Raw genomic sequence first — 57671 nt, forward strand, 5'->3', positions numbered from 1 at the left:
TCCACCGGGCCGCCGTTGCGCGCCGCCATCTGCTCGGGCGAGAGCCCCCGGCCCAGGCCGTCGCGGATGAGGGCGAGCGCCTCGGCCGCGGCGGGCTCGTCGGCGTCTATCCCGCGCCTTGACGAGACGAGGACCGAGTCCGCGCACAGCTGCGCGGCGCGGGCGTCGTAGAAGACGTGCGGGCGGCGCTTGCAGCCGACCGCACGGTACCGCCCGCACCCGTTGCAGCAGCGCGGCCACGCGGCCAGGCGCGGGCATGCCGCAGACAGGTCGGCGGAGGCGTCCACGCGCTCGCCGCGCCTCTCCCTCGGCGCGGTCACGAACCTGTGCGACGCCACCTCCGAGCACACCGTCGAGGGCGACCTGCCCAGCTCCCTCGCGATCTGCCTGCACGAGGCCCCTCGCTCCAGCATCCTCTGGACCGTGTCCCGCTCGTGCCTGGTGAGCCTGCCGTAGGCCCTCGGGGCCGCCTTCCCGGCCCCCTTCTTCCTCTTTCCGGACATGCCGTCCTCCGATCTCCCGGGGCCGGCCGGTCCGGCCCTCAGGGTATCGGATTCCCATATTCATCCGTACATGTACGGATGAATATGGGAGGTGTTCGGATGAAGTTGCCAATCAAGGGTACCTTTGTGGTGGTTTTCCAGTTTGCCAACGATATACGCGCCGGCAAAAAAGTCTGCTATACTCTTTCCCGCTGTCCCCATCGTCTAGCGGCCAAGGACGCCACCCTTTCAAGGTGGATATCGCGGGTTCGAATCCCGCTGGGGGCACCACAGAATCTGTGAAGCCCGTTACCAATTCGGTAGCGGGCTTTTTGCTACCCATACGCCGGGATTCGAACCCCGAAGGCATAAAATCACACTGTCATCCAAGGGCCCGTGGACAAAAAATAGCAAATATGAGTACTGTTACCAATTTAGTAACAGCGATTTCATGCCATCAGAAGGCGATTTGGACACAAGGCGTCCTACGGCGGAGGAATTGCAGGCATTTATCAGCTAAGTACTTGGACATATGTTGCGTAACACTGCATATTTTGCAAAAAGATAATGCTACAGGGCTTGTGACAGTACTCATATTTGACGTTTTTTGCCCACGACCCCTTATTGTGTGGGCGAATCAGTTGCAAAGCGGGATCCAAAGCGTCCTTCGCAAACAAATAGCCGGGGCCCGCGCGATGCGGACCCCGGCTCAATACCGTGACGATATGTCAGTTACGCTCTACACGTAGAACAGGATGTCGTCGTAGGTCGGGACCGGCCAGTAGTCGGCGGCCACGATCTCCTCCATGGCGTCCACGGCGGCACGCAGCGTATCCATAGCGGGAACGACCTCGTGCGCGTACACGTTGGCCTGCTCCTGGCCATCGAGAGCCTCGGCCTTCTGATGTACGGCGTCGAGCGCCTTGATGGAGTCGTTGATGGCGGTGATGCCGTTGCAGAGCTTGTTGAGCGTGTTCTGCTCGCACTGCATGGCAGCATCGGCGCCGGCGGCACGGATAGCCTCAAGGCCCTTAGCGACCTTGGTGGCATAGGCGGTAATGACCGGGCGATAGGTACGACGCGCCTCGCGAACCATCGTGGTAGCCTCGATGTTCATGAGCTTGTTGTACTTCTCGAGCTTGCAGTCATAGCGGCACTGGGCCTCGGCCTTGGTCAGGACACCCGTCTCCTCAAAGAGCGCGATGGCCTTATCGGAAACAAAGGCAGGCAGTGCGTCGGCCGTGGTCTTGTTGTTGGCAAGGCCGCGCTTCTCGGCCTCGACGGGCCACGCGTCGGAGTAGCCGTCGCCGGAGAACAGGATGCGCTGGTGATCGGTCAGGACCTTCTTGCAGTACTCGAGCGCAGCGTCCTGGAATTTGTCCTCGGGCGTGCCCTCAAGTGCATCGGCAAAGGACTTGAGCGACTTGGCCACGGCAGCATCGAGCACCAGGTTGGAGTCGGAGACGTTCTGCTCGGAGCCGCAGGCACGGAACTCAAACTTGTTGCCGGTGAAAGCGAACGGGGAGGTGCGGTTGCGGTCGGTGTTGTCCTGCATCAGCTTGGGCAGGGTGTCGGCGCCCAGGTCGAGCACGCCGCGCGTGGCGTGGACGGAAGCCTTGCCGTCGATGATCTTCTCGACGACCTCGGTAAGCTGGTCGCCCAGGAAGATGGACATAATCGCCGGAGGAGCCTCGTTGGCGCCCAGACGGTGGTCATTGCCGGCCGAAGCGACGGAAGCGCGCAGGAGCTCCTGATAGTTGTCGACGGCCTCGATCACCGCGGTGAGGAAGACGATGAACTGCAGGTTGTCGAGCGGGGTGTCGCCCGGATCGAGCAGGTTCTCGGACTCGGTGCCGAGCGACCAGTTGTTGTGCTTGCCCGAACCGTTGATGCCCTCGAACGGCTTCTCATGCAGCAGGCAGACCAGATCGTGGCGGGAGGCGATGAGCTTCATCTTCTCCATCATGACCAGGTTCTGGTCGATGGCCTCGTTGACCTCGCCATAGACGGGGGCGAGCTCATGCTGGCAGGGGGCAACCTCGTTGTGCTTAGTCTTGGCGGGGATGCCGAGCGCCCACAGCTCGTTGTCCAGGTCCTTCATATAGGACGAGACGGTGGGGCGGATTGCGCCAAAGTAGTGCTCCTCGAGCTCCTGGCCCTTGCAGGGAGCGGCGCCAAAGAGCGTGCGGCCGGTGATGACCAGGTCCTTGCGCTTGCGGTAGGCATCCTTCTTGATCAGGAAGTACTCCTGCTCGTCACCCACGGAAGGAACGACCTTCTTGGGGGTCTTGCCAAAGAGTGCCAGTACACGCTTGGACTCACGCGAGAGCGCGGTCATGGAGCGCAGCAGCGGGGTCTTCTTGTCCAGGGCCTCGCCCGTGTAGGAGCAGAAAGCCGTGGGGATGCACAGGACGTCGTCCTTGATAAAAGCAGGGCTGGTGGGATCCCAGGCGGTGTAGCCACGGGCCTCGAAGGTGGCACGCAGACCGCCGTTGGGGAAGCTGGAGGCATCGGGCTCGCCCTGGATGAGGTTCTTGCCCGTAAACTTGGTAATGGCGGTGCCGTCGTGGTTGGGCTCGAGGAAGCTGTCGTGCTTCTCGGAAGTAATGCCCGAAAGCGGCTGGAACCAGTGCGCGTAGTGCGTGGCGCCCTTGGAGATGGCCCAGACCTTCATGGCGTGGGCAACGGCGTTGGCCACATCCAGGTCGAGCGGCTCACCGTCCTCGAGGGTTGCAGCAAGGCGCTTCCAAATGTCCTTGGGGAGGTAGTCCTTCATGACTTCCTCAGAGAACACCATGGTCCCGAAGCGGTCAGTAAGATCGGCCATACGGAACTCCCTTCGTATCGGCACCGCGTGAGATGCGGTGTTGATTACTAACGAACGAGTCATAGCTTAGACTCGCCGTGTTTCCGCGACATTACCGTTATGTTGCTGTCGCGAAACCAATCAATGAGGTTACCGCATCACAGCGGCACTGCCGCCCTTAATGGCCAATCAACTGTATAAATTGCAGACCTCTCCCCATGATTTAAGGGCAGTCAATTTGGGACAGGGCTTTCTTAACTGGTATTTCGCATCAGATACCATTCAATATAGCCCTTTCCTACATTGACCGCTCTGCTATAGGCAATGCCGATAGCAAGGCATCTTTGATTGGTATCCCTAAATCGCGAGTAAAACTCCACCGTGGCACAGCGGTGCTGTAGAATCCTTACAACACATCGCACCCAGGCATCTAAAGGAGCACGATATGCGCGTCGACGAGGTTTTTAAGCAGGCAGCATCCCAGGGCACCACGTCCGTTTCGTTTGAGATGTTCCCGCCCAAGGGTGAGCTTACCCTCGATACGGCTCGCGAGGTGGCAGGCAACCTGTGCAAGCTTTCACCGAGCTTTGTCTCGGTCACTTGTTCCGCTGGCGGCTCGGGTAACGGTGCCACCACCGCCCCCATCGCACATATGATTACGAGCGAATTCGATACGCCCTCGGTAGCGCACCTCACCTGCGTTGGCCGCACACATGCCGATATCGCCGCCAAGATTGACGAGTATCGCTCGGCCGGCGTTGAAAACATCCTGGCCCTGCGCGGCGACCTGCCCGCTGGCGCGACCGAGGACGACAAGCCCGCCTCCGACTACGCCTACGCCCGTGACCTCATCCCCGAGCTCGTCGACGCCGGCTTTTGCGTGGGCGCCGCAGCCTACCCCGAGGGCCACATTGCCTGCGAGGATCTCAACCTCTCGGTCGAGCACCTCAAGCAAAAGCAAGACGCCGGCGCGAGCTTCTTTGTGACGCAGCTCTTCTTTGATAACGAGTGCTTCTATCGCTTCCGCGAGCTTGCCGACAAGGCCGGCATCACCGTGCCTATTACCGCGGGCATCATGCCGTTTATGGGCAAGTCGCAGATCAGCCGCATGGTCTTTATGTGCGGCGCGTCGCTGCCCTCCCCCGTCATCAAGATCCTCGCCAAATACGAGAACGACCCCGAGAGCCTGCAGGCAGCCGGTGTAGATTATGCCGCCCGCCAGCTTTGCGACCTCAAGGAGCACGGCGCCGACGGTCTGCACCTGTACACTATGAACCGTCCTGCAATCGCCGCGACCATTATGGAGCGTCTGGGGTAATGGAAAAACCGCACATCGATACAACCGTTGTTAAAGTGCCGGCCGACCTTGCGTCGCCGGCGCTTTACCGTATCGACGCTGCCCACCATCCTCGTGTCGACCGTGCCGAGATGCTGCGGTATCTGGGCTACGGCGGCCAGCAGATTGAGCCCGAGCTAGCGCAGCGTATTGAGCTTGTCGTTGAGCGTCTGGAGCTGGACATTGAGCCCCGTGGCGTGCGCCGCATATTTGCCATCGATGCCACGGGCGTCGATGAACAGGGCGAGCCCTGCATTCGCTTAGTCGGCACCAACGTTGAACTGCGCGGTCGCGATATCTATCGCCACCTCAAAGACGCCCGCTTTGCCGCACTCATGGCATGCACCCTCGGCATGGACGCCGAACGCCGTCTGCGCACCACGGGAGCTCAGCAGCCCCTAGAGGGAGCCGTGCTCGACGCCGCATGCTCCGCCTACGTGGAGGCCGCCGTCGAGCAAATGGACCAGCAAGTCAAGGCTGCGGCCGCTGCACACGGACTCGCCGGTAACTGGCGCTTCAGTCCCGGCTATGGCGACTGTCCGCTCTCGGCCCAGCGCTCGATCGTGGCTGCACTCAACGCCACGCGCCTCATTGGACTTACCGTCACCCCCACCAGCCTGCTCATGCCCACCAAGAGCGTGACCGCGGTGATCGGCCTGTTTGACGGCGAAGTCCACGACGCCCAGAGCCGCCCCACCTGCAATATCTGCCGCATGCGCGAGCACTGCCGCTTCCGCGCCGCCCACACCACCTGCTATTCCAGCCATTAGGAGCCCCCGATGTTTACTCCGCTTATCACTCATGATCTGGACGGTGCCGCGCTGGCGGCACCCGTTGATGCTGCCCGCCGCAGCGGCGATGCATACAAGACGCGCACGATCGACGACCTTCGCATTAAGGATGACCGCCTGCGCGCCGCCATCGAGGGCACGGGACACCTGCTGTTCGACGGCGGCATGGGCACCATGCTGCAGGCGGCCGGCATGAAGGCCGGCGCCCTGCCCGAACTGCTCAACTTTGAGGAGCCCCAGGTCATCACCGATATTCAGCGTCAGTACGTCGAGGCTGGCTGTGACGTGATCACCGCCAACACCTTTGGCGCCAACGCCCACAAGCTCGACGGCGCCGCCACCGTGGCAGACGTCTTTGCCGCGGCAGTCACCTGCGCCCGCGCGGCCGGCGCCCACTACGTCGCCGGCGATATCGGCCCCATCGGCGCGCTGCTTCGCCCCTTGGGTACCCTCAGCTTCGACGAGGCCTATGACCTCTTTGCCGAGGAAGTGCGCGCCGGCGTCGCCGCGGGTGTGGACCTCTTTATTATAGAGACCATGACCGACCTTGCCGAGATCAAGGCGGCCGTCCTCGCCTGCCGCGAGAACTCCGACCTGCCCGTCTTTGCCACCATGACCTTTGAGGAAGACGGTCGCACCTTCCTGGGCACGAGTCCCGAGGTTGCCGCCATCACGCTCGATGCCATCGGCGCCGATGTCCTGGGCATCAACTGCAGCCAGGGCCCGGCCGAGCTCCGAGAACTCGCCGCGCGTATGCTCACCGTTACGGACAAGCCCGTTATGGTGCAGGCCAATGCGGGACTGCCCCGCGTGGACGATGACGGCAATACCGTCTTTGATATCCAGGCACCCGAATACGCCGAGGCCGTCGCCGGCATGATTGAGGACGGCGTGAGCGTCGTGGGCGGCTGCTGCGGCACCACGCCGACGCACATGGCGGCACTTCGCACCCTCATCGTCAACCACACGCCCAGCCCGCGCCACCGCAAGCCCAGCATGTCGGTCACAAGCGCCCAGACGGTCGTGGACCTTCCCTGCGACGGCCACAAGATCGCCGTCATCGGCGAGCGCATCAATCCCACCGGCAAAAAGCGCCTGCAGCAGGCCCTGCGCGACGGCGATCTGGACTACGTCGTAAGTCAGGGCATCAGCCAGCAAGAACAGGGCGCCGATATCCTGGACGTTAACGTGGGCCTGCCCGAGATCGACGAGGTCAAGATTATCCAGCAGGCCACCGAGCAGCTCCAGGGCTCCACGCTCCTGCCGCTGCAGATCGACTCCACCGATCCCGCCGCTGTCGAGGCCGCCGTACGCCGCTACGCCGGCAAGCCCATCATCAACTCGGTCAACGGCAAGCAGCAGATCATGGATGAGATCTTTCCGCTGGTCGCCCACTATGGAACCAACGTCGTCGGCCTCACGCTCGACGAAGGCGGCATCCCCGATACCGCCGAGGCTCGCTTCGCCATCGCCGAGCGCATCGTGGCCGAGGCCGCCCGCTACGGCATCGGCCCGGACCGCATCCTCATCGACTGCCTGGTCATGACCGCCTCGACCAATCAACGCCAAGCCGAACAGATCCTGCGCGCCATGTCCCTGTGCAAGGAGCATCTGGGCGTCAAATGCGCGCTTGGCGTGTCGAATATCAGCTTTGGCTTGCCCGCCCGCCCGCTGCTGGGCTCGGTCTTTTTGGCCGCCGCCTTCGGCGCGGGCCTGGACGCCCCCATCATGAACCCGGGTTCCAAGCGCTTTATGGACACCGTCTACAGCTATCGCGTGCTGAGCGTTGAGGACGAGGGCTCGACCGGATACATCGAGCGCTACGCCGGCTGGACCGATCCCTATAAGATCGCCGCAAACCCGGCAGCCGCCCAGGCCGCCTCGAGCGACGCCGCGCCCGCTGCCGGCGCCTCCGGCACCGACGGCAACGACGACCCCATCCGTCGCATGGTCGTCTCGGGCCGCAAGGGCGAGATCGCGGCCGAGACCGAGCGCCTGCTGGCCGACCACGACGCCATGGACCTCATCAATAACCACTTTATCCCCGCCCTCGACGAGGTCGGCGTCCTCTTTGACCAGGGAAAGTTCTTCTTGCCGCAGCTTATGGCATCGGCAGAGGCGGCACGCATGGGTTTTGACACCATCAAGCGCCTGATGCCCGCCGACGAGATTGCCGACAAGGGCAAGATCTGCGTGGCCACCGTCAAGGGCGATATCCACGACATCGGTAAGAACATCGTCAAGATGCTGCTCGATAACTACGGCTACACCGTCTTTGACCTTGGCCGCGACGTCGATCCGCAAGAGGTGCTCAAGACCGTACGGGAGCGTGACATCAAGCTCGTCGGCCTCTCGGCGCTTATGACTACCACCGTCGTGGCCATGGAAGAGACCATCAAGCTGCTTCATGCCGAGGTGCCGGGCGTCAAGATCATCGTAGGCGGCGCCGTACTCACCCCCGAATACGCCAAGCAGATCGGCGCGGACTACTACGCCAAGGACGCCGCCGAGAGCGCTCGTATCGCCGAAGAGGTCTTTGGGCAGTAACACAACGGAAACAACCAAGCACCAAAACGTGCCGCACGCGCCACTTGGCACGTGCGGCACGTTAGAATAGAAAAGACTATGCTCGTTTTGGCAGATAGGAGCGCAAGGATGGCGATCACGCCCGCAGAAATCGCGGAAACCCGCGGCATGGTTGAGGAGCAGAACCTCGACATCAGGACCATCACCATGGGTGTTTCGCTCATGGGTTGCGGTGACGAGAACCTCGACCGCATGTGCACGAAGATCTACGACCACGTGACGCACACGGCTGAGCATCTGGTCGAGACCGCCGAGAACCTCGAGCGCGAGTACGGTATCCCCATCGTCAACAAGCGCGTCTCCGTCACCCCGGTGGCGCAGATCGCCGCGTGCTGCAAGGATGAGGACCTCACCCCCATCGCGCATGCCCTCGACCGCGCGGCAGAGACGCTCGGCATCGATTACCTGGGTGGCTTCTCCGCACTCGTCCAGAAGGGCATCGGCGACGCCGATCGCCGCGTCATCCAGTCCATCCCCCAGGCGCTCGCTACCACGAGCCGAGTCTGCTCCAGTGTCAACGTCGCTAGCCTGCGCGCCGGCATCAACATGAACGCCGTGCTTATGGCCGCCCAGACCATCATCGATGCCGCTAAACTCACGGCCGACCAGGATTCCGTCGGCGCTTCCAAGTTTGTCTGCTTTGCCAACATGGTCGAGGACTCCCCGTTTATGGCGGGCGCCGTCCACGGCGGTGGCGAGGCCGACGCCGTCATCAACGTAGGCGTCTCGGGCCCCGGCGTTATGGCCGCAGCCCTGGAGACGCTGCCCGATTCCGCATCGATGATGGAAGTCGCCGAGAAGATTAAGCAGACCGCCTTTAAGATCACCCGTGCCGGTGAGCTCATGAGCCGCGAGGCCGCCCATCGCCTGGGTGTCGAGAAGGGCATTGTCGACCTGTCGCTGGCTCCCACGCCTGCCATCGGCGACTCCGTCGCACGCATCCTCGAGATCATCGGCGTGGGCACCTGTGGTGGCCCGGGCACGACCTGCGCGCTCGCCATGCTCAACGATGCCGTCAAGAAGGGCGGCGTCATGGCCAGCTCCAGCGTGGGCGGTCTCTCCGGCGCCTTTATCCCCGTATCCGAGGACGCCGGCATGATCGCCGCCGTCGAGGCCGGTGCACTTTCGCTCGAGAAGCTCGAGGCCATGACCTGCGTGTGCTCCGTTGGCCTGGACATGATCGCCATCCCCGGCGACACCCCGGTCGAGACCATCGCCGGCATCATCGCCGACGAGATGGCTATCGGCGTCATCAACAACAAGACCACGGCCGTCCGCGTGATTCCCGCCATCGGCAAGGGCGTGGGCGACTGCGTCGAGTACGGCGGCCTGTTCGGCCGTGCGCCCATCATGCCGGTGAACCCCAACGCCGGCACCGTGCTTGCCCACCGTGGTGGACGCTTCCCGGCACCGCTGAACTCGCTCAAGAACTAGCCCAGGGATACGAGGCGAGGAACCCCGGGAAGGGCAAATATATAAGGTCGCCTGCTCGGACAGTCCTGACTCGCACGGAGAGCACATTAAGTGCTCTCCGGCTCGTGCGGAACTCGCGATCGACCTTATATATTTGCCCTTCCCGGGGTTCCCGCACATCTCAACCTTGGCTGAGTTCTGTCCCATGTTGCAGTTGCTTCGCTCCTGCACCACATGGTTGATACGGCGGTTTGGCGTTGGATCGGTTCTTTCTGATATATGCTGGTTGCGGCTCTTCTTTTGGGAGGAGTCGCTTTTTTGTTGTGAGGGGGATGGCCCGTGGCTGATGATTTGATTCGCTCTGAGCTTCTTTCTGCTGATTGGAATGGCGAATGGATGCGCCTGCAGGCTGGTCGGCGGCGGGCTGATGATTCTTTTGAGTGGGATAAGCGGGCTCGGCATTTTCGGCCGCTTGAGACTGCTCCGTATGCCCGGGATTTTATAAAGCTGTTGGCGTTAAAGCCTGGCGAGTCGGTGCTTGATATGGGGTGTGGGGCTGGGTCGATTGCCATTCCGCTTGCTCAGGCTGGGCATCCTGTGATTGCTGCTGACTTTTCCCCTGCTATGTTGGGCACGCTTGATGCTGGCATTGAGTACTATGGACTCGAGGATCGCATTACACCGCTTGAACTTGCTTGGGATGATGACTGGGATTTGGTTGGACCGGTCGCGAAAGCGGTAGATGTTGCCTTTGCCAGTCGTTCTGTCACCACGACCAACCTAAAAGGCGCGCTTGCCAAGCTTGATCGAACGGCTCGTCGGCGTTGTGCTGTCACGATGGTCGCCAACTCCAGCCCGCGCTATGACCTGCACCTGATGAACGCCATCGGTGCCTCGGTTACCTGCAGTAATGGCTTTGTGTATGCCTTTAATATCCTCATTCAGATGGGGGCGCTGCCGCAGGTTACATACTTCGAATCGCCCCGTCGCGATACTTTCGATAGCCTTGAGGCGGGCGTGGCGGACTTCTCCCGCATGCTCGAGCACGGTAACGAGGATAAGATCGACCGTCTGCGCGACTACGTCGCTCAGCATATGATTGAGAATCCCCGTGCTGGCGAGCCGGGGTCCAAAGGAGTGCCGCAGGGACGCTATATGCTCGACCATATCCGCAAGGTCCGTTGGGCGTTTATTGCATGGGAGCCGGTCTCTTCGAGCCGTCCATAGACCGCTTTCGGCCGTCGTACACGTCCGCCTGTAACCCGCGCCGTTCTCCCGCTCGGCATCCGCATTCTTTTTGAACTGGGCAAACACGCCCCACACCGCGCCGTTCCTGCGCTATCGTGGGACAGCTCACGTAGATTAAGGCCCCATCGCGGGGCGCCCCATAACATAGAAAGCGAGAACCCATGGCACTGACAGGAGCCCAGGTCAAGCAGCTTCGCAGCATGGCCCATCACCTCAACCCCGCCATCATCATCGGCAAGTCCGACATCAACGAGGGCACCGTCGAGCAGACGGTCGCCTACCTGGAGAAGCACGAGCTCGTTAAGTGCTCCGTACTCGATGGTTCCAGCCTTTCTGCCCGCGAGGCCGCCGAAGATCTCGCCGATCGCTGCCACGCCGAGGTCGTCCAGGTCATCGGCCGCAAGTTCTCGCTGTATCGCGAGTCCTCGCGCAAGGACATCGAGAAGATCAAGCTCGTCTAAGAGCCAATGATCCGGCGAGCCAACACATAGCAAGCTTACGGGTGCCCAAGTACTTCGGGCGCCCGTTTTTTATCGCTCGACCAGCACGCGATTGAGCCGCCCCTCCACCAAGCGCTCGTACAGACGCCGCGTCTCGGGCTCGGGCACGCCATTGACCTGCTCCCTTAGATGGTGCATATGCCCGCTGTACAGCTCGACGATATCGCGCCGCCGCCCCGCCGCACTGTAGACGCGCATGGCGCAGCGCACCATATCCTCACGCGCTGTTTCCTGCCGAAGCCCCGACTCCGCCAGCCAAATCGCCGACTGCAGATCGTTTTCTTCTAGAGCGGCATTTGCTCCCTTAATCATGCAATCGATGTACTTTGACTGCATAATGCGTCGCATACGCAAAAAGTAGGTGGGGTTACAGCCATTGGGAACATACAGCGGTCCGGCATAAAGCTGCTCAATCTTAAGGCACAGTTCAACTAAATGGGGCCCGCGCGCACCCGTGCGATTTCCCAAAACCTCGCGGCTTATCTGGTCAAACAGCCGTACATCGGTCTTGACGTAGTCGCCGTTGAGTCCGATGCATTCATTTTGGATGAGCACACACGACTTGCCATCCGGCGTCGGTCCCAAAGCCGACCGCAAGCGCGATATAGTCGAGTACAGGTTGTTGCGGGCGCTATTGAACTCGGCATGGGGCCACAGCTCCATGGCCAGCGTCTCACGATCGACGAGCGCATCCATGCCCAGCGCAAGCCGCTCGGCAAGTGTCGCCGCCTTCTTGCGCCGCCACATTTTGTCCGTGATGGGAAACCCATCGCGCTCGGCGCGAAACGCACCAAACATGCGAATCTCGATATGGTCGATGGTATCAACGGCTTCAACCTCGCCGGCCTGGAACAGGCGCTCGCCCTCCCCTTCCAGATCGTCGCGCAGCGAATACCGCGATAACTCGCGCACGGGAAGCTTCTTGCGAATCCTGGTCGCCGGCTCGCCCAGACAATGCATGGCAAGGCGCGCAAAGAGCCGATACGATGGCTCCAGAATCCCCGCACGATTCATGGACATCCAGGCCGCAAGATCGCTGTCTCGGCCCGCACAGGCCAAATGCAGCGCCACCATCCAGGCCTCCGCTCCACCAACCTGCGTCTGGCTTATATCGAGCAACTCCGCTTCCTCGCGCACCGAAACCATCGAGGTGTTACGCAGATACGCCGCGCGCTCCAGCAGCAATGCGTTATCGCGCATGTACGCAATCGACTCCTCGGCAAGTTTGAGCACTTGGACCGCACGAAACTTTGCATTAACCGGCCGTCCCTCTGCCAGCGACTGCCAGCCTTCTAGCAACAGGCCAAACAGCTGAATCTGGTTGTCGCGCATGCGCACGGCAAAACGATCGAGCTCGTTGAATGCCGCGTCGTCGGTTACCGGCAGGCCGGAAAGGAGCCGCCGTGCCGCCAACACCATGCGCACCCAGATAGCCATCGCCTTAAGCCCACGTACGTCGAGCGCCTCCCGCACCACCGTCATCTCGTCGTCGCGCTCGTCGGTTCCCGCAAACGACCCGTCAAAAAGCTCCACCAGCATGCTATCGGCCCGTATAACAATCCCCGCGATGTCGAGCTCACAGTCGTAGGCCTTGCTCGTTTTGAGCTGCTGTAGAACGCCGCCGTCATCTCCCCGCTCGGTCAGGCAGCGCTTGACCTCGATATGTGCGGACAACATATCGAGTGCGGTATGGGATGTCTCGATTTCTGGCACGGCCAGGTTCGTAGGAAGCCCAAGCCCGTTGTCCCCATAGCAAACAGCCGTCAGTGTCTGGGCCACCCTCCATGAAACAGGGTCTATTTCGCAGGCCGCCCGTTCGCCCCCGCGCTCGATGACCGATGCCATATAGCGAGCGAGCTTTGTATTGGACACGCTGACCGCTGCCAGATATACGCCAAGCGCCTCGGCAGGCGTTGGCTCTGGAGCCGGATCCTCGGCATCGATCGTGCCCAGCGCTGCTCGGCAGATATCGGCCCCGTGCCCCGTCAGAGCCAGATCGACCCCATACTGCCCAGCAAGTTCAAGGACCGCATCACGGTCCAAAAAGGCGTCCGCCAGGCCCATCGCCGCATCGCATCTACCCGCCTTAAGCAAAATCCGGGCCGCCCTCGGAACAAGTTCGGGGCGAACCTCGGCCACCAACTTACGCAAGCGCAAGCGTCCGTTATCCTCCGTGCCCAGACACGTAAAACTCCGCTCGGCGGGGTCCAAGCCAAAGATCGGGTAGTCGCGTACAAAGTAGGACTGGTCGACCATCGACAGCCTCACCCCGCAAGCCTCGAGTTCTGCGATATTGCCCTCGCCCATCAAAATCATGAGACATGCCACGCAAAACAGCGCATTATTGTCGAGCGAAGCCAGATCGACAAGTGCCGCGCCATATACGTTGACAATCTCGTTTTCGAGCAGACCGGCTACGTCGCCTTGGCCATACAGACCCGTCTGCAATGCCGAAACGAGCTCGGGCACGCCCTGCGTGAGCTGATAAAAGTCGAGCGATGTGCTGATCGAAAACGCCGATGCCCACGCCGAATACTCATAGGCATGCACCTTGAGCATCTGCGCATTGATCTTAACCGAATCGCCCAGCCCATGAATCAGTTGACGATTTGAAGGACGGCAGGAGATAAAGACCCCTACCCCCATAGCGCGCAGGCCGCGAATCCTGTCGATAAGGTCTTCGGTATCGTGCTGATCGAGGTTTGGCACATTATCAATCGCGATAAGGGAGTGCGGTTTGTCTTTGAGTTCTTCGGTAACCACCTCGAGCTGCATAAACACCTCGCGCCCAATGGCGCGATCGGCCTCGATAATCCGCACGGGGCCTCGCGTCGGGTCGCATTTAACCTCATGGGTGTACTGCAGCAGCACCGAGGTCTTCCCAAACCCGTCGGGCGCATAAAGAACCACGATGCCGGCCTTTCGGCCCTTGGCGAGAAGCTCATTCATCAAGCGTTCGCGTCGCACCATATAGCCACCGCCCAGCGGCATCAGCTCGAGGTCGTCTATACTGCTCAAATCGTTTACCATGCCCGCTCCTCAACTCGACCGTATGGACACTGTAACCGCAAGACCATACAAGCCGCGCCATGAATAGAGCGACCTTGTGTTCTAGGTTGTCTTTTGGTACGCAAGCGGCAAGCTTTTGTACAGCGAGGGCCGATTGTTATTAATCCCCCGACTAATCGGTCTTTAAGCAGGTAAATGGCTTGTCAGCTTGTCCCATCTAAGCGGCAGTGTAACGCAGATGAACAAGGTTCAGCCATGTCATTCAACTCGCCTAGCACCCGCTACCGTCTACGACCTTTTAGTGGCATTTTTGCATAGAATCTGGTATGGAATGAATCAAGCTGTTGGGCATCCGGCATTCGTCAAGCTTGCGACAAGATTTTGGTCAAGCGGGCGGAAAGGGATAGCAAAAAGGCCCCCGCAAAGCGGAGGCCTTAGGCAAGGCTATGTCGAGATGCAGGATTCGCGCTACTCGCAGAGCGAAAGGGCGGCCTCGTCGGCAACGACAACGCAGTTGGTGTGCAGCTGCAGGATCGAAGCCGGGCACGCGGGCGTAACCGGACCATAGCACATGTCATGCACGGCCTGAGCCTTGGCCTCGCCGTTGGCGACGACCAAGATCATGCGGGCATACATGATGGTCTGGGTACCCATGGTGTAGGCCTGACGGGGAACGTCGTCGATGCTGTCGAACAGGCGGCTGTTGGCCTGAATGGTGCTCTCGGTGAGGTCGACGCAGTGCGTGCCCTTGGAGAAGTGGTCATCGGGCTCGTTGAAGCCGATGTGGCCGTTGTTGCCAATGCCGAGCAGCTGCAGATCCGGGTAACCGGCGGCGGCGACGATCTTGTCGTACTCAGAGCAGGCAGCGGCGGCGTCGGGGTTGGAACCGTCGGGCACATGCGTGTTGTTCAGGTCGATGTTGATGTGATCGAAGAAGTTCTCACGCATAAAGTAGTGATAGCTCTGGGGATCGTCGTGCGAAAGGCCGCGATACTCGTCCAGGTTGTAGGTGCTGACCTCGGCAAAGTCGACGTCGCCCTTCTCGTACCAAGCAGCGAGCTGCTTGTAGGCACCGATCGGGGTGGAGCCAGTGGCAAGGCCCAGCACACAGTCGGGCTTGAGGATAACCTGCGCCGAGATAATATTGGCGGCCTTGCGGCTCATATCCTCGTAGTCTTTAGCTTTAATGATCTTCATTACGCGTCCTTTCTCGTACAAGAGAGGCAAGGCTCCCCTTACAAGCACTTGCCCGCGGCCCGCGTCGGCCGCAACCAACGTGTGCGGCCACCAGGGCGAGGTCGCGTAATGTATGTGTCTCGTGTCTAGCCGCGTCGAGGCCCCTGCCCGTCCACGGTGACCCGAAGCCTTTTAGCTTCGGACAAACCCCATCTTGCCACGGAGGGCGTCCTCTTTCAAGTGCGCCCTCCGTAAACGTGTTTGAATTGTAGGCTAATGGCCACGTGCACTTGCTAGCGCTCGCGAGCAACGATGAGCTGGTCCATCTCTTCGACATGCACGCCAACGGAGCCCTTGATGCTCGAGAACTCAACGGAGTTGCACACTAAGATGGGAACCGTCACATCGTAGCCCTCAGCAGCAATTGCCTCGCGATCGAACTCAATGAGCACATCGCCCTTATGGACGATGTCACCCACTTGCGCATGTACGGTAAAGTGCTTGCCCTCAAGCTGAACAGTGTCCAAACCAACGTGGATGAGCACGTCCAAGCCATCGACCGTGTTAAGCGCAACAGCGTGTCCCGTGGGAAAAATGGCCTCGACCTTGGCATCAGCCGGTGCAATCACACGCGTGCCGGTAGGCTGAATCGCCACGCCCTGGCCCAAAAGCCCGGTGGCAAATGTCTGGTCGTTTACCTCGGACAACGGAATGACGTCGCCCGAGATGGGAGCATCCAGCGTAAGGACTCGACCACGCATACCAAAAGACCTTAGGACTTTAGTGAACATGCTCCCCCTCGGACATACCAATCGACCAAAATAGCCTTAACAGTTTACCACTTGGCACTCGTTTTTGACCATTAGGGAAGTTCGCGCTTGACAACCTCGACGATGTCGTCAACAACGCGCTGGGTCAGCTCGTGCGTCTCGGCCTCGGCCATAACGCGGACCAGCGGCTCGGTACCGCTCGGGCGCACCAGAATGCGGCCGCGGCCGTCAAGCTCCTTCTCGGCAGCAGCGACGGCATCCCAGATGGGCTGGCAATCGTCCAGACCAGCCTTGTTGTCGGAATGCACGTTGACGAGTACCTGCGGGTACTTCTTCATGATGCCGGCAAGATCGGTGAGGGTGCGACCGGTGCGCTTAAGCACGGCCAGCAGCTGAAGAGCCGTCACCAGGCCGTCACCGGTGGTGTTGTGCTCCAGGAAGATGATGTGGCCGGACTGTTCGCCGCCGATGACGGCACCGTCCGCAAGCATACGCTCCAAAACGTAGCGGTCGCCCACAGCGGTCTGAACCATCTCGAAGCCCTGCTCCTTCATAGCGATGGAGAAGCCAAGGTTGCACATGACGGTCGAGACGATCTCGGAGTTGGCGAGCTTGCCGCGGGCGGCGAGGTCAGAACCGCAGATAGCCAGGATGTAGTCGCCGTCGATCTCATTGCCCTCGCTGTCCACGAACAGTACGCGGTCGGCGTCGCCGTCGTGGGCCAGACCGATGTCAGCATGGGTGCGCAGCACGAGCTCGCGCAGGGGCTCGAGGTGCGTAGAGCCGCACTCGACATTGATGTCGGTGCCGCAGTAATCGGTGTTGATGGCATGGACCGTGGCACCCAGGCGCTGCAGCGCGGCAGGCGTGGTCTGGCAGGAAGCACCGTGACCGCAGTCGACGGCAACCACCAGGCCATCGAGCCTCAGGCCATCAAGCGTATCGATGGCGTGGTCGACGTATGCCTTGCGAGCGTCCTTCATCTTGATGATGTGGCCCACGCCGGCACCGGTCGGCAGCGTGTCGGCAGCCATGGCTTCCTCGGACATGACCCAGGCGCTGATCTCTTCCTCGACCGCATCGGGAAGCTTCATGCCCTTGCGGCTAAAGAACTTGATGCCGTTGAACTCCGGCGGATTATGCGAAGCAGAGATGACGATGCCGCCGTCGAGCTCATTCTGGACGGTGAGCAGCGCCACGGCAGGCGTGGGGATGACGCCGCAGCAGTGCGGACGACCGCCCTCGGCCATGATGCCGGCGGTCAGAGCGCTCTCGAGCATAGTACCCGAAAGACGCGTGTCGCGGCCGACGCAGATATCCGGACCAAGGAACTTGGTCGCCGCGCGGCCCAGGCGAAACGCGAGGTCGCACGAAAGGTCGGCATTGGCGACGCCACGGACGCCGTCGGTACCGAAGATGTTCTGGGGCATAGGATCGCTCCTTCCCTAGCAGGCGATATGCAACCGCCCACCCTAGTCGAAAAAGAAAAGCGGGACCCGCCGAGGAATCGGCAGGCCCCGCTTGTACATTGTATCTCGAAAGGAGATAAAACCTTAGCGCTTGGAGAACTGGGGAGCGCGGCGGGCCTTCTTGAGGCCGTACTTCTTGCGCTCGACCACGCGAGCATCGCGCATAAGGAAACCGGCCTTCTTGAGGTCAGCACGGTAGTCGCCAGCGTTCAGAAGAGCGCGGGCGATGCCCAGGCGCAGAGCGCCGGACTGACCGGAGATGCCGCCGCCATCGCACAGAGCGATGACGTCGAACTGACCGGCGGTGTCGGTCACCTTGAAGGGAGCAAGGGCGTTCTCAACGAGCTGATGACGGCCGAAATACTGCTCGGCGTCACGCTTGTTGATGGTCACCTTGCCGGTGCCGGGGACGAGACGGACGCGGGCGACGGCGTTCTTACGACGGCCGGTACCCTGGTAGACAACGGTGTTCTCAGCCATCTTTAAGCCTCCAGCTCAATCTTCGTGGGGTTCTGGGCAGCGTGCGGATGCTCGGCACCAGCGTAGACCTTAAGCTTGGTCATCTGGGCACGGCCGAGGGTGGTCTTGGGCAGCATACCGCGAACGGCGCGCTCGATGACCTTCTCCGGGTGCTTCTCCATAGCCTGGCGGAAGCTCTCAGCCTTGAGGCCGCCGTTGTAGCCGCTGTGGCGATAATAGGTCTTCGTGTCGGCCTTGTTACCGGTAAGCTGGACCTTATCGGCGTTGATGACGACAACGAAGTCGCCGCAGTCGCTGTTGGGCGTGAACTGGGGCTTGTTCTTACCGCGCAGGATCATTGCGATCTGGGTGGCAAGACGGCCCAGGACAGCACCATCGGCGTCGACGAGAACCCAGTTGCGCTGGACCTCGCCCTGCTTGGCGTAGTGAGTCGATTTCGAAATCACTTAGACTCCTCCATGTACAGTACGTGTTGTTACAGAGATTCACGGGGCTCTGCAAGTAACCCGTCCATATTACCCCGCTCGCCGTACGAGTCAACAGGTATTTTGGCTCCGACCAGAGTTTCTGCACATGTCATCCACGAGCCGTGACGTTGCAGCGCTAGCGCTCGACAAATGCCTCGATATCTCCCAGCAAGCGCTTTGCCTCCTGGCGGCCCTGGATATACAGGTCGAGAAGCTTGGCCGGATCATGCTCGACATGGCCGACCTCGACCGGCTTTTGCGGAGCGATGACCAGCGCGCGGCCCTCGCGCTCATACTTCCACAGGTGCATGCGCTGGAGGTTATAGCGGTCGTGGCGCGTCTCGATAGCCTCGAGCAGGTAGGGGTAGTCGGCATAGCGGGCGCGCGCGGCAGGCATAAACTCGTAGGGCTTTTTCTCGTACGAGCGGTCCTGCGTGACAATGACAACCGCGCGCTCGAAGCCGGCCTCCTCCAGCACATGCTCGATAGGAACCGAATCGGCTACGCCGCCGTCGACGTATTTGTGCCCGTCAATCTCGACCGGCGGCGTCACCAGCGGCAACGAGGTCGAGGCACGCACGCAATCGATATCGAGCATGGCGTTTTTGACGGGCAGGTAGGCAGCGGTGCCGAATAACATGTCCGTCGCGACAGCATACATTTCGATGGGGCTCGCGTCGAAGGTCTCGTTATCGAAGGGGTCTAGGCGATCCTGCACGTCGTTGAAAATAAAGTCGTAGCCGACGATGGAACCCGTGGACGCAAACGATGCGGCGCCCATGAAGCGGTTGTCGTTGCAGAAAGCCAGGTTGATGCGGTTGGCACGGCCGATCTGGTGCGACTTGTAGTTCACGCCGTTGAGAGCGCCGGCCGATACGCCATATACCGCCGGAATCTCGACACCGGCCTCCATGAGGACGTCGAGCACGCCCGCGGTAAACTGCCCGCGAAAACTACCGCCCTCCAGGACGAGCGCGACCTTGCCAGCATTTTTCGCCTTATCTTCTATAGTCATGATGACCTCCTACCGTTGCGTTTTGGCTTTCTTCTACCCAGTTTTGCAGAGGAGAGCGCGCAGGTTTTGGAGTTGAGAAGGACGGGGCGGTCGGCGGGAAAGCGCGTCCCGGTCTCAGAGCAAATTCCGGGTCGCAGTTTCCGCTGAGCCCGCCAACCGGAAAATGAATCCCATTCCGAGCTTAGATTTCGGGATGTAGTTTCCACTTGAGGCGTCATCCGGAAACTACGTCCCAGTCTGAGCGCGGATTCCGGGATGAACTTTCCGCCAACAACCCATTCGGAAAATGCATCCCATTCTGAGCCGATATTCTGGGACACAGTTTCCGTTGGACGACCGCTGGGAAAGCGCGTCCCACTCTGCGTCACTGAGGCTTTTTCTTTACGCTCGCGCCCTGCACAGAGTTCGATTCTCCGCGGTACGGGGCTTGCGTTGAGGCGGGGCATGGGTCGCCGGAGCTAATCGACATCGCATCGATATCTGGCTGGGGCATTGCGCGGAGAATCCGCGTATTTGCTTCGCAAATCCGCACCGGCTTCGGCCGCCTGCCGGCGTCCTCGCCCGCTCGCTACAAACGCTTCGCGTTTGCTTAACGCTCGCGCCCTTCACAGAGTTCGATTCTCCGCGGTACGGACTAGAAATAAACAGACAGGTAGATACGAATATCTACCTGTCTGTTACTTATGGTGGAGGCGCGGAGAATCGAACTCCGGTCCACGAAAGCCCCCTGATTGGCATCTCCAAGCTCAGTCGCTGGTTTTGTCTCGGACGCTTTGCGCGCAGCGACACGCTCGCGACGTCCTAACCGGTTCGATCTTAGCCCGCGCCATACCGATTACGTGCGCAGGAGCATTCCCCTAACATGACGTCGCGCCGGTGTCGGGGAAATCACCGGGTTGACGCGCCGCTATAAATTAAGCAGCGAGAGCCATAGGCTCAAAAGAAGAGTTGTTGTCAATTCAATTTGACGGTACCCCTGTTTAACGAGGCGAGGAGACCTCGGCTTGCTTCCTCTCTCAGAGCTATCGTGTCGAAACCAGTCGCCCCCGAATGTTGGGAAAGTCTGGATGGTATCGGGCCTGCAAACACCCGATAACCGTCGACTTTTCAAGGAACATACGGGGCGAGCCCCGCTTGTGGAGTGTTATCTTACCACGTTCTGAAAGCGGACAGCTGTTCTATGCACGAGCTGTGAAGACCCCAATGTGCGCCGCACTTCGCACTTTTGCTACCGATCGCGTCACGTATATTTTCGCCAAGCAAAATTGACCCGTCGAAAGGACCGTTATGGATACCAAGCAGCAACTCGTCAATGCCCTCGCAGGCCTGGGCTCAACCATTACCGAAGCTATGGATGTCATCGAAGGCTTTGTCCCCTGCGGACATCCCGCCCTCACGGTATCGAACGCACTCGTCGCGCTGGACGCTGCCGATGATGCCGCTCTTGCCCAGCAGCTTGAGACCGTCGAGGGCTTTATCGACCACGTGAGCGAGAACCGTGGCGTGACCGCCTACCACGGCATCGAGGTCGAGCTCGCGGGCCCCAAAGCCGATCTGCTCGCAGCAATCCGCGAGGTAGGTGCCCTCATGCAGACCGCAGGCGTCAAGAACACCCAGGTCAACGAGTGGGTCTACCGCAGCCTGGCAGCACTCGACAGCTCCGACGAAAAGGCAGCCGAACAGCTCGCAGAAAGTCCCGCCATTAAGGCCGAGCTTTTGTAAATAGCAGGCGCGGGTCCCTTGGCGCATCGTCGTCCAAGAGGCCCGCAAACAGTTCGCGTCAACCGATAGCCGCGCCGCCGCGTTCGGCCAAAGTAAGAATCGGCATCATTTGACGAGGTGTCTTTGCTGCAAGATCGGCATGTTCGAGCAGTTTGCGATCGTTAGTTACCAAGTAATCTGCCCCAGCGCGTCTGCATGCCGCCAACACCAAATTATCCTCGTAATCATGATGAAGCGTTAGATACTTATCGGCCAACCACAAATCGGATGCGTCTGCGCCCACGGCGGTGGCGCTTTCGGTCATATTTCGAACAAACGCCAGCGCCGCATCGCCTATCGCTCGTGCCGATGCTTCGTCGACCGAGCCTTTTTTAGCAATAACCCTGCGCTTGAGCTCGTGCTGGACAACATACAGTACATCCTTGGCGATATGCACCGGAAAGAGCAACGTTGCGCCAGATTCCGCAGCCCGTCCGATAAACGCACGCGCGGCAAGCGACTCGGCATGGTCGACGCAAAATGAATCAACCCATACGTTGGCGTCCACCATGATCTTGAGGGGAGCCCCGCTCACAGGATCATCCCCTTTTGGCGATAGCGCTCGTCCATGGCTTCGGAATAGATTGTGTCCCAATCGCGATCGTCGGATACGGGCGACGTAGCAATGCCCAGGTCCGCGTAAAGCCGGTCTGCCGCTGCCCACGACGCGGCGAACGGAGTATCGGGCACGACGGCCTGTTGCCGGTCGTCGACGGCCGCAAGCACTTCCTCGCACTGCCCGCCACCCTGCGCGACCTTGGCCACCACCTTTTTGATGAGCTCGGGCAGTGAGGCGCCCGAAAGCCGCAACGCTTCCTCCGCATGGTCCTTGACCTGACGATCGACGCGAACATTCACCTGCGCCATGCTGCCAACAGCACCCATCTCAACCTCACCTTCGACTTCTGCTATCTTTGCTAGCATCACTATATATTGCTGCTAGCACATGGTCAAACGCAAAAGGCCTGCATTCCGACAGATGCAACACCGTCCAAATGCAGGCCATAAACTCAAGTAAAAGCGCTAGCGCAGATATGCCTTCGCGTTGCTCAGGCTGTAGGCAATCGTCGAGCCATTGTGCAGCAGCGACGACGCCTGCGGGGTAATCGCGCCGGTAATGCCCAGCGCCAGGAGCGCTGAGTTGGTGAGCATCACCTTAGAATAGGAGCTCGTCAAACGATCAACGAGGCCCTGGCTCATGCGGCGCAGGCGCACGATCGCGGCCAGATCCGTGTCGGTCAGGATGATGTCTGCGACCTCCTTGGCAATGTCGCTTCCGCCACCCATCGCCAGGCCCACGTCAGCCAAACCGAGTGCCGGCGAATCGTTAACGCCGTCGCCCACCATGGCAACGTGGCGCCCCTCGCCCTTAATGCGCTTTACATACGCGTACTTGTCCTCGGGCAGCAGCTCGGCCTTAAACTCGTCAACCCCTGCCTCTCGCGCAATGCGCTCGGCCGTGCGCTCGGAATCGCCCGTGAGCATAACGACATGCTTGACGCCCAGCGCATGCAGGTCGGCGATGGCCTCGCGGACCCCGGGCTTAAGCGGGTCCTCGATACCGAGCACGCCCACAACGGTGCCGTCGACCGCCAGATACAGCGGCGACAGGGCCTGCATCTGGGACTCGATTTGCTCCTTAATGTCGGAATCGAGCTGCGCGCTCTCGTCCTCAAACACAAAGTGTGCCGAGCCGATGATGGCGCGACGCCCTTCGATGGACGAAGCGATGCCGTGCGCCACGATGTACTCGACGGCAGCATGGCGCTCGCGGTGCTCGAGCCCGCGCTCACGTGCCGCATTGACCACGGCACGCGCCACCGGATGCGGAAAATGTTCCTCCAAGCAAGCGGAAAGGCGCAGGATCTCGTCCTCGCTCCAGCCATCGGTGGTGAGCACACAGGTAAGACGCGGCTGCGCCTCGGTGAGCGTGCCGGTCTTATCAAAGACAATGGTATCGGCCTTGGCAAACGACTCAAAGTACTTCGCGCCCTTGACCATGACGCCCATCTTGGCAGCATCGCTCATAGCGGTCATGACGGCAACGGAACCCGTGAGCTTGAGTGCGCACGAGTAGTCGACCATCAGCGCCGCCGAGGTCTTGATGAGGCTTCGCGTGGTGAACGCAACCAAGCCCGCGAGCAGGAAGTTCCACGGGACGATCTTGTTGGCGAGGTCTTCCATGTGCGACTGGCCCTCGGACTTGAGCGAGTCGGCCGCCTGCACGAGCGAAACGATTGAGCGGAGCTTGGTCTGAGCCGTGTTGGCGCGCACGCGCACCAAGATGCTACCGTCTTCCACGACGGTTCCGGCGAACACGTCGTCGCCTTCGCTGCGCTCGACGGCAAGCGGCTCGCCGGTCAGGGTCGCCTGGTTGACCATAGCGCTCCCCTGCTCAACAACACCATCGATACAAATGGACATGCCAGTACGCACGGCGACCAGATCGCCGGGCTCAAGCTCGGTGGCGGGAACGCTCACCTCGGTGTCGCCGACAACCTTTTGCGCCTTGTCGGGCACGTCGAGCAGCGAGTTGATGAGCTCGTTTTCGCTCATGGCGCGGGTGTAGTCCTCGAGCAGCTCGCCCACGTTGAGCAGGAACATCGTCTGGCCCGCGGTGTCGACGTCGCGTTTGACGAACGAAATGCCGATGGCCGAAGCGTCGAGCACAGGAACGGTCAGGCGTGGCTGCGCCAGCTCATGAAGGGCGGCGCGCAAAAAGGTCATGTAACCGGCTACGACAAACACCGCACGCAGGGGCGTGGGCAAAAACCATCGGCGCGCATAGTGGGCGCCGATGAGTGTGGCAAGATCCATAACGAGCTTGTGCTTGCGTGGCTCAAGCTGCATCACGTAACCCGTCTTTGCGTCAGCGATGGCCTGGACATCGAGCGCACCGACGGCGGCCAGCACGGCATCGCGGTGCGGCTCGTCATATTCGAGCGCCATCTGGCCAATACGGCCGTAGACGCGCACTTTGTGCACGCCGTCGATGTCGCCGCCGAGCTTAAGAAGCGCATCGAGATCGCTCTCTGGCACAGGACCCGCCAACTGAAGACGGGTCCTGCCGGGGATCTCGCTGATAATCGAGAATCTCATAGTTTGTGCCTGGGAGTGCTACTCGGCTGCCTTGTCCGCAGCGGCCTCGCTCTGGGTGAGATAGGCAGCCTCGGCAACCATATCGTCGACCTCGGCCTTGGCCTGCTCGACCATGTCCTGGTAGCCATTCTTGATGCGCATGCCGCACGCAATACCCTGCACGCAGGCATTCTTTACCGGAGCGCTGGTGAGCAGCTTGATGCCAGCCGTACCAAGCAGAAAACCGCCACCGACAAGCAGGGTGTTAAACGTCGACTTCTTCATGTTGCTTCTCCCTTTTGCCGCATTGGACGCGGCACGGTGCCTCAGCACCCGAGTAAATAAGTTTGCTCGAGCACACTTTTGGAAAATAGTTTAGTTTATCTAACTATTGAGGTCAACAAAGGTTAACTTTTTGGAAATCTTGGGGCGCGATGTGACCAAGGGACCGCCCCTGCTTCACATCCACAAAAAATGAGGGCGCCAACGGCGCCCTCATTCACCAAATTCCATTCAGCCTACCTGACCCGAACGGCCGAGTCATTGCAGAACCCGGGAGCCCCGGCAGGGTGGGCGCTTGCTCAAAATGAGTTCCCTTCAAAACAATGGGCGCGCCAACAGCGCGCCCATTCACTCTATTCAATCCAGCCCACCTGACCCGAACGGCCGAGTCGTTGCGGAACCCGGAAGCCCCGGCGGGGCGGGTGCTTGCTCAAAATGAGTTCCGCACGCAAAGAAGGCCACTTAATGTGGCCTTCGTCTTGCGCAGGACTGTTTGAAATTTTGAGGAAGCACCCGCCCTGCCGGGGCTCCCGGGTTCCCGTTTACGAGAGCGACGTTCTCAGCAACTCGTTGAAGAGCTTCGGGTTGCCCTTACCGCGGCTCGCCTTCATGCACTGGCCCACCAAAAAGCCGATGACCTTCTGGTTGCCGTCGCGGTACTGCTGCGCCTGCTCGGCACAGTTAGCCAGCACCTCGTCCACGATCGGCTGCAGCGCGCCGGCATCGCTCACCTGACGCATACCGCGCTCGTCGACGATCTTGTTGGGGTCGTCGCCGGTCTGGGCCATGGCCTCAAAAACCTCGTGCGCCTGGTTGGAGCTGATGGCATCGGTCGCCAGCAGCTTGGCGAGTGCCGCCACCTGAGCCGGCGCGATGCCGGACTCGGCGAGCGACACGCCCGCGCCCTTAAGGTAGGCGATCATCTCGTTGACCAGCAGGTTTGCGACCGTCTGGGCCTCTTTGCCAGCCATACCGGCAGCAGCGACCTCAAAGAAGTCGGCAAACTCGGGGTCGCCTGCAATCTGCTCGGCGTCGGCCGTCTTAATGCCAAAATCGGCCTCAAAGCGGGCGCGCTTGGCATCGGGCAGCTCGGGAATCTCGCCGCGGCAGCGGTCGATGAACTCGTCATCCAGATCGAACGGCGCCAGGTCGGGGTCGGGGAACAGACGATAGTCGTCTGCCGTCTCCTTGACGCGCATGACCACGGTGCGCTTGCGGCTGGGCTCCCAGTGGCGGGTCTCCTGATAGATGATGCCGCCCTCCTCGAGCACCTCGGCCTGACGGCAAATCTCGTAGGCAAGGCCGTCATGCAGGCTCTTAAACGAGTTGAGGTTCTTGAGCTCGGTCTTGGTGCCCAGCTTGGTCTCGCCGCGGCGACGCAGGCTCACGTTGCCGTCGCAGCGCATGGAGCCCTTCTCCATGGAGCAGTCGGAAATACCCAGCGTCACAAAGATGCGACGGAGCTTTTCCATAAACAGGCGCGCCTCCTCGGGCGTACGCAGATCGGGCTCGGTCACGAGCTCAATCAAAGGCGTGCCGCAGCGGTTGTAGTCGACGAGCGACTCGGCCGCGGCGGTAATGCGGCCCTCGGCACCGCCCACGTGCACCATCTTGGCGGCGTCCTCCTCCATGTGGATGCGCAGGATGCGGATGGGCACCGTGTAGGAACCGTCCTCGCGACGCTCGGGCATCTGCAGGTTGGACGCGTCATAGCTGGCCAGATGGCCGGCGTGCTGATTGCCCTCGCGCATGGTCGACGTCATGGACGTGGACAGGCCCTCAGCGTTGGCCGAAGCGCTCGCCAGGCTCTGGGCCTCGGCCTCGCCAAACGCGCAGTCGGGACGCTCGGCGGCACCACGACCGGTCACGTCCAGATCCAGGTGACCGTACATGGCAAAGGCGACCGGGCCCTGCGTGGTCTGGAAGTTCTTGGCCATATCGGGATAGAAGTAGTGCTTGCGGTAGAACATCGAGTGGCGCTGGATCTCGCAGTTGGTGGCCAGACCCGCCTTGACGATGCTCTCGATGGCGCGTTTGTTGGGCACCGGCAGCGCTCCGGGTAGGCCCAGGCACACCGGGCACACGTTGGCGTTGGGCTCGTCATCGTGGCTGAGCCTGCAATTGCAGAACATCTTGGTATCGAGTGCGGTGAGCTCGGTATGGATCTCCAGGCCGATCACGGCCTCCCAATCCTGCAGGACCTCGGAAAGCTCCTTCATTACAGCTCGCCTCCCTTCCCGGCAAAATCGGGCGCGACGGAAAGCGCGGGCGCACCCGTGGCGGCATCGGCAAAGCCGCGCTCCAGGGCGCGGGCAAATGTGAGCAGCTGACGGTCCTTAAAGGCGGGCCCCACCAGCTGGGCAGAAACGGGCAGGCGGCTGTCCTCGCCTAGGCCCAGCGGCACCGAGATACCACCATTGCCGCAAATGTTAAGCGAAATGGTGTACAGGTCGGACAGGTACATCTGCGTGGGGTCGCTGATCTCGCCAAACTTAAAGGCCGTGCGCGGCGAAGCGGGCATGAGGATGGTGTCCACCTTGGCATACGCGGCGTCGTAGTCCTGCGTGATGAGCGTGCGGGCCTTTTGCGCGGCATAGTAGTACTTGTCGTACACGCCCGAGCTCAGCAGGTAGGCGCCGAGCATCTGACGGCGCTTGGCCTCGGCGCCAAAGCCGTGGGCGCGCGAGAGCGAGCTCTGGTCGGAAAGGTTGGCGCAACCCTCCTCCTGATAGCCGTAGCGAATGCCATCGAAACGGGCCAGGTTGGAAAACGCCTCGGCCGGACCGATGACATAGTAGGCGGCGATGGCGGCGTCCAGGTGCGGCAGGTCGACCTCGACCAGCTCGGCACCCTGGTTCTGCAGTTCCTGGGCGGCACGCTCAACAGCGGCCTTGACCTCCGGCGTCAGGCCCTCGGCCTCCATAAACGCAGGGATAATGCCCACGCGCTTGCCCTCGATGCTGTCGTTGAGATGCTCGGTAAAGTCGACGGCGCAATCCTGGCTGGTGCAGTCATACGGATCGTGGCCCGCGCCGGTAAGCGCGTTCATGGCAAGCGCGACATCCTCGACCGTGCGGCCGAAGGGGCCAACCTGGTCGAGCGACGAGCCAAAGGCCACAACGCCGTAACGGCTCACGGCGCCATACGTGGGCTTAAAGCCCACCACGCCGCACAGCGACGCCGGCTGGCGAATGGAGCCACCGGTGTCCGAGCCCAGTGAGAGCGCGACCTCGCCCGCGGCGACGGCGGCAGCGGAGCCGCCCGAGGAGCCGCCGGGCACGCGCTCGGTATCCCAAGGGTTGTTGGTGCGGTGGAAGGCCGAGCTCTCGGTGGAGCTGCCAAAGGCGAACTCGTCCATGTTGGCCTTGCCCATGGGCAGGCAGCCTGCATCGAGCATGCGCTGAACGCAGGTGGCGGTGTAGACGCTCTGGTAGTTCTCGAGCATACGGGAAGCGCAGGTGGTGCGCGTACCCACGAGGTTCATGTTGTCCTTGATGGCCAGCGGCACGCCCGCGAGCGGGGGCAGCGGCTTGCCTGCGGCACGGCGGGCGTCGATTTTGGCAGCGGCCTCAAGCGCGAGCTCGGGCGCTACCTGCAGAAATGCCTGGACGCCGCCTTCGCGCGCCTCGATGGCCTCGAGCGAGGCCTGCGCGACCTCGGTGGCGGAGAAATCGCCAGCGGCAACGTGCTCGGCCAGCTGCGCGGCCGTGAATCGATCGAGATTGAGCTTCATTACTCGCTCTCCCCCTCTCCCAAAATGGACGGCACGCGGAAGTAGCGGTCGCGCGCGCTGCCGGCGTTTTCCAGCGCGACGTCGAGCGGCAGGTCGCGTTCGGGCTCGCGCAGGTCGTCGCCCATCACGTTGGACAGGCTTCCGATGGGATGGAACGTGGGCTCCACGTCGGGCAAGTCATATTGCAGGACGGGCTCGAGCATCTGGACGGCGTCGTTCATGTAGGACGTCATCTGGGTGAGCTCGTCATCGGTCAGTGCGATCTTTGCGTACTCGGCGATGCCGCGCACGTCTTTCTCGCTGAGTGCCATAGGCGCTCCCTTCCGCATAACAGATAAACCGCTCTAGTATACAAGGCAACGCCGCTTGGAGCAGGTGCTTTACCCAAATGCAGCGAAAACGTAACGAGGGAGGCGGTTGGCAGGCGGCGGGCTGGCGGTTCTGCAGCAAAACCGCACCGTCCATAACGAAAACCGCGCCGTCCACAACGAAGACCATCACAACATTCGACGCTTTTCGCCAAAATCGCGATTTTCATCGAATGTTGTGATGGTTTGGAAGTCCCGACCACCACAAAGGTGCCTGCCCCCATTGTGGTGGTTCTGGAGAATGCCCTATGCTGAGGCCTTGGCCTTGCGGCGTTTGCGGACCGCGTGGATCACGATGTCCAGCAGCAACAGCACAATGGCTACGACCACGATGAGCACGGCAAACTCGCGCTTGCCCCAGTGGCGGCCGGCCAGCGACTTTTGCTTGTCGACGTCCTTCTTGTTGTACTTGGTGCGCACGCAGTGCACCAGCAGGCGATGGTCGTTCACGCCGTAGGGCGTGCAAGTGACGAGCGTCACCTTGTCGGCACCCGGCTCGATAGTCAGCGACTCCATCTCCTCGGGCAGCACCACCTCGGAGTCCACCATCCTGTAGGCGAGCGTCTTGTTCATGGTGTGCAGCAGCACCAGGTCGCCGGGCTCCAGCGAATGGATGTCGTCGAACATGCTCAGGTTGCGCATGCCCGAGTGCGCGGTAAGCACGCAATGCGTCGAGGTACCGCCCACCGGCAGGCTCGTGCCCTCCAGGTGGCCGACGCCCGCCATAAGGACTTCCTCGCTCGTGCCGTGGTAGATGGGCATGCTCACGTCGATGGAGGGGATCTCGACCCAGCTCATCATGGGGTCGCGGTCAAAGATGAGCTGCTCGGCGTAGGGCTCGATCTGGTCGGCGGGAAGCTCGGTGGCCTCGCCCGCCAGCTGCTCGTTAAAGGAGCGCGCCTGGAGCAGGATGCGCTCGCGCTCCTCGGCAGACAGCGCGTCCACGGTGCTGGACACGGTGCTGATCTGGTTGAACACGCCCGAGGCCTCGAGCCGGTCCAAGATCCACGGCCAGGTCATAAGGCCCACGCCAATAAGGATGATGACGATGGTGATGAGACGGTCGGCCCAGCGCGGCAGCCGCTTGCGACGGCGCTTGGGCTTTGGTTGAGGTTTGGGCTGAGGGCTTGAGCCGCCGTTGTCCGCAGCGTTATTGCTCTTCATATGTTTGGCGCCCTGCACCATCGCCGGTCACTCCTCTACAACTCAAGTTGTCTAAACAAATAATAGCCGAATTGCGAGCTCATGCGCCAGACAACGCAGCTAAACAGCATTGCGCGGCGCGAGCATGGGTCTGCATTTGCGTTTTCAAAATATCCCGAATCGGCGGGGCGATTCGGGATACAATGTCAATAGAAAACGACGCACCCCGCGTAAATGTTTGGGAGCGCGGGCGGCCTAGTTTTCTGGTTTTGTTAAATGCCCGGGCCTCTAACCCCGGGCATTCTTATTTGCGCTTGTTGCGGCGCAAATGCCTTCTACCGTCCGCACCGCGCGTGCGCCTACGGACCTTAAACCGAACCTCATACGAGTCAAGAAACGCGATGACGAACGTGCCAACCGCCGCGAGGGCGGCGAGCGCGTTAAGGAATTTCAGCATTTGGGAACCTCCGATCGAGTCGTCGGCCGCCCGCGCACGGGATGCGTCGCAAGGGTATTTTACTGCGAGCACTCACACTTACAGCTGGTAAACGCAATATTTGCAAACATCTGTTCGCTAACCATACGCCCGATCCTGCGAGCAACGGCGCCCCGGCTGCGTTGTCCAAAAAGAACGGGGCAGACTCCAGTGCGGAGTCTGCCCCGAAAAGAGAATGGCAAAGCAAGAACGTAGATGGACGAGAAAAGTGTCCGCAAGTCTCATGGCCATCACATCCCACCTGCCAAAGGGATGGGTGAGTGAGCGTTACTCCTGCTCGGACTCCTCAGCCTGCTTACGGCTGCGGATGAGGTGCGCCACGCCGATGCACAGCACCGCGCCACCAGCGATCCAAGTGAAGGTCACGCCGTTGAGACCGGTCAGCGGGAGGCCGACGGACTTGGTGTTGCCGACGTTGATGGTGATCTCACCGGTGGCGGCGTTGGTGCCGGTGCCATCCGTACCGGTCAGCTTATTGTCTCCGTCATTGCCGTCGAGCTTACCGAAGGCGATGTCGGTGCGGCCCTCGTCGGCCTTGGAAACCGCCGCCGTGAGGCCCGTCACCTTCATGCTCGCGTCATCATACGTCGCGGTGATGGTGAAAGTGAAGGGGTTGGCCTTGGTGTAATTCTCATTGGGAGCCTGGACCTCGGTCACCTTGTAGGAGCCTTCATCGAGACCTTTCACGGCAATCTGGCCATTATCGCCAGACGTGAACTTCACGTAACCGGGAAGGCTGGTGGTGCCGGCAACGGTCACGAGCTGGCCCGCGACGACGCCCGCGGTGGGGTCGTCCTTCGAGGCGATATACTGGTCTTGAGTGTTCGCATCAGCGGACTGGATGGTGAAGACGGCGCCCGCAAGGCCCTTCTCGGTGCCCTGGTCGACCTTGTTGAGGTTGAGCCTGAAAGCGAAGTCGGCGACGGTATCCTCGATCGTCTCGCCCGTGTCCTCGGCATACGGGTTGTTGGAGTACTCGAGCTTGACGGTGTTGGGGTTGCCGCGCTTGTTGCCGTCGGCTGCGTTGCCGATCACGGCGTTGCCGTTGAGCTTTGCCTTGTAGAAGACAACGATCTTGGTGTCGGCGGTCACGCTCGCGACGTCCTTGAGGCCCTTCTTGCCGTCTCCGGTCTTGAACTCGACCGTCAGCGTGTTGTTGTTGCTAGCATCAGCATCCGTCACGGTATAATTGTTCGACTCAATCTCGCTGTAAGTCTCGCCGTTCAGCGCGTACACCTTAACCGAGCCTTTGACATAGTCAAGGCCATTGGAAAGCCCGTCGGTGAACTTGTAAGCATACGTGCCAAAGGTAGCGTAGTTGCTGGCGATCGTGCCGGTCAGCTTGTAGTTAACTTCCTGGCCGATCTGGGAATCGGCGACATCATTCCATTTGTTGGAGCCCTTGATGTCGGTGGCATCGGCGGCGTCGGCATCGTCGAGGACCTTCTTCTCGACAGTGGGCACGCCCTTCTTTGGCGTAACGGTCGTCGCGTCTACGCCGTCGATCACGGCGTAGACGGGAGAGGTGAACACATCGGTCGACTTGTCAGCAGGCTTACCGGGAGTAGCGGTGAGGAAGAGCCAGTAGCCGGCGCCGAGTCCGGAAAGGGATGCACTGCCCTCGCTCGTCACCTCCCAGGCGGTGCTGCTCTTCAGGCCATCGGCGATTAGACTGAGAACGTTGTCGCTAGCAACCTTCGAATCGGTCCCGGTAACTTCAGATTTGGTGCTAAGCCAATCGGCAGCATCCTGTGCGTTCTTGCTATCGTAGGATGCATCCTTTGTCTTGATGGCGTTTACGACAGCAGTTTGGGCTTCGGAGCTGGCCCATTCGATGCTACTCACCGTCGTATTCCCACCGGTCGTCGTGACCTTTGCCTTGAAGATCTGGATACCCTTATAGGTCGTGGACGCAGCGTAATCGGCGTCCTCGAACGTGACGGTCGACCCCGTTCCCTCGGCAAACGCCATGGTCACCGGTGCCATCACTCCGCCGAAGCTCAGGGCTGCGGTGAGGCCGGCGGTTACTGCCAGGCGTGCGATGTTCTTGGTTGTTTTCATGTTGGGACCTCTTTCTTGGAGGTTGCTTTAATTCTCGTCATCACCAAAAGTCAGCAGGCTCATTTCCCTGCGCTCTAATCGCTACGGAGGCAGTACGCCATTGAGCAGGGGGGACAATTATTTATCATGGCGACCTCCTCCCCGCTTGATGACGAGCGCGACGACAATAGCCACTACTCCGATGACGGCCAAAGCCGTTACCAACACCAACGTTCTATCTCCCGTCGAGGGCATAAAGCCTCGACTCACTTCGTTACTTGGGGTGTTAAGCACCGACAACTCGACTAAACCCTTCCCGGCATCGGCGGCATCAACTCGCAGAGGGCTTTCGGCCGATACGGTCACCTTAGGCTTGGCGGCCGCCACCTGGTCGACGTCCAGGCCCTCAGCCTTGACCGTCACGGAGCGCGTGCCCTCAAAGGCGGTGTAGCCCTTGGGCGCCTTGAGCTCGCGGACCTCCAGCTTGCCCGAGTCCACGCCCGAGACGGTCACACGGCCGTCCTCGCCCGTGGTGACGGTGGCCTTGCCCTCCGCATCCCACGTGCCGTCGGCCGCCAGCGTGCGGCCGCGGTCGTCGGCGATGCTCAGGACCGCCCCGGCAAGCGGCTTGTCGCCGTCGCTGCCGCGCTTGGTGAGCGCGAGATCCCAAGTGTAGGCGCACGCATCGTCGCTCGGCGTGCGGGTGAAGCCGGCATCGCCGGACTGGTCGGCAAAGGGAGAGCGCGGGTAGCGCAGATAGACCTCGTTGGGGTTGCCCTTCGCGATGCCGCGGTTGCACGCGCTGTTGAGCGGCGCGTTGTACACGGCGACCACGCGGGCGCCCGCGGCGAAGGCGTCGGCCCCGCCGAGCGCGGCGATCAGGTCGCCGGTGCGCACGGTGAAGGTCCCGTCCGCCGCCACCTTGGTGGCGCACTGGGCCGTGATGTCGGTCCAGCCCTGCGCGGGCTCGGTGCCGGCGCGCCCGTCCTTACCGTTCGAGACGGCGTCGAAGGTGCCATCCGCGCCCGCCGCCACGTACACACGCATGCTCGCGGCCACCTTGGAGGGGTCGAGCCCCGCGCTCATGGTGTCGACGAACTGCACCGCGTAGGTGTCATAGGCGGAAAGGCCCGCGGGAACCGTGGCCGAGAGGCGCCAGTACAGGTCGTCGGCGACCGTGGCGTCGGCGGCCTTCTGCCATGCGGCGGTGTTGTCCTCCAGCACGTGCTTGGCGACCTTGGGCGTCGCGGCCTTGGGCTTGACGGTGACGGCGTTGCCGCCCACCAGCGCCATGATCGGCACGGTGCCGGCCTCGCCCTGGGCGATGGCGTCGTCTCTGGCGACGATGAGCCAGTAGCCGCAGGGCAGCTCGGCCGCCGTGCCCGCGTTAAGGGCCACGGGCACGGCGCCAGAGCTCTGGAGGGAACGAGCGAGCTGTGCGCTCAGCGCGCTCGTAAGGTGGGAATCGGTGTTGAGCCACTCGGCAGCTTCCTGCGCGGTGGTCTGGGAATCGGGCATGCCGGCGCTGTGCAGCACAGGCAGGACAGCGTCGCGCGCGGCGTCGCTTGCCCAAGCGAGGTCGGTAAAGGTCTTGGCGTCGCCGTCGCCGTCGACGACGTTGGCGCTAAAGATCTGGTAGGCGTCGTAGTTGCTCGCCACGGCGCCGCTCACCGTGATGGAACCGGTCGAGGTCGGCGCGGCCTGCGCGGATGCGGGGAACACAACCGCGCAGATGCCGATCAGGAGGGCAAGCAGCGCAAACAAGATCGGGAAGGAGCAAACTTTCTTATTCACGACGCTCACCTCCCTTCGCATTCGCCTTGCGACGAATGTGCATCCAGGCCGCAGCAGCGCAAAGCACCGCCGCGCCGGCAAGGTACGTCAGAGTGACGCCCGACATACCAGAAAGGGGCAAAGAGGTGGAGTAGGTGTTGGTGAAGGTGGGAGTGGACTTGCCGGTGAGGTCGTGGGGCGTGTCAGTGGTCACTTCATTGCCATCACGATCCTGAATCTGCTTGTAGGTCGCAGTGACGTCGATATGGTGGTTAGAGTCGTCAGTCGCGTTAACCGTAATCTGATAGACCGACTTGTCGTACGTATAGTGCGAGAACAGCGAACCGTCGTCTTTCTCGCGCACGTAGTACGTGAAGGTCTTGGAAGCACCACGGCCAGTGGGGCCAGACGCGAGCTGGTCGAGTTGATCGAGTTTGTAATCAATCTTGTCGAAGCTCAGGGTCTGGGACTTGTCGCCGTCGGCAGTGGTGGACTTGCTGCTAACGATATCCGTAAAATCTGTGTCGGTCGCAAGCTGGAGCGTGAACTCCTTCATCTCGCCACCCTCAACGACCTTAGTCGCCATAGGCGTCCAGGAGCCCTTCGAGTCGTACGGAGTGAACTTGTTAGTGAAAGTCGTGGAGTCACCCTCACAGATAATTGGATAATAGTCTCCACTCTTCTGCACCTTGCTCCTCGCTTTTACGTTCTCCCACTTCCCAGACGACTCGCGGAATTCGTACTTGGTTACACCGACGTTTTTAATCGTGTAGTTATGGATGTAAAGATCCTTCAGTTGGCTTGAGTTTTCTTTACTCGGAACAGACATGAGCAAGGTCTTGGTATCTTCGGCCGTCACCACAATCTTATACACGCTGGAGTCGTACGTGATGCCAGAATCACCACCGGGATCTTCGACCAAGTAGTATGTGATTTCGTTACCCGCGCCACTCGATGCGAATTGTTCACCAAGGTCAAACGTAATGCTGCCTTCTGCATCATTTGCTGCTGTTCCAACCTCGGTGCAAACGTCGCGATTGAATGTCGTGCCAGCTGTCGTGCCAGCCAAAGGGTCGTCTGAATCCTTGCGATACACCGTAAAGGAGAACTCCCCATCATTGAGCTTGCGGCCTTCCAGCTTCTTGGTCGCCTTGAGCTTGAGGCTCGGATAGACATACGTGTCCTCAGGCGCGCCCATGTACAGGTCGCCGTTCGACATGATGCCGCCGCCATGGTTCCAGGAATAATTGCCCGTGATAAACGTCGCGCCCGCCTCTAGCGCAGCCTTTCGCGCATTGATCGCCTCGGGGTCTTGAGCCTTAACATTCGAACTCAGGCCGATGCTGTTATATACCTGCACGCCACCGTTAGCGGGGACAGTAATGGCTTTCTGAAGCTCTAAGCTTCCCCGATACTTAGCATCGCCGCCGCCAAGCATTTTGCCAATCACCGCCGCGATCGGAGTCGTATGACCCTCCGCCGCAAGGAAGAAGTCCGCGTGGCCGTTTTCGCGAAACACTTCGGCATTGTAGGCGTCGGAGTCCTGGTCCTTACCGTGACCACCGCCGGAAAGATGGGGGGTGCCGTTATTGCCTGTATTACTCACGGATTCGTAATCGTTCGCGTTTTGCTCATTTCCGGCAGAAGTATTACCGAAAATCGCCGTGCCGTCGGTGCCTGTCACCAAAGTCTTACCCGTCGGGCAAACCGCAACGCCGCCACCGTAGCCACCGGCCTCATTGCTGCTTATATAGGAGTTATAGACAAATAGCCTACCAGCATTAGACGCGACCTTAGAATCGCCCTGGACGAAGATGCCGCCTCCACCCCAGTCAAAGCGAGACATGCAGTGGTTATTAGTGATATAGACTGGATTTGAATTTGACGCTCCTTTTATCATCGCGTCAACCATCTGGCCCACGCGAATGCCGGCACCCTCAGAGCGAAAACTCACGTTAGAGGCAATAGTTCCCCCCGTAATGTTGAGCCATGCCGTTCTCCCCCCTTGGTGTCCGATGTCGGTCACATAGACGCCACCGCCAGCTTCCTCAGAATAGTTGCCCGTAATCTGGCCACCAGAAATGGTGACATGAGTACCGTTTTTAGCGGCAAGTCCAGCACCGCCATGATCGCCATTACCATCGTTACCACAGTAATTGGCATATTTATTGTTAGTAATGTAGCCACCAGAAACAGTAACGCTGCCGCCTTCGGCCATGATGCCGCCGCCGAAACCAACACCAGTAGCAAGCGTGCTGTTGCCGGAGATTACGCCATTAGTTATGTTGACCGTGGAGTCTTTAGCATACACACCACCGCCACTAGGAGCACTGTTGCCGGCAATTACGCCACCGGAAACCTCGAGGGTCGAATTACCGTGTATTTCAATTCCGCCGCCCGCACCCGAGCCAGAAGCTCCACACACATAGCCGCCGCGCATGTTGACGGTAGAGCCGTTCTCGGCATAGACCAAGCTGCTAACGCTGCTGCCTTGTTTTTGCGTGATCACGCCGCTCACAAGGTTAAACGTGCCACCCTTGCCGTTGTTGTTATACAGATTGATGAGCTTTAGATTTGTGTTGCCGTCGCACGCCACGATGGCGCCCTTAATATCGACGTTATGTCTGACAAGCGTCTCGATTGTCCCTGTACCACTCGGAGTCGATTTGGTCACGTAGTAGGTAAGATTAGACGGAATGCCACCAACGTAATTTAGCTCGACTTTCTTGCCATAATTATTGGGATCCAGCTTCTGCCCCTGATCAGTCAGCTGTTGGACATCGTTGACCGTCTCAGTCACCGGCGCGGAGTCCTTAATTTCGTCCTTAATTGTAAGTGTTGCGCCGTTAGCAACATCAAATAACGGCTTGTCGGTGTTCAAGCACTTGATCTTATGACCGTTTAAGTTCAGCGTTATATTGCTGCCGCTCTTCTCAAGTTTGATTTCACCAGCATAGTCAATATCAGCTGTAAGCTCGAAGCAGGCAGTTTGGTTTTCCCCAACGCCTTGAAGCTTAGCTGACAAATCATCGGCGTTAGTAATGTTAGTAATAGCTGTGGTTGTCTCTTCGCTCTCTGCAGCCTCCTCGGCTGACGCGACAGCGTTAACATCCATCGCATCATTATCTTCCGCCTGCGACTCGTACTTGGACTGCTCCTCCGGCCGAGCATCGTCGTCGCTCGCAGCATCGTCGCTGTTCTGGTTATCGGCGTCTGTGCCGGCATCCCCGTTAGTACTGTTGTCTATACCAGTAGACTCACTTGAGGAACCCCCCCCCATCACAGTTTCCTCGGTAGAAACCGCCTCGGCATCGTTGGCGATGGCCTGCGAGATCGGAGGCATGACGAGCGACAGTACCAGGCTCAACACGGAGGCTCCGCACAAAACGCCTGCCAGTACACGGCGCGTCGCTTTATTACTCTGCTTAGATTTGTCCGAATTCGCTTTCATCGATGTCTCCTCCCCAAGAGACCGCGATCTTGCTCTTTCCCTATCAAACGTATCTGCGCAATCTGTAATTGCGCTCGCTAAGTGATGCAATTATAACGATTGTTTGAACATCTGAGCAGCAAAACCGACATTTTTGTGCAAGTTCTTAATTCTCTTGACAATTGTTTAGATTTGCCTTCGTTTATTCGCTATAAAACATCTGTTTCTACTGGTAATTAAGTTAGTTATCAGTTTTTTAATAGCATTTTATTTATTTGCACAACCTTTTGCTCAAGAGCAAACATCCTGTGAACGGTCGAATAACGACAGTGAGCGGTAGGTCATCAACCGGGAGGAATACCCTACCAAACTGATGAGAATATCTTTAACCCATCGGTGGTTAGAAGCGTAATGTTCAGACAACTAAATTTGAATTTTCGCGCAGATTTTAGGCATCAATTCGCCCAAATCGCCTGAGGCCACCGCAAAGGCGCCTGTCCCCTTTGCGGTGGCTCTCCCCCGGCGCTACAGAAGATGTTCCTCGATAAAGACCGCAATGCCGTCATTGTCGTTGCTGGCGGTTACAAAATCGGCGGCGGCGCGGGTGGCGGCGCTGCCGTTTGCCATGGCAACGCCCACGCCGGCGTCGGCCACCATGCAGGTGTCGTTATCGGCATCGCCAAACACGCAGATGTTCTGGAGCTCCATGTCGTTGAGCTCCGCCACGCGCACAAGGCCGCGAGTCTTGGACACGCGCGGATCCTTGAATTCGTAGAGCCGCTGCGTGGTTTGCAGAGCTGCCGCCTTAACAGTGTCATCGGCAAACGTCGACGCCCGCTCAATCACCCGCGGCATTACCTCGGGTGCCATGGTAAACATCACCTTGGGCTGCGGCCCGCGCAAGAACTCGGCAAAATCGACCACCTGGTAGGGCACGCCGTCGACGCGCGACAGGTGCTCGACGCACGCATTGCTCTCGGGCACGTAGAACACGCCGTCTCGGGGGCAGACGGGCGTTGCCGGAAGGTCCGCCATGTGCTTGCAGATGCGCGCGATGGTCTCGCCCGGCAGCGGATAGCTCAGCTCGTTGATGTCGTGCGCACGGTCGATGACCTCGGCGCCACCGCAACCCACGAGCACGTCCACCAGGCCTTCGATGCCCCAGAGCTCGTACATGGCCTCGGTCGCGTGGGCGTCGCGCCCGGTGCACAGGCCAAAGAGCACACCGCGCTCGCGCAGGGCGCGGATCGCCGCCACGGTGCGCGGGGACACCGTGTGCTGGCTCGTGAGCAGTGTGCCGTCGATATCGCAGAACACGGCTTTGATGTGGCTGAAGGTAGTGTCCATGGGGGCCTTTCTGGGTTGTGCGGCGGTGTGGGGTATATTCGCAAACGGCGTACATGGTATACCAAGGCGCAGGCGCGGCCCGTTAAAGCAAAAACCACCACAAAGGTGCCTGGCTCCTTTGTGGTGGAAATGACGTTTGCGGGCCAAACCATCACAACATTCGATGTTTTTCGGCAAAATCGCGATTTTCATCGAATGTTGTGATGGTTTTACTGCCTTGCGGCACGATCAAAATGCCTGCGACCAAACAGCAGCAACGCCGCAGGGACCGCCGTCACGACCATGCCTGCCCCCACGAGTGTCCGTTGTACGCCAAATGTTGCCGCCAGCCACGGGGCAATTGCCAGAGGGGCCACGCCAGCGAACATATTGCCAAAGCCCATGACCGAATTGACGCGACCAAGCTGCTCGAGCGGAGCCGTCGTTTGCACAATGGTGTTGTGGAGCGGGTTGACGACACCCCAAGCAATGCCCAGGGCGATCTGGCCGACGAGGGCCACGCCCACGTACGGCGTCCCCACATAGAGCAGACTTCCCAGGCCCACGGACATGAGCGCCACGAGCAGCGTTTTAAGGTTGACCAGGTGCGGCGGCAAGCGGAGCGCGAGCACGGCACCCAGCACCGCGCCCACGCCCGAGGCCGACGAGAGCCAGCCCATCCACTCAACGCCGACGCGTAGGACATCGCGATAGAAAAACGACTCGAGCGGATCGAAGGCTCCGTAGCCAAAGTTCGAAAGAAAAATGATGCAGAAAAGTAGCGCGAGGACGCTGTTGGTGAAGACTGTCTTGATGCTGGCTGCGAAGGTGGCGCGGGCGGACGTGCTGGGGTTGGAGCTTTGTCCCGCACGCTCCCCTTCCTCTGTCGAATCGGCATCCGCATGCCCGGCGACATGGCTGGTCTGCGGCCTAAAGCCCCAACCGGCGACGAACGCCAGCACGGTAAAGAGCATCATAAGCACGAACACCGCACGCGACGACGCAGCCGCCGCGACAAAGCCGCCCAGCGTGGGACCAACGATGATACTCACGTTTGAAAACATGGCGATGGCGGAGTTGATGTCTTTGAGCTCGACAGGATCGTCGGTGAGGTAAGCCGGATAGGATGTGGCGATGGGCTGGGCGAATCCCATCGTAAAGCCCAGAAACACCGCGCCGAGCAGGACGACGCCGGTCGCGCTACCAAAGGCGATGATTGCCGTGCCAGTTGCGAGCGTGCCGACGATGCTCAGCAAGAAATGGCGGCGCGGACCCCATGCGTCGAGCGCAGCGCCGCCCGCAAAGGATCCCAGGATCACGAAAACGTTCATGAACAGGACGGCCAGCGATGTCGCGACGACTGAGGCATCGTCTGCATAGGTGAGCGTTCCGATGACGCCGATAAAGTAGCTGGTCTGAAAACCGGTGTAGATGAGGAAGCGCATTGCCACCAGGCGCTTGGCCTGCACGGACAGCGACGATTGAGGCTTTGAGAAAAGAGATGCGAGCATGGAGACTCCTTGTTTCATACGAATACGGGCGGTGGGCATTCGCCACCGTCTATCAAATCAATCAGTCCGCATGAAACATTAAGGACGCATCAGGACCCTTCTCTCCTTTTTTCGCCCGTCATGAACTACTTGGTAGATTGTAAGGCATGTCCCACACATCTACCAAAGCAAAAACCACCACAAAGGTGCCTGGCCCCTTTGTGGTGGAAGTGACGTTTGCCCAGATAAAACCTGCCAAAATAAACCTGTCCCTTTTTGGCAGGTTATGGCAGCGCAGCGAGCCGGTTCCAAGTGCCCCGGGTCGCCCCGAAAGAGGAGCGACGCGTACTTTGGTACGCGAGCGACGGCTTGAGGGGCGAGATGGGGTGCTTGGGGCCGGCGCAGCGTCAAGCCTTAAAGGTGGTCTTGGATCAGGTCGCAGATGGCTCGGGCGTCGTTGATGCTGATGGCTCGGGTCGCAAAACCGGCGTCGAAGGCCTGACGCGCCAGGGCCTCGTTGCAGGCAAGGGCCAGCGTGCGGCCGTCGACCAGGTCAAGCGAGCTCTTGCCACGCAGACGGTCGACACCGGAGCGCGCGACGACGATGTTGTCGAAGCCCTCGGTCTTGTAGCCCTCGATGATCACCACGTCGACATCGTTGTAGCGCGACAGCAGCTCGCGCGCGGGCATCTCGTCCTCCTCGCGCGTGTCGGCGTACTCCGCCCAGCGCGTGGCGCAGATGAGCCCCACGTGCTTGGATCCGGCCTGGTGATGGCGCCACGTATCCTTAGCAGGCACGTCGATATCAAAGCCGTGGTGCCCATGATGCTTGAGCGAACCCACGCGCAGGCCGCGGCGGGTGAGCTCGGCGATAACTTTCTCGACGAGCGTGGTCTTGCCCGAGTTTTGGTAGCCGATAAACGCGATCGCAGGGACGGCCGGGGCCGGAGCTGCAGGCGCGACGGCGATGGGTGCGCTCGCAGGCGCGGTACCGTCAGTGGCCACGGACTCAACGGCAGCGGCCTGACGCTCTGCGCGGTCCCACACGCCCGAACGGCCGCCCTCCTTGTGCAGCAGGCGCACGTCGACGATCTCCATGCCGCGATCGGCGGCCTTGCACATGTCGTAGATGGTCAGACACGCGGCACTCGCGCCGGTCAGGGCCTCCATCTCGATACCCGTCTTGCCCGTCACGCCCGCCGTAACCAGTACGTGAAAGCCAACCTGCCCGTCCGTGCGCGCCGGTGCCCAGCCCTCGGGCATGTCATCGACCGGCGTCCCCGCCGGAGCAATGGGCTCGATATCGCACTTACTCTTGGTAATGAGCAGCGGATGGCACATGGGGATGATGTCGCTCGTGCGCTTGATGGCCATAATGCCCGCCACACGCGCGCAAGCAAGCACGTCGCCCTTTTTGGCGCGATCCTGCAGCACCATGGCCTGCGTCTCGGGATGCATGAGGATGGAGCCCTCGGCGATAGCAATGCGATGGGTCTCGGCCTTGTCGGACACGTCGACCATGCGTACCTCGCCCTTGGCGTCCACGTGCGTCAGCTCGTCGCGACGGGCGTCGCGGGCGGGCTCGGCAACAGTGCCGGCGGACGGCTGTACCGCCGCGGACCCAGCGGTGTTGCTGGCAGCAGCCGTGGCTTTATGGGCAGACATCGCGGCCCTGCGAGCGGCCTTGGTGGCATCGGCGTACCTGCTCTTGGCCATATGATCATCCTCCGATTTGGGACATAAATCGTTGCGTGCCCTCAATTATCGCGTGTTCCTGCGGTTTGTGGGCCACGGCATCGCGCCAAATCGAAAGTACCTGCATATCATCACCACGGCGCAACGCCTCGCGCACCGAATACTCGGCATCGCTGAACAGGCACGGACGCACGTTGCCATCGGCCGTCAGGCGCAGGCGGTTGCAGCTCGCGCAAAAATGGTTGGACATGGCGCTGATGAAGCCGACCGTTCCCGCCGCGCCCGGAAAGCGCCAATAGCGCGCGGGGCCCGCGCCGGCAGGAGCGTCGGTGATGTCAAGCGGTTCGAGCTCGCCCAGACCCATCGCGGCGGCCCCGGCATTGACGCGCGCCCGCAGCTCGTCGCTCGGCACGCTGTCGCTCGCATCCCACAACTCGGGGCTGAGCGTGGGTGCGTGAGGGTCCACGGCGCAATGCGAGCTCGTGCGCTCGTCGCCGATGGGCATGTATTCGATAAAGCGCAGGTGGATGGGGCGGTCGAGCGTGAGCCGCGCGAGGGCCGCCACATCTTGGTTGAGCCGGCGCACCACAACGCAGTTGACCTTAACGGGCTCAAAGCCCCAGGCCAGCGCCGCGTCGATGCCAGCCATGGTCTGCTCGAGTCGACCCAGGCGCGTGATCTTTCCAAAGAGCGTAGGGTCGAGCGTGTCGAGCGAAATGTTGACGCGGTTAAGCCCCGCGTCCTTGAGCTGCGGCGCCAGCTTGGGCAGCAGGGCTCCGTTGGTGGTGAGCGAGATGTCCTCGATCCGCGGAATCGCGCGGATGTCGCGAATGAGCGGGATGATACGGCGGCTGACCAGCGGCTCGCCGCCCGTCAGGCGTACGCGGCGAATGCCCTCCCCCGCCACCAAGCGCACAAAGCGGGCGATTTCCTCGGCGCTGAGTAGCTCGTCGTGTGCACGGGGCGCCACGCCATCGGCCGGCATGCAGTAAATGCAGCGGAAATTGCACTTGTCGGTAACGGCAATGCGCAGGTAGTTGATATCGCGGCCAAAGCCGTCATGTTGCACGTGCCCGTCCACGCAGCCCTCCCCTCACGCGGCGTTTTATTCTTCGGAAAACATAATACCCCACGAGAGAATCATGCCGACACCCGTACGACAGGACAGGTCGCTTCGAGCAAAACGGACTTCCCAAGCCCATCCTCAACACACAGACCATCACAACATTCGATGCTTTTCCCGTTTTTGGCAAAAAACGTCGAATGTTGTGATGGTTTGCCTGCCCACGGCACCCCGTAGAAAGACCAAAGCGCCCCTAGAGGCCGCCGTCCCAGTGGCGAATCACGAATTCTCGAAGGTCGTTCTGCCGCTTTTGGAACGCTTCGCTTCGGTCGCACTTGAGGCCCATAGCGAGCGCAATGGCGTTCATCGCCCGGTGCAATTGCAGCTGATGGGCAAACTGAGTCCCGGTGAGGACGATCATCCTAAAGCCCAGCGCGCTCAGTACGGTCATACGCTCCGCATCCGACGCGCTGCGCTGTTTATCAAGATGGTCCGAGCCGTTGTATTCAATCCCCGTACCGCTCGCAGGCGCATATACGTCAATCTCGAAATACCCGGCCTTTGCGAGACACTTGAACTCGTTGGGAACATCGACCCTATGGTTGAGCTCGATTTTGGCGTATCCCAGCCCGCCCTGGAAACGTTTTGCTACGACCATGATTGCGGTGGCCGTCTCCATGGGCGACCGCGCGCCATCGTGCACGCGCTTGAGCACGGCGGCCGCGCGTATAGCCCCCTGACGAGATCGGTTCTCATTGCAATAGGCAATCAAGTCGGCAACGGTATACCTCTGCCCCATCTCGATATAATCGCCTGTCGACAGATGATTCAAATGGTATCGGGCGCAGATTTCGTAGCCATATTCCAGCTGCTCGGGCTCACTCATCCACGAACCCGCCTGGACAAAGCACATGGCCTCATCAACCACCAGAAGGCCCTCTGCCACCTCGATAAGATGGCCTGGAGGTACCGGCGCCCCAAACACGTGGCACCTAAATCCAGCCGGCGTCGAGCGCTCAAAATCGAAGTTGACGAGCGTGTCGATATGATCGAGCTCTTCTCGTGGAATACCAAGCGAAACCAGATAGTCGGTAACGATCCCAACTGCCGTTGAAGCCCTCAGTCCCTTGGCATCGAGTCCCAATTTGGGCAGGCTCGCAGTCGGCTCCGCCTCGCTAGCAAGCGAGTCCTCATCGTATAGGCTGCTTGCTCGCGAGAGCGGCTCGGACGGGCGCGCCACGTTGTGGTACAGCCAGGCAGTCTTATGGGACAAGACGATCGGCAGGTCCATGAGCCCTCCAATGGAGTCGGATAACCAACCTTATTCCCCTGCCCACGGGTCCGCACACCTTCGTGCACAAGAAAGCGATTCCACCCGGCCGAGTGGCAGAAAAACTATCACAACATTCGATGCTTTTCTCGATTTTGGCGAAAAACGTCGAATGTTGTGATGGTTTGAGGCGAGGTGAGGGGCACGGAGGGGTCAAAGCATCGTACTTTGCAGGGCGCACGTCCGTATTCAATTAGAAATGAACGCGAGCGTGACTTTTTCGCCCTGCTGCCAATACAAACCTTGACTCTACAATCGTTGTAGGGTTTTCACTACACTGGTACGTAAACGACCCAAGCCAGAAAGTGCCCCGCCCATGGAACACGACCTCACACGCGGCAATGTCCTCAAGACCATCGCGGTCTTTGCCCTGCCCTATATGCTCTCGTACTTTTTTCAGATGCTCTACGGCATGGCCGATCTGTACATGATGGGGCAGTTTAGCGGCGCTGCCGGCATCACCGCCGTGGGCAACGGCGCACAGACGCTCTATATCATTACCGTGACACTCGTTGGTCTGGCCATGGGAACGACGGTCATCGTCGGCCACGCCGTGGGCTCGCGCCGCTTCGATCGCGCCGAGACCGCCATCGGCAATACCATCACGCTCTTTATGGGTGTCTCGGTGGTACTGGCCGCTGTCCTGCTCGCGCTTTGCCCGCAGATCGTGGCGCTCATTGGCACTCCCGCCGAAGCCGTCGAAGGCACTGCCGCCTACCTGCGTATCTGCTTTATCGGCATTCCCTTTATCGCCGCGTACAACATTCTTTCGGCCATCTTTCGCGGGCTAGGCGATTCGCGCTCGCCCATGTACGTAATTGGCGTGGCATGCATCATCAACATCGCGCTCGATTTTCTGTTTATCGGCCACATGGGGCTCGGCCCCGTGGGCGCGGCGCTCGGCACGGTGACCGCGCAGACAGCCAGCGTTGCCCTCGCGCTCGTGTGGCTCAAGAGCCGTCGCACAAACATCCACGTTAAGCGCAGCGACCTGCGCCCCCAGCCCGAGGTGCTCGGCAGCATTCTTAAAATCGGCGTGCCCGTGGCTGTGCAGGACGGCTGCATCCAGGTGGCGTTTATGTTTATCACCGTCATCGCCAACCACCGCGGCCTGGTCGACGCCGCCGCCGTGGGCCTGGTCGAAAAGATGATCAGCTTTTTATTCATTGTGCCGAGTTCCATGGGTGCCACCGTCAGCGCGCTCACGGCGCAAAACGCCGGCGCGGGCAAGGGCGACCGCGCGCGTCAGGTACTCAAGGACGCCATGACGATCTCGGTGGTGTACGGCTGCCTGATCACGGTGCTGATGTGGCTGGTGGCGCCGACGTTTATTGGCTTTTTTGCCAAGGACCCCGCGGTGGTCGCGGCCGGTACCGGCTATATGCACAGTTATATTTTCGATGCAATCTTTGCCGGCATCCACATTTGCTTTAGCGGCTTTTTCGCTGCATACGGCAAGAGCTACATCGGCTTTGCGCACAACGTGCTGGCTGTGGCACTCATTCGCGTGCCGGGCGCGTGGCTGCTGTCGAACGCCTATTCCGACACGCTATTTCCCATGGGTATCGCCTCGCCGTGCGGCTCGATTCTGTCGGCGGTCATCTGTGTAGTGGCATTTACCGTACTCAACCGGCGCGGGGCTTTTGACAGGTTGGTGGCGTAGCGGGGCAACGCGAGATTGCCCTGATCGATGACATCATCAGCGACGACCCGGCAACCTACGTGACGCAGATCACGGTGCCGGTTGCCCCAGCAAAGTAAGAACCGCCCGGAAGGCATCGTGCTTCCGGGCGGTTCTTCAATTTGGTTATCGACGCCTTAAGCCTCCGGCACCTGACCAGTCGCCAGGATCTGCTCGAGGGCGTCCTCGTCCAGCACGGGTACGCCCAGCTGCTCGGCTTTGGTGAGCTTGGAGCCCGCTTTGGGGCCGGCAACCAGATAGCTCGTCTTCTTGGACACGCTGCCCGAGACCTTGGCGCCGAGCACCTTGAGCGCCGCGCCTGCCTCGTCGCGGGTGCGGTTGACGAGCGTGCCGGTGAGCACGAAGGTCAGACCCGCGAGCGGTTGTGCATCGGCGAGCTCGCCCGCCACGCCCGCGTCGGCTGCGGCTTGTGCATGCGCGGCGCCCAAGTCGACCTCGAGCGACAGACCCGCCTGGCGCAAACGCTCCAGCACGGCAAGGTTTTCGGGCACGGCCAGGAACTGCTTGACGCTCGCCGCAATCTTGGGACCGATGCCCTCGCACTCGGCGATGTCCTCTTCACTCGCCAAGATGAGCTTATCAATCGACAGGAATCGCTCGGCGATGACCTCGCCCACGCTCTTGCCCACGTGGCGGATGCCCAGGGCAAACAGCACGCGACCGAGCGGCTGGCTCTTGGACTTGTTGAGCTCGGCGATGATTTTCTCGGCCGTCTTGAGGCCCACCGGGATGGGGTCGCCCTTCTTGACGCCCTTTTTGCTGTTGGAGCTAGCGTACACGCGCCCTGTGTCCAGGCCTGCGATGTCGTCGACCGTGAGCTGGTAGAAGTCCGCGACATCGTGGATCAGGCCGGCAGCGATCATCTTGTCGACGATCTCGTCGCCCAGGCCGTCGACGTCCATGCAGCCGCGGCTTACCCAGTGAAGCAGGCGCTCCTTGAGCTGTGCGGGACAGTCGATGGACACGCAGCGGTAGGCAACCTCGCCATCCTCGTGGACCACGGGGCTACCGCACACGGGGCAGACCTCGGGCATGTGCCAGTCGACCGAATCGGCCGGGCGTTTATCGAGCACCGGACCTACGACCTCGGGAATCACGTCGCCCGCCTTGTGCACGATGATAGTGTCGCCCTCGCGCACGTTTTTGCGACGGATCTCGTCGATGTTGTGCAGCGTGGCGCGCGCGATGGTGGAGCCGGCAACCGTCACCGGGTCGAACTCGGCGACCGGTGTGAGCACACCGGTGCGGCCCACCTGGATGCGAATCTCGCGCAGGACGGTCTGCTTTTCCTCGGGCGGGAACTTAAAGGCGATGGCCCAGCGCGGTGCGCGGGCGGTAAAGCCCAGGTCGAGCTGCTGCTGGAAGCTGTCGACCTTTACGACCACGCCGTCGATGTCGTAGTCCAGGTCACCGCGGTGTTCGAGCGCCTGGGCACAGAACTCGTGGACCTCGGCGGGTGTGGCACAGCGAGCCACGTTAGGGTTGACGCTAAAGCCGGCGCTACGCAGCCAATCGAGGAACTCGCGCTGGCTGTGGACGTGCAGCGGATCGGTATCGGCGATGGCATAGATAAAGGTAGCGAGATCGCGGCGCGCCGTGACCTTGGGGTCCTTTTGGCGCAGGCTGCCGGCGGCAGCGTTGCGCGGGTTGGCGAAGGGGTCGCGCCCCTCGGCATCGGCCTCGTCGTTCAGGCGCACAAAGCTGCCCTTGGGCATATAGACCTCGCCACGGACCTCGATGGTGCGCTCGCGGTCGGCGCCCATGTGGGCGAGCGCCGGCTCGGACAGGTGAATGGGCACATCCTTGATGGTACGGACGTTGAGCGACACGTCCTCGCCCGTGGTGCCATCGCCGCGTGTGGCTGCGCGTACGAAGGTGCCGTTTTGGTAGGTAAGCGCCACGCCCAGGCCGTCGATCTTAAGCTCGCAGGTATAGGTGACGCTGCCGGCACCGAGCGCATCCTCGGTGCGCTGGAGCCACGCGTCGAGTTCGTCCAGATCCATGGCATCGTCCATGGAATACATGCGCGCCATATGCGTGACCGGCGTAAACTGCTCGCTCACGTACCCGCCCACGCGCTGGGTATAGCTGTCGGGCGTCACCAGGTCGGGGTAGGTGGCCTCAATTTCCTGCAGCTCAACGAGCATCTTGTCAAAGGCGGCGTCCGTGATCTCGGGCGCATCGAGCATGTAGTAGCGATAGGCGTGGTAATCGAGCTCGTGGCGCAGCTCGGCCGCACGCGCTGCCGCCTGGGCACGGGCATCGGCCGGTACGGCGGTATCCGTGCTCGCGGGCGTTTCGGTATCGATGTCCACGCCGTCACCAAACAGGCTCGATTGCTCCATAGCGGCACTCCTTCGCTCGATTTCAAACGGATACTAGAGTACCACCGGTCGCAATGAGGCCGAATAGCGGTCTCGAACCGCACCGAATCGGCAGCCGCCAGACTGGGGTGGATCGCGCGATCAAACCATGCCCCTGTCAGTTCCAAATGATCCGTTTTCCTCCGTCCCCAACGGATCAATAAGAAAAAAGGGCTGTCCCACGTTGATGGGACAGCCCCCCCTGGCCTCGATATGTGCGAAACGGCTCGCTAGTAACCCTGACCGTAGCCTTGACCCTGGCCCTGCTGGCCCAGCAGCTCCTCCAGGTACTGGCGCAGCTGTTCGTCGGTAATACCGCCGTTGCCGGTGTCGGTCGCGCTGTCGTCCTGCTGCTGGTTCTGCAGCTCCTCGTCGGAGCCCAGCTCGACGGTAACCTTCTTCTCTTCCTTGCCGCGCATGAGCGTGATCTCGACCTTCTCGCCCACCTCGTGGCTGCGCAGCGCGATGATCAGGCCATCGGCGCTCGAAATCTCATCGTCGCCCAGCTTGGTAATGACATCGCCCTCTTGGATGCCGGCCTTGGCGGCAGGACCGTCCTCGACGACGCTTGCCACGTACGCGCCGCTATCGGTGCTCAGCTTGTTAGTGCGAGCATTGAGCGCGTTGACGCTCGAAAGCGTGGCGCCCAGGTACGGATGAACCGGCGTCTTGCCGTCGATGATCTGGTCGGCAATGTTCTTGGCATAGTTAACGGGAATGGCAAAGCCCACGCCCGAGCTGGAGCCCGAGTAGCTCTCGATGAGCGAGTTGATACCCACCAGCTCACCGTTGTCGTTAACGAGCGCGCCGCCGGAGTTGCCCGGGTTGATGGCGGCATCGGTCTGGATCATGTTGGCATAGATGGTGTTACCGTTGGTAGAGCTCATGGCCGTGGAGCGATACAGCGCCGACACGATACCCGTGGAGACAGACTGCTCGTTGCCGAACGGCGAGCCGATCGCCATGACCCACTCGCCCACGTTGAGCTTGGAAGAGTCGCCGATCTCGATCGGCGTGAGCTTAGAGGCGTCAGCATCCTTGAGCTTGATGACGGCTAGGTCGCTCGAAGCATCGTTGCCCACGAACTCGGCCTCGTAGGTGGTGCCGTCGTCCATGGTCACCACGTACTGGTCATAGCCATCGACCACGTGGTTGTTGGTGAGGATGTGGCCCTCGGTATCGAGCACAACGCCCGAACCGACGCTGCCCGAGCCGTCCGACTCGTCGGCAGACTGCGAAAGCGAGCCATTCTGGCCGCCGCTCGAAGTGGCGGTAATGGAAACCACGGAGGGCAGCGCCTTGGCAGAGACGGCCTCGGCCAGCGTGGTGTCCTCGGAGTCGATCGTAATCTTTTGCGTCGATGAACCCGAAGCACCCGCCGTCACGGCATTCTTTCCGCTGCCAATGTTGAGCGTGCCACTCATAATGAGCGCAATGACCAGCAGGGCGCCGCATGCACAGCCGGCGAGCGCCGTAATAAAGATCGGCAGCTTTTTGGTCTTAGTCTTGACCACGGTGTGCTTGTTTACAACCTGCTGGCTGCCCAGCGGCTTTCCGGTCTGCGTGTCGTAGGCCTGCACGTAAGGAATGTTACTGCCATCGGCAGGCGTCGACTCCACCTGCACGCGCGGCTGCTGCTGGGTCTCGCCGGCGTTGCCCGCATCCTGGGGACGCTGGGAATCGTACTCGCTCATAGCTGCGATCCTTTCGTCAAATAACCAAAGGCCCGCCAAACATGTGGCGGGCCATCATTGTTCACGTTGAGTTGTACCCCAAGCTGGGCAGTCCCGAGCACTAGATGCCAAGATTTCAGCTTTGCTTAAGTAATGACATGCTTATAGGCCAATTCGTTTTATGCCGTCATGTCTATTCGATATAACAGTCGATAGCAAAGCTATATGTTGAATCGTTAATGAAGTCCGTAATCGTCGCGCCCATGCCTGATCCGCACGTCCACTTATCCTTCTCCGCGTCGTATGGCGTTGGCCCCCACCCCGTTTCATATGATGCTTCGCCTTCTGCGAAGTAGTTCATCACATATTTATCTTTCTGCATGAGCGCATACCAAGCGTTTGCATACATCACAAGCGGATCGATTTGGACTATCGAGTACTTTCCGGAACGAATCTCAATTTCTGTTTTATCGTTATAATAAGCGACTGTGAGCTCAATCTTGGCAAGCAGCGGCAACGTTTCATCTGATTCCCTCTGGATTGTTATGACATCACCGGCCATAGCGTCGGCAGACACAGTTTTGCTCTCTGGCGTGAAAATAGTCTCTCTGCTTCTTGTTCGCGTTTTTTCATTGCCATTTTCATCTCTGACCACCGTGTCGACCACGAGCGTCAATCGCTTCTGAGCGTCCGGCAACTCCACGGCTTCTGCCATCCCGGCTCGCATCAAAATAGGAGCCCCCGCCATCAGACCTAAGAACTGCTTTCTATCAATCATTCTTCATTCCCCTTGTCTACTTGATTTGACTTTCTCAGCTGAATGGGGATACAGAACAGTCCCGTCAAGTTCCTTATCTTCCACAAAAACTAGAATCCATTTATCACCTGCTTTCAACCCTGAGACATATCCGGAACTTGACTTACGGCGCATATCGATTCTCTTACGGCAACCACTTGGCATAAGCGCCTCAAATTGCCCGTTATGAACATCCGATAGAGCGCGCACCTCGACTGCAACAACCGTGTCGTTTTCTCCCCCATTAGTCGCCCTTAACAGAAAGAAGCTCGCTGCGGTGAGCAAAGCAAAGGAAAGCACCAATAGGAGCATTGCCCTTCGAATGAACTTGTCGCCGTTCACGAGTACAATCAACCCTTGCAATATGTGCCATCGTGAGACGTGTAAATTGATACGTCATATGGAAGAAACTGTAGCTGGTTTGTCCATCCATTCCAAACAACAAGCAGGTACTTCTTGGCATTCGAGTATGTGTTATGCATTGCCACGTAGCCCACAACTGCCATTGCGTGCCCGCTGCCATTTGACCGGAGCCTTCCAGAGAAAATACTCAGATTCCCCGAGTCGGTATTCACCCTAAAGGAATCCCATGACGGATACCAAACGAATGACGTCTCAAGCTCCTTGCCTCGTCTTGCACAAAACTCCTTTAAGGCCGGAGCGGGTTTATCAGGAGAAGTCTTGCCTTGAGTAAAGTACAGACCAGTCGCTTGATCATATTTCTTTTCTTCTTCTTCCCATGTCCCCGACAGCCTCCAAAGCTCCGAGTATAAATCGGACAATTTAAGGCGGTTCAAAGTCACATAGTGACTGCTAACTGCAAACATTGCCGAAACAGCGCAAGCATAAGTCCCCGTTTCTTTGATAACTTCTGTTTGCGTTGGCGTTATTATTCCCGAAACCGTTTTGCTCGCATCAACAACATATCCCTGTTTATACAAATCCTTGGCAGATACAAAAACGTCATCGAAATGTTCCGGCGATCCGCTGCGATTGCCTCCCGAGGACAATTTATTTGGTACTTTTTTTCCACTTGCGTCTAAAACAATGTTTTTATCTAAGTCGGCAACGCCAACAGTTAGCTCGTCAATCTTTAACGCAACGACGTTATCCGAGGATGCGAGGAGTGCAATTTCTTCGCTTGCACTCTCGATAGGTAAAAGAGCGTTCGGAGCCAAGCAGTATTCGCTGATCCACCAAGATCGCTCTGAATCAAATACGACGTAGCCATAGTTAACGTCATCCCGCTTCGCACGAACGATATACCCGATTGATTCCCCATCGGAATTCACCATTTTTACTGGGTCACAAGCGGTCACCGGCTCATCCGATACATCATCAAAGAAAGCCTGCGCTTGCTCCACAGCTATTTGCGGTGTGACACGGACCAAGTCGTCGTCTCCAAAAACCAACCTTGGAGACATCAGGGCGGCAAGCAACACTATGAATCCGACAATCACCTTTCTCGAATAACGCATTTCTTCCTCCATCCGTGTAGTAGGGAGATACGGTAACTAAATGATATTCTCTAGATAGTGTTATACGTTTGATATTGTTTTTACTGACACACTTTTAATCGGTGAAAGGTCTTCTTTTCGCCCTAAACGAGAAAAGGGTACTGGAGAAATCTCCGGTACCCTCACATTGCCCTCTATTTACTTGCTAGTCCTTAAACAGATAGCCCACGCCGCGGACGGTGGTGATGTGCGCCGCGATCTGCGGGCCCACCTTGGAGCGGATGCGTCGGATATGCACGTCGACGGTGCGCGTACCGCCGCAGTACTCAAAGCCCCACACGCGGTGCAGCAGTACCTCGCGGCTGTAGGCGCGGTTGGGATGCGTCGCCAAAAAACTCAGCAGCGAGTACTCCATCAGCGTCAGGTCAATGGGCTCGCTATCGAGTGTCACCTGGTAGGTGGCCAGGTTGATCTCAAGGTTATCGATGTTGAGCACATCATCGGAGGCGACGGGCTCCTCCTCGCCCATCAGACGCTGTGCACGAGCCTTGAGCTCGTTGGGCGTCGCCGTGGGACATACAAAGTCGGCATGCGCATGATTCGGCAGGCGCAGGGTGCCGAGCGCCTCGTCGTCGACGATCACCAGCATGGGAACACCGCCGCGATCGTCGAGCCACTTGGCAATCTGATCGATGCGGTCGCTGCGGATGCCATCGGAATCGAGGATCAGCAGGTCAAAGTCGTGCGCCGCAGTTGGCGAATCGGGGGTGGCCAGACTCACCTCGACACCCAGGGTGGTCGTCAAGCTGCGGGCAAACTCGTGGAAGCGCGTCGTGCGCGCCATGAACAGGGCACTCTTTTCGGACATATCGGCCTCCAAAGAAATGAGCTCAATCGTACTGGGACAAGCCAGCGCGATTAGGAGTTCGCCAGGTAGTGCTTGATCTCCCATTCGGTGATCGTGGACTCAAACTTATGCCACTCGTCGCGCTTCTTTTTGAGGAAGAAGCTATGGATGTGCTCGCCGAGGGCATCCTTCATAAACTGCGAGTCCTCAAACACGTCGAGCGCCTCTTTGAGCGAGCGCGGCAGCGGCGCGTAACCGGCCTCGAGCATCTGACGGCCGGTGAGCTTGAGCGTCTCGGCCGTTGCCTCGGGCGGGAGCTCCAGCTTGCGCTCGATGCCGTCGAGACCAGCCGCCAGCGTGACGGCGTTGACCAGATACGGGTTAGCCATGGGATCGGGGCTGCGAAGCTCAATGCGTGTGGAAAGCTGCTTGCCGGGCTTGTAGACCGGGATGCGGATCATGCTTGCGCGGTTGCGCAGGCCCCACGTGGCGTACTGCGGCACGGAGTCGCCGCCCGTGGTGATGCGCTTGTACGAATTGACCGTGGGGTTGGTGATGGCGCTAATCTCGCGCGCGTGCGCCAAGATACCGGCCATATAGTGCTTGGCGACGTCGGAGAGATGGTACTTCTCGTCGCCCTCGCCCCAAAAGACGTTGTTGCCGTCATGGTCGAACAGCGACTGATGCAAAAACATGGCGCTGCCGTCCTCGCCCGCCAGCGGCTTGGGCATAAAGGAGGCGTGGCAGCCGCTCTCGTAAGCCTGCTGCTTAATGATGAGCTTGGCCGTGGTAATGGCGTCGGACATGCTCAGGGCCTCGGCGTGGCGCAGGCTCATGCCGTGCTGTGAGCGACCGGCGGCGTGGAAGGTGTACTCCACGGGCACGGACATCTTCTCGAGCGTGAGGACCGTGTTACGACGCAGGTCGCGAGCGGCATCGCTCACCGAAAGATCGAAGTAGCCCACGTTGTCGAGCGGCTCGGGCGTGTGCTCGTCGGGGAAGTAGTAATACTCCAGCTCAGCGCCCACGTTGAGCAGATAGCCAGCCTTCTCGGCCTTGCGGAACATGCGGCGCAGGGCATCGCGCGGGTCGCCGGCAAACGGCTTGCGATCGGGAGTGCACACGTCGCAGAACACGCGGGCGACGCCGTTGTGGCTCGGGCGCCACGGCAGAATCTGGAAGGTCGAGGCATCGGGGAACGCCAGCATATCGGCTTCCTCGGGCGTGGCAAAGCCCTCGATGGCCGAGCCGTCAAAGCCAATGCCCTCCTCAAATGCGACCTCGAGGTCCTCGGGGCTAATAGCAAAGTTTTTGAGGCGGCCGAGAATGTCGACAAACCACAGACGCACAAAGCGGATATCACGCTGCTCTACGGAGCGGAGTACGTAATCGATGTTCTGCTGGTTCATGTCGCTCCCCTTTCTTTCGGGCGGGTTTCGACTGGTCTATATCGCAGATACTATCGCAGAAAAATGTTTCCGCAGGGTTAAAGCGTATCAAGCGCTCAAAAAACGTGCGCGCAGGCGGGTGCCAAGCACGAACAGACCGACTCGGACGGGCGGCTAGCGCGAGGTCGAAGCGCGGTATTCGATGTGGCCGGGGATCTCGATGCGCTTGGGGGCGAGCTTCGCGGCGTCGCCCACCGTAGTGGTAACGACGTCGATGCGCTCGGACAGGCGCTCGACCACGCGCTCGGCAATGGTGAGGGTGTCCTGCGCGGCCGTGGTCACGCCGCCAAAGAGCACGTGGTTCCAGGGATAATCGTCAAACGTCGCGATCTTGAGACCCGCCGGCAACGACGGTCCCAACTGTGCCAGTGCCTCGGTCAGGCGCAGAAAGACCAGGCCGTTGACGGCAATGAGGCCGAGCTTTTTGCCTGCATAGCCGCGGATAGTCTCGTCCAAGCGGCCGACGCCCGTGGCACCGCCGTCGGCCAGGGTGACGACCTCGCCCGCAAGTCCGCGTCGAGAAAGCTCGTCGGCAAAGGCCTCGGCACGCTCGCGACGCACGGGGCTGTCATCGCTTGCCTCGGTGAGCAGGCACAGGCGCTCGCTGCCCGCAGCAGCCAAGGCGTCTACCAAGCCGACGACCAGCTCACGGTTGTTAGATGTCGCCAGGTCGACGCCGCTGGCGGCAACATCGCGGTCGAGCAGCACAACGGGCAGACGTCCCGCTGCCGCGGCGATCGCCTCGTCGTTACCGCCGCAGGTGTTGACGACCAGGCCATCCACGCCGGCGTCGATAAGTCTGGTGAGCGACTCCGCTTCCTTAGCGGGGTCGTTACCACTAATGGCCGTCATGAGCGAGCAGCCGCGCGCGGCGGCGCTGGCTGAAAGCCCTTCGAGCATGGCGCTCGAGAACGGGTTGGCGATGTCGGCCAGGATCACGCCGATGAGGTTGGTGCGCGAGCTGCGCAGATTGCGCGCGGCGGCGCGCGGGCGATAGCCGGTGCGCTCGATAACCGCCGCGATGCGGGCACGGGTCTCCTCGGTCATTTGCCCGGGGCGGTTGTTGAGATAGCGCGAGACCGTGGCCGGGCTCACACCCGCCTCGGCGGCAATATCCTTGATTCTCATCTGCGCCATAGCGCACCCCGTTTCCCAACTGTCGGCATTCTGAGCCATTTTAGGCATTTATACGAACTGCCTACGCCACCAGAGCCGCAGAACGATCTTAATTTCACCGCAGCAAATAAAGGGCGCGAGTTAGATAGCCGAGTCTTTGGGCAGCTCGAAATAGTCGGGATGCAAGGCGATAACCGGGCCCTGCTCCTCGGGCATCAGATGCAAGTGCGTCTCTGCCAAATAGCTCGCCGCGTCGGTATCGCCCTTCTTAATGGCCTCGAGAATCCGGCGATGCTGCCGACGAATCGGCTCCCAATCCAGATCCTGCGACACCATACGCAGCCAGTTATACCGCTCAAAATGCGTATTGACGCTCTTCATCCAATCCCACAGCATGTGGCGACCGGCAATCACAAAACACGTCTCATGGAACAGGTTATCCAGATCGAAAAAGCGACGCGTTTCGCTATGGTCGAGCGACTCGGACTCGGTAAGAATCTGCTCGAGCCGCTGCTTTTGCTCGGGCGAGGCGGCCGAACAGCATTTAATAAGCACGCTTCTTTCGAGTTTTTCGCGCAAGAAACAAGCGTTCTCAGCGCGCTCCATGCTGATTTTTGAGACATAGGTGCCGCTTTTGGGACGCGTTTCCACCAGCTCCTGCTCACGCAGGCGCACAAAGGACTCGCGAATGGGCGTGCGCCCGATTCCCGTCTCCTTTTCCAGACCAATCGCCGAAAGGCGTGTGCCGGGCTTGAGCTCGGCATAGATGATCTTGGAGCGCAGTGCGTTGTATGCCTGGTCTTGCAGGCTCTGATAATGCTGGTGTTGTTCCATAAAGCCCTCGGATGAAGCTCACGGTTTGTCGAATACCACGTAATACTATCGCATCCCCCATCCCCTCAATTGCGGTGAAAGAGGCGGTGCTCACGTCGCCAGCACCGCAAGAGCAAGCGGCGGCATCCCGAAACCCGGGACACCACCGCTGTTTTGCTATCGGATGGCGCAGAGACGCCCCTCTTCATGCACCAAGGGGTTGACTAGAGTTCGCAGGCAACCTTGTAGCCATCGCCGATAGCGTCGCGGATGTTGCCGCACTTGTTGGCATCGCCCAGCACGTGGATGGCAACGCCGGCAGCGGCAAGGTCGTCGGCAAGCTTGGTATTGGGACGATAGCCCATGGCAAGCACCAGCGTATCGGCATCGGCGATGGTGTGGATCTGGCCATCCTTTTCGTACGAGATGGTGTCCTCGGTGATCTCGGTCACCTTGGCCTCGGTCAGCACGTGAACGCCCTTGGAGAGCATGCGCGTGATGAGCACCGCGCGACCGGCGCCGCCCTCGTTAGCGGCGAGCGTCTTGGTCATCTCGATGACGGTGACGTCGCGATTGGCCGGCGACAGGTCGTTGACCAACGGGGCCAGGTAATCGGCCGTCTCGCAGCCGACGGTGCCGCCGCCCACGATGACGATCTTCTTGCCCGGGAAAGCCTTGCCGCCCAGCAGGTCGTCAGCCGTCATAACTTGCTTAAAGCCCTGCATAAAAGCCGGAGCGATGGGCTCGGCGCCATAAGCCAGGACAACCTCGTAGCCCGCGTAATCGCGCTGGATGTCCTCGGCGGTCAGCTCGGTACCAAAGACGCACGTGACGCCGGCCTCGGCCAGGCGACGGTACTGATACTTGATCACGCGCGTGAGCTCCTGCTTTGCCGGCGGA

43 protein-coding genes, 1 tRNA gene and 1 other RNA gene (1 of these 45 running past the window's edge) are annotated in these 57671 nt (G+C 60.2%); 9 read left to right on the forward strand and 36 right to left on the reverse strand.

Translation table 11 applies throughout. The features are described 5' to 3' along the window. Positions 1-503, reverse strand: a 503-nt coding sequence (locus tag DW661_RS05630) for a helix-turn-helix domain-containing protein (protein WP_147356423.1), incomplete at its 3' end; no start/stop codon positions are given. Between the two features lie 193 nt (positions 504-696). On the opposite strand from DW661_RS05630, the gene DW661_RS05635 reads away from it, so the two are divergent. Beyond that, positions 697-773, forward strand: a tRNA-Glu gene (locus tag DW661_RS05635). 448 nt (positions 774-1221) lie between these two features. On the opposite strand, the gene DW661_RS05640 is transcribed toward DW661_RS05635, so the two are convergent. Further along, on the reverse strand, positions 1222-3309 hold the full coding sequence (locus DW661_RS05640; protein WP_118934938.1) for a glutamine synthetase III: 2088 nt from the start codon (positions 3307-3309) through the stop codon (positions 1222-1224). A gap of 424 nt (positions 3310-3733) precedes the next feature. Here DW661_RS05640 and DW661_RS05645 point away from each other — a divergent pair, with 424 nt between their 5' ends. The 6 genes from DW661_RS05645 to DW661_RS05670 all read left to right on the forward strand — a co-directional run bounded on the left by DW661_RS05645 (position 3734) and on the right by DW661_RS05670 (position 11123). Beyond that, on the forward strand, positions 3734-4606 hold the full coding sequence (locus tag DW661_RS05645; protein ID WP_117786381.1) for a methylenetetrahydrofolate reductase: 873 nt from the start codon (positions 3734-3736) through the stop codon (positions 4604-4606). Beyond that, the gene (locus DW661_RS05650; protein WP_117786382.1) at positions 4606-5394 is read left to right on the forward strand and encodes a hypothetical protein; all 789 of its coding nucleotides are present in this window, start codon (positions 4606-4608) and stop codon (positions 5392-5394) included. The genes DW661_RS05645 and DW661_RS05650 overlap by 1 nt, the downstream gene beginning before the upstream one ends. A 9-nt stretch (positions 5395-5403) precedes the next feature. Next, on the forward strand, positions 5404-7962 hold the full coding sequence (locus tag DW661_RS05655; RefSeq protein ID WP_199575546.1) for a homocysteine S-methyltransferase family protein: 2559 nt from the start codon (positions 5404-5406) through the stop codon (positions 7960-7962). 108 nt (positions 7963-8070) lie between these two features. Then, positions 8071-9435 (forward strand): PFL family protein, encoded by a 1365-nt coding sequence (locus DW661_RS05660; protein WP_118934940.1) that lies wholly within the window; start codon positions 8071-8073, stop codon positions 9433-9435. A gap of 318 nt (positions 9436-9753) precedes the next feature. After that, positions 9754-10641 carry a methyltransferase domain-containing protein gene (locus tag DW661_RS05665; protein WP_233540615.1) on the forward strand — a complete coding sequence of 296 codons (888 nt, stop codon included), beginning with the start codon at positions 9754-9756 and terminating at the stop codon, positions 10639-10641. Between the two features lie 182 nt (positions 10642-10823). Next, positions 10824-11123: a YhbY family RNA-binding protein gene (locus DW661_RS05670; protein ID WP_117786383.1), complete on the forward strand. Its 300-nt coding sequence runs from the start codon at positions 10824-10826 to the stop codon at positions 11121-11123. A 69-nt stretch (positions 11124-11192) separates the two neighbouring features. Here DW661_RS05670 and DW661_RS05675 read toward each other — a convergent pair whose 3' ends face one another. The 8 genes from DW661_RS05675 to ssrA all read right to left on the reverse strand — a co-directional run bounded on the left by DW661_RS05675 (position 11193) and on the right by ssrA (position 20596). Then, positions 11193-14192: a BTAD domain-containing putative transcriptional regulator gene (locus DW661_RS05675; protein WP_118934942.1), complete on the reverse strand. Its 3000-nt coding sequence runs from the start codon at positions 14190-14192 to the stop codon at positions 11193-11195. A gap of 447 nt (positions 14193-14639) precedes the next feature. Beyond that, complete coding sequence (gene nagB / locus DW661_RS05680; RefSeq protein WP_055251013.1) at positions 14640-15368, reverse strand: glucosamine-6-phosphate deaminase; 729 nt, start codon at positions 15366-15368, stop codon at positions 14640-14642. A 272-nt stretch (positions 15369-15640) separates the two neighbouring features. Then, on the reverse strand, positions 15641-16108 hold the full coding sequence (locus DW661_RS05685) for a PTS glucose transporter subunit IIA (RefSeq protein WP_306421699.1): 468 nt from the start codon (positions 16106-16108) through the stop codon (positions 15641-15643). Positions 16109-16209: 101 nt separating this feature from the next. Continuing rightward, the gene (gene glmM, locus DW661_RS05690; protein WP_055251011.1) at positions 16210-17547 is read right to left on the reverse strand and encodes a phosphoglucosamine mutase; all 1338 of its coding nucleotides are present in this window, start codon (positions 17545-17547) and stop codon (positions 16210-16212) included. 123 nt (positions 17548-17670) lie between these two features. Continuing rightward, on the reverse strand, positions 17671-18066 hold the full coding sequence (gene rpsI, locus DW661_RS05695; protein WP_118934944.1) for a 30S ribosomal protein S9: 396 nt from the start codon (positions 18064-18066) through the stop codon (positions 17671-17673). Between the two features lie 2 nt (positions 18067-18068). After that, complete coding sequence (rplM, locus tag DW661_RS05700; protein WP_022094635.1) at positions 18069-18512, reverse strand: 50S ribosomal protein L13; 444 nt, start codon at positions 18510-18512, stop codon at positions 18069-18071. A 157-nt stretch (positions 18513-18669) separates the two neighbouring features. Beyond that, positions 18670-19548 (reverse strand): patatin family protein, encoded by an 879-nt coding sequence (locus tag DW661_RS05705; RefSeq protein ID WP_118372929.1) that lies wholly within the window; start codon positions 19546-19548, stop codon positions 18670-18672. 684 nt (positions 19549-20232) lie between these two features. Beyond that, positions 20233-20596: a transfer-messenger RNA gene (gene ssrA / locus DW661_RS05710) on the reverse strand. Between the two features lie 239 nt (positions 20597-20835). Between ssrA and DW661_RS05715 the strand changes: the two genes are divergently transcribed. After that, positions 20836-21270: a hypothetical protein gene (locus tag DW661_RS05715; RefSeq protein ID WP_118260204.1), complete on the forward strand. Its 435-nt coding sequence runs from the start codon at positions 20836-20838 to the stop codon at positions 21268-21270. Between the two features lie 58 nt (positions 21271-21328). Here the strand turns inward: DW661_RS05715 and DW661_RS05720 are convergent, their stop codons facing one another. From DW661_RS05720 to DW661_RS05795, 16 genes are all read right to left on the reverse strand, one after another. After that, on the reverse strand, positions 21329-21844 hold the full coding sequence (locus DW661_RS05720; RefSeq protein ID WP_118934946.1) for a PIN domain-containing protein: 516 nt from the start codon (positions 21842-21844) through the stop codon (positions 21329-21331). Further along, positions 21841-22194: a hypothetical protein gene (locus DW661_RS05725; protein ID WP_117775974.1), complete on the reverse strand. Its 354-nt coding sequence runs from the start codon at positions 22192-22194 to the stop codon at positions 21841-21843. The genes DW661_RS05720 and DW661_RS05725 overlap by 4 nt, the downstream gene beginning before the upstream one ends. 138 nt (positions 22195-22332) lie before the next feature. Then, complete coding sequence (locus DW661_RS05730) at positions 22333-24348, reverse strand: heavy metal translocating P-type ATPase (RefSeq protein ID WP_233547460.1); 2016 nt, start codon at positions 24346-24348, stop codon at positions 22333-22335. A 78-nt stretch (positions 24349-24426) separates the two neighbouring features. Continuing rightward, entirely contained in the window at positions 24427-24672 is a 246-nt protein-coding gene (locus DW661_RS05735; RefSeq protein WP_117640082.1) for a DUF6110 family protein, read from the reverse strand. A 539-nt stretch (positions 24673-25211) separates the two neighbouring features. Continuing rightward, on the reverse strand, positions 25212-26888 hold the full coding sequence (gene gatB, locus DW661_RS05740; RefSeq protein WP_118934950.1) for an Asp-tRNA(Asn)/Glu-tRNA(Gln) amidotransferase subunit GatB: 1677 nt from the start codon (positions 26886-26888) through the stop codon (positions 25212-25214). After that, complete coding sequence (gatA, locus tag DW661_RS05745; protein WP_118934952.1) at positions 26888-28402, reverse strand: Asp-tRNA(Asn)/Glu-tRNA(Gln) amidotransferase subunit GatA; 1515 nt, start codon at positions 28400-28402, stop codon at positions 26888-26890. Before gatA ends, gatB begins: the two co-directional genes overlap by 1 nt. Then, complete coding sequence (gatC, locus tag DW661_RS05750; RefSeq protein ID WP_055250987.1) at positions 28402-28713, reverse strand: Asp-tRNA(Asn)/Glu-tRNA(Gln) amidotransferase subunit GatC; 312 nt, start codon at positions 28711-28713, stop codon at positions 28402-28404. The genes gatA and gatC overlap by 1 nt, the downstream gene beginning before the upstream one ends. Positions 28714-29016: 303 nt before the next feature. Continuing rightward, positions 29017-29934 carry a class C sortase gene (locus DW661_RS05755; RefSeq protein WP_158568416.1) on the reverse strand — a complete coding sequence of 306 codons (918 nt, stop codon included), beginning with the start codon at positions 29932-29934 and terminating at the stop codon, positions 29017-29019. A gap of 742 nt (positions 29935-30676) precedes the next feature. Continuing rightward, complete coding sequence (locus tag DW661_RS05760) at positions 30677-32470, reverse strand: isopeptide-forming domain-containing fimbrial protein (RefSeq protein ID WP_117775967.1); 1794 nt, start codon at positions 32468-32470, stop codon at positions 30677-30679. A gap of 117 nt (positions 32471-32587) precedes the next feature. After that, positions 32588-34243 (reverse strand): SpaA isopeptide-forming pilin-related protein, encoded by a 1656-nt coding sequence (locus DW661_RS05765; RefSeq protein WP_158568417.1) that lies wholly within the window; start codon positions 34241-34243, stop codon positions 32588-32590. Next, positions 34236-37673, reverse strand: a complete 3438-nt coding sequence (locus DW661_RS05770) for a Spy0128 family protein (protein WP_118934955.1) — start codon at positions 37671-37673, stop codon at positions 34236-34238. The genes DW661_RS05765 and DW661_RS05770 overlap by 8 nt, the downstream gene beginning before the upstream one ends. A 504-nt stretch (positions 37674-38177) precedes the next feature. After that, positions 38178-38999: an HAD family hydrolase gene (locus DW661_RS05775; protein WP_117775963.1), complete on the reverse strand. Its 822-nt coding sequence runs from the start codon at positions 38997-38999 to the stop codon at positions 38178-38180. A 209-nt stretch (positions 39000-39208) separates the two neighbouring features. Next, entirely contained in the window at positions 39209-40489 is a 1281-nt protein-coding gene (locus DW661_RS05780; protein ID WP_158568418.1) for an MFS transporter, read from the reverse strand. A 393-nt stretch (positions 40490-40882) separates the two neighbouring features. Next, complete coding sequence (gene mobB / locus DW661_RS10455; RefSeq protein WP_118372940.1) at positions 40883-42184, reverse strand: molybdopterin-guanine dinucleotide biosynthesis protein B; 1302 nt, start codon at positions 42182-42184, stop codon at positions 40883-40885. Between the two features lie 4 nt (positions 42185-42188). Further along, on the reverse strand, positions 42189-43244 hold the full coding sequence (gene moaA / locus DW661_RS05790) for a GTP 3',8-cyclase MoaA (RefSeq protein WP_233547461.1): 1056 nt from the start codon (positions 43242-43244) through the stop codon (positions 42189-42191). A 235-nt stretch (positions 43245-43479) separates the two neighbouring features. After that, positions 43480-44517 carry a hypothetical protein gene (locus DW661_RS05795; RefSeq protein ID WP_118934959.1) on the reverse strand — a complete coding sequence of 346 codons (1038 nt, stop codon included), beginning with the start codon at positions 44515-44517 and terminating at the stop codon, positions 43480-43482. 355 nt (positions 44518-44872) lie between these two features. Between DW661_RS05795 and DW661_RS05800 the strand changes: the two genes are divergently transcribed. Then, complete coding sequence (locus DW661_RS05800) at positions 44873-46219, forward strand: MATE family efflux transporter (RefSeq protein ID WP_118372942.1); 1347 nt, start codon at positions 44873-44875, stop codon at positions 46217-46219. Between the two features lie 155 nt (positions 46220-46374). On the opposite strand, the gene ligA is transcribed toward DW661_RS05800, so the two are convergent. From ligA to DW661_RS05845, 10 genes are all read right to left on the reverse strand, one after another. Further along, on the reverse strand, positions 46375-48603 hold the full coding sequence (gene ligA / locus DW661_RS05805; protein ID WP_118934961.1) for an NAD-dependent DNA ligase LigA: 2229 nt from the start codon (positions 48601-48603) through the stop codon (positions 46375-46377). 248 nt (positions 48604-48851) lie between these two features. Next, a complete protein-coding gene (locus DW661_RS05810) occupies positions 48852-50315 on the reverse strand; it encodes a S1C family serine protease (protein WP_117628959.1) in 1464 nt (487 codons plus the stop codon). Positions 50316-50487: 172 nt separating this feature from the next. Next, complete coding sequence (locus DW661_RS05815; RefSeq protein ID WP_117628960.1) at positions 50488-51072, reverse strand: hypothetical protein; 585 nt, start codon at positions 51070-51072, stop codon at positions 50488-50490. 3 nt (positions 51073-51075) lie between these two features. Next, on the reverse strand, positions 51076-51432 hold the full coding sequence (locus DW661_RS10110) for a hypothetical protein (protein WP_117648531.1): 357 nt from the start codon (positions 51430-51432) through the stop codon (positions 51076-51078). A gap of 8 nt (positions 51433-51440) precedes the next feature. Next, complete coding sequence (locus DW661_RS05820) at positions 51441-52568, reverse strand: hypothetical protein (RefSeq protein ID WP_117583360.1); 1128 nt, start codon at positions 52566-52568, stop codon at positions 51441-51443. A gap of 184 nt (positions 52569-52752) precedes the next feature. After that, the gene (locus DW661_RS05825; RefSeq protein ID WP_117583361.1) at positions 52753-53415 is read right to left on the reverse strand and encodes a response regulator transcription factor; all 663 of its coding nucleotides are present in this window, start codon (positions 53413-53415) and stop codon (positions 52753-52755) included. Positions 53416-53465: 50 nt separating this feature from the next. Continuing rightward, entirely contained in the window at positions 53466-54803 is a 1338-nt protein-coding gene (locus DW661_RS05830) for a glutamine synthetase family protein (RefSeq protein WP_117583362.1), read from the reverse strand. Between the two features lie 153 nt (positions 54804-54956). Beyond that, on the reverse strand, positions 54957-55979 hold the full coding sequence (locus tag DW661_RS05835) for a LacI family DNA-binding transcriptional regulator (protein ID WP_158568419.1): 1023 nt from the start codon (positions 55977-55979) through the stop codon (positions 54957-54959). Between the two features lie 120 nt (positions 55980-56099). Beyond that, a complete protein-coding gene (locus tag DW661_RS05840) occupies positions 56100-56792 on the reverse strand; it encodes a GntR family transcriptional regulator (RefSeq protein ID WP_118934965.1) in 693 nt (230 codons plus the stop codon). Positions 56793-56995: 203 nt separating this feature from the next. Further along, positions 56996-57671, reverse strand: the 3' portion of a protein-coding gene (locus DW661_RS05845; protein ID WP_118934967.1) for an NAD(P)/FAD-dependent oxidoreductase. Its footprint extends 1274 nt past the window's final position; the window shows 676 of its 1950 coding nt (coding positions 1275-1950); the start codon falls outside the window, past its right edge; the stop codon is at positions 56996-56998.

This window comes from Collinsella sp. AM24-1 (genome assembly GCF_003470325.1).
Taxonomy (GTDB): domain Bacteria; phylum Actinomycetota; class Coriobacteriia; order Coriobacteriales; family Coriobacteriaceae; genus Collinsella.

Excerpts from the sequence above, each read along its gene's own strand:
- DW661_RS05640 (WP_118934938.1), bottom strand. The coding sequence starts at position 3,309 with ATGGCCGATCTTACTGACCGCTTCGGGACCATGGTGTTCTCTGAGGAA.
- DW661_RS05645 (WP_117786381.1), top strand. The coding sequence starts at position 3,734 with ATGCGCGTCGACGAGGTTTTTAAGCAGGCAGCATCCCAGGGCACCACG.
- DW661_RS05650 (WP_117786382.1), top strand. The coding sequence starts at position 4,606 with ATGGAAAAACCGCACATCGATACAACCGTTGTTAAAGTGCCGGCCGAC.
- DW661_RS05655 (WP_199575546.1), top strand. The coding sequence starts at position 5,404 with ATGTTTACTCCGCTTATCACTCATGATCTGGACGGTGCCGCGCTGGCG.
- DW661_RS05660 (WP_118934940.1), top strand. The coding sequence starts at position 8,071 with ATGGCGATCACGCCCGCAGAAATCGCGGAAACCCGCGGCATGGTTGAG.
- DW661_RS05670 (WP_117786383.1), top strand. The coding sequence starts at position 10,824 with ATGGCACTGACAGGAGCCCAGGTCAAGCAGCTTCGCAGCATGGCCCAT.
- DW661_RS05675 (WP_118934942.1), bottom strand. The coding sequence starts at position 14,192 with ATGGTAAACGATTTGAGCAGTATAGACGACCTCGAGCTGATGCCGCTG.
- nagB (WP_055251013.1), bottom strand. The coding sequence starts at position 15,368 with ATGAAGATCATTAAAGCTAAAGACTACGAGGATATGAGCCGCAAGGCC.
- DW661_RS05685 (WP_306421699.1), bottom strand. The coding sequence starts at position 16,108 with ATGCGTGGTCGAGTCCTTACGCTGGATGCTCCCATCTCGGGCGACGTC.
- glmM (WP_055251011.1), bottom strand. The coding sequence starts at position 17,547 with ATGCCCCAGAACATCTTCGGTACCGACGGCGTCCGTGGCGTCGCCAAT.
- rpsI (WP_118934944.1), bottom strand. The coding sequence starts at position 18,066 with ATGGCTGAGAACACCGTTGTCTACCAGGGTACCGGCCGTCGTAAGAAC.
- DW661_RS05705 (WP_118372929.1), bottom strand. The coding sequence starts at position 19,548 with ATGACTATAGAAGATAAGGCGAAAAATGCTGGCAAGGTCGCGCTCGTC.
- DW661_RS05715 (WP_118260204.1), top strand. The coding sequence starts at position 20,836 with ATGGATACCAAGCAGCAACTCGTCAATGCCCTCGCAGGCCTGGGCTCA.
- DW661_RS05725 (WP_117775974.1), bottom strand. The coding sequence starts at position 22,194 with ATGGGTGCTGTTGGCAGCATGGCGCAGGTGAATGTTCGCGTCGATCGT.
- DW661_RS05735 (WP_117640082.1), bottom strand. The coding sequence starts at position 24,672 with ATGAAGAAGTCGACGTTTAACACCCTGCTTGTCGGTGGCGGTTTTCTG.
- gatB (WP_118934950.1), bottom strand. The coding sequence starts at position 26,888 with ATGAAGGAGCTTTCCGAGGTCCTGCAGGATTGGGAGGCCGTGATCGGC.
- gatA (WP_118934952.1), bottom strand. The coding sequence starts at position 28,402 with ATGAAGCTCAATCTCGATCGATTCACGGCCGCGCAGCTGGCCGAGCAC.
- gatC (WP_055250987.1), bottom strand. The coding sequence starts at position 28,713 with ATGGCACTCAGCGAGAAAGACGTGCGCGGCATCGCCGAGTACGCAAAG.
- DW661_RS05755 (WP_158568416.1), bottom strand. The coding sequence starts at position 29,934 with ATGAAGAGCAATAACGCTGCGGACAACGGCGGCTCAAGCCCTCAGCCC.
- DW661_RS05760 (WP_117775967.1), bottom strand. The coding sequence starts at position 32,470 with ATGAAAACAACCAAGAACATCGCACGCCTGGCAGTAACCGCCGGCCTC.
- DW661_RS05770 (WP_118934955.1), bottom strand. The coding sequence starts at position 37,673 with ATGAAAGCGAATTCGGACAAATCTAAGCAGAGTAATAAAGCGACGCGC.
- DW661_RS05775 (WP_117775963.1), bottom strand. The coding sequence starts at position 38,999 with ATGGACACTACCTTCAGCCACATCAAAGCCGTGTTCTGCGATATCGAC.
- DW661_RS05780 (WP_158568418.1), bottom strand. The coding sequence starts at position 40,489 with ATGCTCGCATCTCTTTTCTCAAAGCCTCAATCGTCGCTGTCCGTGCAG.
- mobB (WP_118372940.1), bottom strand. The coding sequence starts at position 42,184 with ATGGCCAAGAGCAGGTACGCCGATGCCACCAAGGCCGCTCGCAGGGCC.
- DW661_RS05795 (WP_118934959.1), bottom strand. The coding sequence starts at position 44,517 with ATGGACCTGCCGATCGTCTTGTCCCATAAGACTGCCTGGCTGTACCAC.
- DW661_RS05800 (WP_118372942.1), top strand. The coding sequence starts at position 44,873 with ATGGAACACGACCTCACACGCGGCAATGTCCTCAAGACCATCGCGGTC.
- ligA (WP_118934961.1), bottom strand. The coding sequence starts at position 48,603 with ATGGAGCAATCGAGCCTGTTTGGTGACGGCGTGGACATCGATACCGAA.
- DW661_RS05810 (WP_117628959.1), bottom strand. The coding sequence starts at position 50,315 with ATGAGCGAGTACGATTCCCAGCGTCCCCAGGATGCGGGCAACGCCGGC.
- DW661_RS05815 (WP_117628960.1), bottom strand. The coding sequence starts at position 51,072 with ATGATTGATAGAAAGCAGTTCTTAGGTCTGATGGCGGGGGCTCCTATT.
- DW661_RS05820 (WP_117583360.1), bottom strand. The coding sequence starts at position 52,568 with ATGCGTTATTCGAGAAAGGTGATTGTCGGATTCATAGTGTTGCTTGCC.
- DW661_RS05825 (WP_117583361.1), bottom strand. The coding sequence starts at position 53,415 with ATGTCCGAAAAGAGTGCCCTGTTCATGGCGCGCACGACGCGCTTCCAC.
- DW661_RS05830 (WP_117583362.1), bottom strand. The coding sequence starts at position 54,803 with ATGAACCAGCAGAACATCGATTACGTACTCCGCTCCGTAGAGCAGCGT.
- DW661_RS05835 (WP_158568419.1), bottom strand. The coding sequence starts at position 55,979 with ATGGCGCAGATGAGAATCAAGGATATTGCCGCCGAGGCGGGTGTGAGC.
- DW661_RS05840 (WP_118934965.1), bottom strand. The coding sequence starts at position 56,792 with ATGGAACAACACCAGCATTATCAGAGCCTGCAAGACCAGGCATACAAC.